The sequence below is a fragment of the Paraburkholderia sp. genome (genome assembly GCF_049581445.1).
Classification (GTDB): Bacteria; Pseudomonadota; Gammaproteobacteria; order Burkholderiales; family Burkholderiaceae; genus Paraburkholderia.
The window spans coordinates 1-57,671 of sequence record NZ_JBAURZ010000078.1 but is presented as its reverse complement, the minus strand read 5'-3'; the positions used below and the strand labels follow the sequence as shown (position 1 = coordinate 57,671).

Below are 57,671 nucleotides of genomic sequence, written 5' to 3'. Positions count from 1 at the left end.
CCGTCGCCAATGAAGCGCGCAATATCTTCCTCGGGCTCCCAGCGCAGATGCTCGGCGAGCTTGGCGATGGCCGTAGCAAACTCCGCGTCGCCTTCGATCTTCACGTGCTTCATCACCGCCCCTTGACCACCTTGGACAAAGGCCGGCAGCGCGTCGGAGGGCACCGAGATGGTGACGTCGAACTCATGCGCCTGGGCTTCATCGACGGCCGCCAGATAGCCATCCGGCTGAACCAGCAGAATCAGCGTGACAGGCGGACAGGATAAACGGGCGGTCTTGCCGGCGTAGGGGGCGAGACGCTCGCGTGCCCACAATTCGCGGGCGAGCAGGTGATTGACGGCAGCAGCGAAGGGCTTGGCGGCGAGGGTCATTGAGAGTGGCAAGAAAAAACCCGCGCAGGCGATGTGCCCGCGCGGGTTCCTATTGTAACGTCCGTTCGCTTCCGGCTTGCCTCTGCCGAACGGCCATTGCGCGATACGTGAGGTCAGTGGGCGCTTGCCGCCTCACCGACCTGCTGGATGCCCGCGAGCAGCCAGCCTTCGCCGGCACGGCTCGACTTCGACAGGTTCCAGATTTCCACGAACGGTTCGGCCGTTGCGCCCGCCGTCTCGCGGATCAGGCCGGAGAAGCGCACGCTGGCGAAATACTCGATGCCGCGGTCTTCGACGCCAAGCAACTCGGCGTTCAACTGGACGACGTCGGTCAGGTTTTGCTCGGCACCGCGCGCATCGAGGTCAATCTTCATTTCGGCGAACATCTCAGGCGTCGTGAATTCGCGGATGTCCTCGACATTGCCTACGTCCCACGCTGCCTGCAGGCGCACGAAATACACCTTGGCGTTGCGGATAAAGGCTTCCGAATCGAAATTGGCCGGTACTGCAGGCGCCGGCTGAAAGGCCAACGGAGCAAAGGCCGATGCGTCGGCTTGCGGTGAGAGATTCGAGTCTGGCTGAGGCGTTGTCGTGAAGCTGGGCTCCTGAGCGTAGCCGCTGCGCCCTGCATTCAGCCCCGGCGCACTACCCGCATACGCCGGAGTTGCAGCGTCGCGCTTGCGGGCCATGAAACGGCGGATTAGCCAGATGGCCAGCATCGCAATTGCCGCGATCACCAGCATGTTGGCCATGGCGCCGGCAAACGCCTCACCCAGACCGAAGTGCGACAGCAGCGCCGCAATACCAAGACCCGCAGCCAGGCCGGCAATCGGCCCAAGCCAGCGCGAGCGGTTAGGCGCTGCGGCCGGTGTTTGCGCCGGCTGCGCCCGTTGTGCCTGAGCGGCCTGTGCGGACTGCTGGGTAGGTTGAGCGGGTTGCGCCGGCGGTGTGGTCTGACGCTGCATGGTGGTGGACTGCTGCTGGCGACCGAGGCTGCGGCCACCGCCCATGCGACGCGCCTCGGCGTCGAGCGAAGCGACGGTCGCGAACATGACCAGACCGACCATCGCCGCCAGTCCGATTCTCCGTGCCAAAGATCCCGAATTCTTACGGGAAGATAACAAACGCGAATCGGACATGATGAAATATTCCTTTAAAAACGATGGGTTAGGAACCCTAGTATTTGGTCCCCACGTGTAAAGCTACCACACCAGCTGACAAATTGTAATATTTGACGCCGTCGAGGCCAGCTTGTTCCATCATCGTTTTTAAAGTTTCCTGGTCCGGGTGCATCCGGATCGATTCCGCGAGGTAGCGGTAGCTTTCGGCGTCCTTCGCGAAGCGATCACCCAGCCAAGGTAGCACCTTGAACGAATACACGTCGTAAACTTTCTTGAGCGGGTCCCATACCTTCGAGAACTCCAGCACCAGCAGCCGCCCAGCCGGTTTCAGCACGCGCCGCATTTCCGCCAGTGCGACGTCCTTGTGGGTCATGTTGCGCAACCCGAAAGCCACCGTCACCACGTCGAAGTAGTTGTCCGGAAAGGGAATTTTCTCCGCGTCGCAGAGCAGCGCCGGAGTGATGATGCCTTTGTCGAGCAGCCGGTCGCGGCCCACGCGCAGCATCGATTCGTTGATGTCCGTATGCCAGACTTCGCCGGTCGGACCCGCCTTCTTTGCAAATTCCTTCGAAAGGTCGCCCGTGCCGCCCGCGATATCCAGCACCTTGTAGCCCGGCCGCACGTTCGCCTGCGCGATCGTAAAAATCTTCCAGGCCCGGTGCAACCCGCCCGACATCAGGTCGTTCATCAGGTCGTAGTTGGCGGCGACGGAATGAAACACGCCCGCCACCTTCTGCGCTTTGTCCTGTTCGTCGACCGTCTGAAAGCCGAAGTGGGTTTTGCTCATCGCGTTCGTCCTTTCGCGTATTCTGGAATGTTGCGCCGCATCACACGGCAGTCAGGCCGAATCGTATCAGTGACAGTGACCGTGCGCAGCACTCGTTGCGACCATCGGCGCGTCGCGATCGACGCCTGCCGCTGCAAGTTTGTCGAGATACTCGCGCCAGAGTTCATCCTGGCGGGTCGCGATGTCGTACAGCAGATCCCATGAATAGAGGCCGGTGGAGTGGCCATCGGAAAAGGTGGGCTGGAGCGCGTAATTGCCGACGCCCTCTACCGCGGTGATCGTCACTTCCCGTTTGCCGGTCTGCAGCGTCTCCTGCCCCGGCCCGTGCCCGCGCACTTCTGCTGACGGCGAATAAACGCGCAGCAATTCGAACGGTAAGCGAAACGCTTCGCCATTTGCGTACTGTAATTCGAGTACGCGTGACTTGGCATGCACCACGACGCCGGTCGGCACCGGTGTATCGCGAGTCAGTCCACTCATGTTGACCTCAGGTTTGGGGACACGCTCAGGCAAGCGCCTGTTCGATTTCGTGGCGCACCGCATCGCGCAGCAATGTCGCCTGCGCGCGCCGCGACGAAAGCAACGCTTCCGACACCGTACGCTGACGCGGCGCCCATACCGGCAGCGGAAAATGGGCGTCGTTCGAAAAACGCGGAATCACATGCCAGTGCACATGCGGCACCTGGTTGCCGAGGCTCGCCAGGTTCACCTTGACCGGTTGCAAGATGCGCCGCATCGCACGCTCGACCGCGTACACCACGCGCATCACGCGATCCCGCTCGGCATCGCCGAGGTCGGAGAATTCAGCAATGTGCCTGTTCCAGATCACCCGGCAAAAGCCGGGGTAATCGTGTTCATCGGCAAGAACGACACGCAACGCGTCGTCTTGCCAGAGCACATCGCCGCCATCTTCACGGCAAAATACGCATTCCATCGTAGTCCTCAAGCGAAAACAGTCAGTCGTACCATTAAACCAGCACGCGCTCGATTCCGCCATTATTGGCACGCTGGACGTAGTCCGCCATCCAGTCTTCACCCAGCACGTGACGCGCCATTTCGACGACGATGTAATCCGCCTCGATATTCGCGTCCTCGTTGTAGCGCGACAGGCCCTGCAGGCAAGATGGGCAGCTCGTCAGGATCTTGACGTTAGTGGCGCCGTTCGGCGCCGGGCCGTAACCCGCCTTAAGCACTGAGCCCTCCGGCGAAGCGACCGAACCCGCAGAGGCGTTGGCCGGATTGATGCCGTCGGCGCCAGCTTCGCCCACCAGCGGAATGCCCCGCAGTTTGGCCGCGCCCTTGCGGATTTCCTCTTCCTTACGGAAACGCACCTGCGTCGAAATGTCCGGACGGGTGACCGCAAGTGTGCCGGATTCGCCACAGCAACGATCGTTCTTCTCGATCTTGTAGCCGTCCTTCTCCGAGCCCATCAACTCATTGACCAGCTTGACCGGGTCCATCGTCTTGATCGGTGTGTGACATGGGTCGTGGTACATGTAACGCATGCCATTGACGCCGTCGAGCTTCATGCCCTTCTCGAGCAGGAACTCGTGAATGTCGATGATCCGGCAGCCCGGGAAAATCTTCTCGAATTCGTAGCCGGCGAGCTGGTCGTAACACGTGCCGCACGACACCACCACGGTCTTGATGTCGAGGTAGTTCAGCGTGTTGGCGACGCGGTGGAACAGCACGCGGTTATCCGTGACGATCTTCTCGGCCTTGTCGAACTGGCCCGAACCCCGCTGCGGATATCCGCAGCACAGGTAGCCCGGCGGCAGCACGGTTTGCACGCCCGCCTCCCACAGCATGGCCTGCGTCGCCAGCCCCACCTGCGAGAACAGACGTTCGGAACCGCAGCCCGGGAAGTAGAACACCGCTTCCGTATCCACCGTGGTGGTCTTCGGATTGCGGATGATCGGCACGATCTTGTTGTCTTCGATGTCCAGCAACGCGCGCGCCGTCTTCTTCGGCAGGTTGCCCGGCATCTTCTTGTTCATGAAGTGGATCACCTGCTCGACCATCTTCGGCTTGCCGACAGTAGCCGGCGGATGCGCCGTCTGCTTCTTCGTGAACTTCTTCAGCACGTCGTTGCCAAGCCGCTGCGCCTTGTAGCCGACGCCCATCATCGCGGTTCGCGCGATGTTAATGGTCTGCGGATTGGTGGCGTTGAGGAAGAACATGCCGGCCGCGTTGCCCGCGTTGAATTTCTTCTTGCCCATCTTGCGCAGCAGGTTGCGCATGTTCATCGTCACATCGCCGAAGTCGATCTTCACCGGACACGGCGTCACGCACTTGTGACAGACCGTGCAGTGATCGGCGACGTCGTTGAACTCGTCCCAATGCTTGATCGACACGCCGCGGCGCGTCTGCTCTTCGTACAGGAACGCTTCGACCAGCAAGGACGTGGCGAGAATCTTGTTTCGCGGGCTGTACAGCAGGTTGGCGCGCGGCACGTGTGTGGCGCACACCGGCTTGCATTTGCCGCAGCGCAAACAGTCCTTGATGGATTCGGAGATCGCGCCGATGTCTGACTGCTGCATGATCAGCGATTCATAGCCCATCAGCCCGAAGCTAGGCGTGTAGGCGTTGCGCAGATCCGCGCCTTCGAGCAGCTTGCCCGCGTTGAAACGGCCATGCGGATCGACGCGCTGCTTGTACTGGCGAAAATCGCTGAGCTCGGCGTCGGTGAGGAATTCCAGCTTGGTAATGCCGATGCCGTGCTCGCCGGAGATCACCCCATCCAGCGAACGCGCCAGCTTCATGATGCGTGCGACCGCCGTGTGGGCGTCCTGCAGCATCTCGTAGTTATCGGAGTTAACGGGGATGTTCGTGTGAACGTTACCGTCACCCGCGTGCATGTGCAGCGCGACGAACACGCGCCCGCGCAACACCTGCTTATGGATGGCCTGGGCTTCGTCGAGGATCGGCTTGAACTCGCCGCCGTTGAAGATCTGGCGTAGTTCAGCGCGGATTTCCTGCTTCCACGACACACGCACCGTACGGTCCTGCGTGATGTGGAAGACCGTTGCGTCAGGTTGCATGTCGGCACGGTCCGCGAACTTCTCTGCGAGCCCTTCGTAGCCCAGTTGAACCAGATAGTGCTGGCCTTCACGCAAGGACAGATCAAGCTTGTCGCGCAGGAACTCCCAGCGCGCACGCACCCGCTTGAGCAGATCGAGCGCTTGCTGCACACGATCCTCCAGCAATTCGGCGCTCGGGATTTCGTTGGCGTCGTCGCTCTTGCCGAGCGGCAGCTTGCCACCCTTGAAGAACGTTTCGAGCGCGTCCACCAGTTGCAGCTTGTTCTTGATCGACAGTTCGATGTTGATGCGCTCGATGCCGTCGGTGTATTCACCCATCCGGTTCAGCGGGATCACCACGTCTTCGTTGATCTTGAACGCATTGGTGTGCTTTGCGATAGCGGCCGTGCGGCTGCGGTCCAGCCAGAAGCGCTTGCGCGCTTCGGCGTTCACCGCGACGAAACCTTCGCCGCTCTTGCCGTTGGCCATGCGCACGACTTCCGAGGTCGCTTGCGCGACCGCATCGGCGTTGTCCCCGACGATATCGCCGATCAGCACCATCTTCGGAAACGCGTTGCGCTTGCTCTTGGTCGCGTAACCTACCGCGCGCAGATAGCGTTCGTCGAGGTGTTCGAGACCGGCGAGAATCGCGCCACCCTGCTTCGACGTTTCGAACAGGTAGTCCTTGATTTCGACGATGCTCGGAATCGCATCGCGCGCCTGGCCAAAGAATTCAAGGCAGACGGTGCGCGTGTGAGCGGGCATCTTGTGCAATACCCAGCGCGCCGACGTGATCAGACCGTCGCAGCCTTCCTTCTGGATGCCAGGAAGGCCGGCGAGGAATTTATCCGTGACGTCCTTGCCGAGACCTTCCTTGCGGAACACGCGGCCCTTGATGTCGAGCGACTCGGTGCGCAGCAGCTTTTCACCGGGCGCATATTCGCCATCGAACCACTTCAGTTCGAAACGCGCCATCTCGACATCATGGATCTTGCCCATGTTGTGCTCGAGACGCGTAACTTCGAGCCAGTTGCCTTCCGGATCGACCATGCGCCACCAGGCGAGGTTGTCGAGCGCCGTGCCCCACAGCACCGCCTTTTTGCCGCCCGCGTTCATCGCAACGTTGCCGCCCACGCAGGACGCATCGAGCGAAGTCGGGTCGACCGCGAACACATAGCCGGCCTGTTCGGCGGCTTCCGTCACACGGCGCGTTACCACGCCCGCCCCAGAGAAAATCGTCGCCACCTTGCGCGACACGCCAGGTAGTTCGGTCAGTTCAACCGCGCCGAGCTGTTCGAGCTTTTCCGTGTTGATGACAGCGGAAAACGGCGTGAGCGGCACTGCACCGCCGGTATAGCCCGTACCGCCCCCACGCGGGATCACCGTCAGACCGAGTTCGAAGCAGGCCTTGATCATGCCCGCGATTTCCGCCTCAGAGTCCGGCGTCAGCACGACAAACGGGTACTCGACGCGCCAGTCCGTCGCATCGGTTACGTGGGAGACGCGCGACAGGCCGTCGAACTTGATGTTGTCCTTCTGCGTGACGCGACCCAGCACCTTGGTGGAGCGGCGGCGCAACTCCGCGGTCTTGTCGAACTCATTGGCAAAGTCGTCTACGGCGCGGCGCGCAGCAAGAACCAGCGTTTCGACCCGCGCCGCACGTTCCACTCCGGCATCGTCGCCATGTTCGCCAAGGTCGGCGCGGCGGCGCTTCTCGATCTCGGAGAGGCGGTGATGCAGCGCTTCGATCAGCAGCACGCGACGTTTCGGGTTATCAAGCAGATCGTCCTGCAGATAAGGATTGCGGCGCACTACCCAGATATCGCCGAGCACTTCGTACAGCATACGTGCCGAGCGGCCGGTCCGGCGTTCGGCACGCAACTCGGCCAGTACGTCCCACGCTTCCTTACCCAGCAGACGAATGACGATTTCGCGGTCGGAGAACGACGTGTAGTTATAGGGAATCTCGCGCAGGCGCGCTTCAGGGTCGGCGGCCACCGCAGCGGCGGCTCCGTGCGGATCAAAAACTTGAGGTGCGTTCATGTTTGGACGACTCGGTAGGTCAGGTTAGCGCGCTCGTGGATTGAAGATTGGGGAGGCGCTAGCTGACGATGCGCGTGGGGCGCAATTCTGGAAATCTTCTAATTGGGCGAAGCTCTGCCGACGGGCGACACACGCCGGCCGCTTCGCGGCGCTCAGATGCAACTACACGATCGCGCGCAACAGATGTGCCTCTGCGCCGCGGGACGGGACTCACGCGGGACGGGCATCAAATGGGCGATCCGAGGCTGCCAGTGCATCTTCCGATCCTTGTTCCAAAATCGGATTCTACCGCAGGATCAGCCCGCGCGTTGACGCCCGAAACCCCTTGCGGCGGGGTTTCCACACGGCCAGCAGGGGCAATATGTTCCAAACGGTGAGTCCGAAATTGTTCGACCGAACGGTCGGGCGGGCGCCCTCCCGGAACGTTGGCCGTTCGGTAGAGTCCAGAGCGCGGGCCGTTGGCGCTATCATTGTCCTTTCCCGTCTCACAAAGCGCACCGCGCCACCCGCATGGCTTCCCACGACTACCTGAAGAAAACCCTCACCGCGCGCGTCTACGACGTCGCCCGCGAGACCGAGCTCGAACATGCGCCGAACCTGTCGGCACGGCTGCGCAATCCGATTTACCTGAAGCGCGAAGACAACCAGCCGGTGTTCTCGTTCAAGGTGCGCGGCGCGTACAACAAGATGGCGCACATTCCGGCCGAAGCGCTGGAGCGCGGCGTGATTACTGCCTCGGCGGGCAATCACGCGCAGGGCGTCGCGCTGTCGGCGGCGCGCATGGGTGTGAAGGCGATTATCGTGGTGCCGGTGACGACCCCGCAGGTGAAGGTGGATGCGGTGCGGGCGCACGGTGGTCCGACGGTCGAAGTGGTGCAGGTGGGTGAATCGTACAGCGACGCATATACATACGCGGCCAAACTGCAGGAAGAGCGAGGCCTGACATTCGTGCACCCGTTTGACGACCCGTATGTCATCGCGGGCCAAGGCACGGTCGCCATGGAAATCCTGAGCCAGCACCAGGGGCCGATCCACGCGATCTTCGTGCCGATTGGCGGCGGTGGGCTCGCCGCCGGGGTTGCCGCATATGTCAAGTCGGTGCGCCCGGAGATCAAGGTGATCGGCGTGCAGACCGACGATTCCTGCGCGATGGCGCAGTCGCTGAAAGCCGGTGAGCGCGTCACGCTGAACGAAGTGGGTCTCTTCTCTGACGGTACCGCCGTGAAGCTGGTTGGCGAGGAAACCTTCCGCCTGTGCCGCGAGTATCTCGACGACGTGCTGATCGTCAACACCGACGCACTGTGCGCCGCCATCAAGGATGTTTTCCAGGACACTCGCAGCGTGCTTGAACCCGCCGGCTCGTTGGCGGTGGCGGGGGCGAAGCAGTATGCGGAGCGCGAAGGCATCGAGAATCAGACGCTGATCGCGGTCACCTCCGGCGCAAACATGAATTTCGACCGCATGCGTTTCGTTGCTGAACGCGCCGAGGTCGGCGAATCGCGCGAAGCCGTTTTCGCGGTGACTATTCCCGAAGAGCGCGGCAGTTTCAAACGCTTTTGCGAACTGGTCGGTACGCGCAGCGTCACCGAATTCAACTACCGGATCGCGGACGCGAGTTCGGCGCACATCTTCGTGGGCGTGCAGATCAGGAACCGCAGCGAGTCGGCCCAGATTGCCGGCGCCTTCGAGGCACACGGCTTTGCCACAGTGGACCTGACAGCCGACGAACTGTCGAAGCAGCACATCCGTTACATGGTGGGCGGCCGCTCGCCGCTCGCGCATGACGAACGCCTGTTCCGCTTTGAATTTCCGGAGCGGCCGGGCGCGCTCATGAAGTTCCTGTCGACGATGGCGCCGAACTGGAATATCAGCCTGTTCCATTACCGCAATCAGGGTGCGGATTACAGCTCGATCCTCGTTGGTATTCAGGTGCCGGGCACGGAAAACAGCGAGTTTGAGCGCTTCCTCGCGACGCTCGGCTATCCGTACTGGGAAGAGACCAGCAACCCGGTGTACCGGCTGTTTCTCGCGTAAACCATCCGGACCGAACAGATGGCTTTTTCGCTTCAGGACAAACTCGTGGTGGCGATCTCGTCGCGTGCGCTGTTCGACTTCGAGGAGGAGAGCCGCGTCTACGAGGACGGCGACCTGCTCGCCTACGAGACGCTCCAGCGCGAGCGACTAAGCGTGCCCGCCAAGCCGGGCGTGGCGTTTCCGCTGATCCGCAAGCTGCTGGCGTTGAATGCGGGCGCACATCGTGTCGAAGTGGTGATCTTGTCGCGCAGCGACCCGATTAGCGGACTGCGCGCGTTTCATTCGTGCCGCGAGCATGGGCTGTCAATCGAGCGTGGCGTGTTCACGCGCGGACGGCCACCGTTTTCGTACCTGAAGCCGCTGAATGCATCGCTGTTTCTGTCCGCCAACCAGGACGACGTGCGTGACGCACTGGCTGCCGGATTCCCGGCTGCACGCGTATTGCCGGAATCGGCGAAAATGGCGAGCAAGTATCCGGACGAAATCCGCATTGCTTTCGACGGCGACGCGGTGCTGTTTTCCGACGAGGCCGAACAGATATTTCAGAAGGACGGATTGCGAGCGTTTGTTGGCCATGAGATCCACAACAAGGATCTGCCGTTAGCCGACGGGCCGCTCAAGCCGTTGCTCGAAGCGCTGCACCGTCTGCAAAAACTCGCAGACGAAGCGGCGCCGACCCAGGCCGCGCCGATGCGAATTCGCACGGCGCTGGTGACGGCGCGATCGGCGCCGGCGCACGAGCGGGCAATCCGTACGCTGATGGCATGGAACATCGAAATCGACGAAGCGATGTTCCTTGGCGGTCTCGACAAGGGCGCATTTTTGCGCGAGTTCGAGCCGGACTTTTTCTTCGACGATCAAATTGGCCACTGCGAATCGGCCCGCGTCGTGACGGCGACGGGGCACGTGCTGAGTGGCATCGTGAACGCATCATGACACCCGAACAATCACCGCTAGGCAAACCTGCCACTTACACCGAACAGTACGACGCGACGCTGCTCTTTCCGATCGCGCGCAAGGCCGCGCGCGAGGCGATTGGCATTGGCGCGCAGTTGCCGTTTTTCGGCACGGATATCTGGAATGCTTACGAACTGTCGTGGCTGAATACGCGCGGCAAACCGCAGATTGCGGTGGCTACGTTTTTTGTGCCGGCTGATTCGCCGAATATCGTCGAGTCGAAGTCATTCAAGCTTTATCTGGGGTCCTTCGCGCAGACCGCTTTTGAGTCGATGGACGTTGTCCGCGACACAATCAGGCGCGATGTGTCCGCCTCTTGCGGCGTGACCGTGTCCGTTCATCTGGCTGCGCCGTACGAGTTCGGCAAATTGCAGATGGAAGAATTTGAAGGCCTGTCGCTGGACCGGTTGGATCTGGATACCGATGTTTATCTGCCGGACGCGTCTTTGCTGAAAGCGGCGCTGGATGAAGCCCCAGTCGAAGAAACGCTAGTTTCCAACTTGCTGAAGTCAAATTGTCCGGTAACCGGGCAACCTGATTGGGGGAGCGTGCAGATTCATTATGTCGGCCCGCAAATCGATCACGCGGGTTTGCTGCGCTACATCATCTCGTATCGGAATCACACTGGCTTTCATGAGCAGTGTGTCGAGCGTATTTTTGTCGACGTGCTGAAGGCCTGCAAGCCGCTCAAGCTCGCGGTTTATGCTCGCTACACGCGGCGCGGCGGGCTGGACATCAATCCGTTCCGCACGAATTACAACTTGCCGATGCCGGATAATATGCGCCTCGCGCGGCAGTAAACGTTGTTTGCCTCGGGCGGTGGTGTTTTGCCTGCAAAACCCACCGCCAAAGGCAAAAAATCAACCCTTAAGCCGAAGGCGCCTTATAAGCAACGCAATCAACCTCAACCTTGCAGTCAATCACCATGGATGAAACCACACAAGCCCTAGCAGGCGGATTCTCGCCAAAATACTCCCGAAACACCTTATTAAACGACGCAAAATCCCGCGCGTCGTCAAGCCAGACACCGCATCGAACGACATGCTCAGCCCCGTACCCGGCTTCCTTCAGAATCGCGAAAACATTCTGAATCGCCTTGTGCGACTGCTCCACGATCCCGCCATTGATCACTTCGCCATTTTCCATCGGCGTCTGACCGGACACATACAGCCATCCATCCGCTTCAACCGCCCGCGAAAACGGCATATGTTGACCGCCCGTGCCCTTGCCACCTTCCACGCCATATCGCTTCATCACAACACACTCCTCATAAGATCCAGCAGCACGCCAAGCCAAAACCAAAGCGCACCACGTCAATTAGCCCGCAAAAAACAAACCCTTAAAACGCGCCCTGCGCATCCACCCTCGATGCCGCACCACGCGCCACAAAATGCCCTGCCCGATCGCCGGTCGGCTGACCGTCGCGATACGTCAGCACGCCATTGACCCACACCGCGTCAATGCCATCCGCTGGCTGTTGCGGTTTCTCAAACGTCGCCGCGTCCCGTACGCGCGCCGGGTCGAACAACACCAGATCCGCGTGATACCCGATATGCGCCTCGCCACGCTGCGCCAAACCAAAACGCCGCGCCGAGAGGCTCGTCATCTTGCGGATCGCTTCCTCCAGGGGCAGCAGCGCCGAATCTCGCACGTAATGTCCCAACACGCGCGGAAACGCGCCCCACAGTCGAGGATGGGGCAACGGGTCGTTCGGCAGTCCATCTGAACCCACCATCGTCGCCGGATGCGACAAGATCCGCCGCACGTCCTCCTCGGACATGTTGTGGTACACGGCGCCCGCCGGTTGCAAGCGTTTGCCCGCCTCCTGCTGCGTCACGCCCCACTCCGCGGCAATCTCCTTGACGAGTTTGCCCGCCATCTCCGGATGCGGCTCCGACCAGGTAACGGTGATGTCGATATCGCCTGTCACCTGCTTCAGGTCGAGTGTTGACGAACTGCGATTGTACGGATAGCAGTCGCAGCCGATCGGCTGCATATGGCGCGCGCCATCGAGCGACTTCAACACCTCAATACTGCGCCCCCAGTTCGACGGTCCCGCACACTTCAGATGCGAGATCACCACCGGCACGCACGCATGGCGTCCCACCCGGTAGGCTTCGTCCATGGCGTCGAGAATCGCGTCGAACTCGGTACGCATATGCGTCGTGTACAACGCGCCGGCCGCCGCGAGCGGCTCAGCCAACGCCATCACTTCTTCGGTCGGCGCGGCGAACGCGGAACCGTACGCGAGTCCCGAACTCAGGCCCAGCGCCCCGTTCTGCAACGCCTCCTGGAGTTGCGCGCGCATCCCTTCGATTTCCTGCGCTGTCGCCGCGCGATCCAGCCGGTCCATCTGGTTGTTACGTAGCGCCGTATGCCCGATCAGCGCGCCAACGTTCACCGCCGGACGCGCCGCATTCACCGCCTCGACATACGCGGCAAAGGTCGGATAGTTGAACGCGTCGCGCTCGCCCAGCAGATTCATCGGGTCAGGCGGATCGCCTTTCAAGGCCACCGGAGACGCGCTGATCCCGCAGTTGCCGACGATCACCGTCGTCACGCCCTGGCTGATCTTCGGCAACATCTGCGGCGAGCGGATCACGTGAGTGTCGTCGTGCGTGTGGACGTCAATGAAACCCGGCGCCAGCGCACGTCCGTTCGCTTCGATCACCTCTTCGGCCAGCCAGTTCGACAGGTTGCCGATCGCGACAATCCGTCCGTCGCGCACTGCCACGTCCCGTTCGACCGGCGGCGCGCCCGTACCGTCATACAGTTGCGCGTCGATGATCAGCGTGTCGGCGGCTTCAGGATGCGAATGCATGGATCAGTCTCCTAGCGGTTGTCGGTCGCCGCCGCCGCGGTGCGCGTCGAGGGCGTGCTTCATGCGGCGCAGCAACTCGCGGCTCTCATCGCCCTGGCTGACAGCCAGTTCGGTGACAAGGACGTCGAGCGCCATCATCATCGCGTAGCGTGATGACGATGGTTTGTAAATAAAATCGGTTTCGAAGGCGACAATCGGGATCACCCAGTCTGCCAGTTTTGCCAGTGGCGAGGCCGGCGCGGTCAACGTAATCAACCGCGCGCCATAGCTTCGGGCGATACGGCAATTCTCCACCACTTCCGGCACACGCCCGGTCGTCGACAGCGCGATCACCACGCAGTCGCGCGACACCGTGCTTGCCACCATCCGCTGCAATAAACCGTCCTGGTAGGTCGCCACGGGGCGGCCAAGGCGCACCAGCCGAAACCGCATCTCGTCAGCCAGCGCAGTCGAACCGCCGCCCATGCCGAACACATAGATCATGCGCGCTTCACGCAAGGCCGCGGCGGCTTGCGCGACCGGTGCCTGGCGCAACAACTGGTGGTTATGGGTAAGCGCAGTCTGCACTTCGTCGAACACTCGGGTAGCGAGCGGTTCGGGGACATCCCCCGACGCGCCGCTCGACAGGAAGCGCTGTCCCACCGCCGCCGCCTGGGCGAGCCGCAGCTTCAGTTCGCGCACGTCGCGGCAACCCACCGCTTTGGCGAAGCGTGTCACCGTCGCGACGCTCACTCCGGCCTGCTGCGCGAGTGCCCCGATGCTGGCCCGTGAGGCGCCGGTCAGATCGTCAAGTATCAGCGCGGCCACCTTCCGTTCAGCCGAACGCAACTCCGGCGCGCATTCGGCAATGCGAGCGACAATATCGAAGGTTAGCGGTTCTGCGCTGGAGTTCATGAAGGACCGTGATGACGGAGCAAGGCGGACGAAGCAAAAACAAACGGGGCAAGCCCAGAACTGTTGCGCACGGTCGCGCAGCAGCTTGTACCGGCTGGCACAGATGCCGCGGTACTAAATAACATTTCAGGAAACATCCTACTTTCGGTAACATGGGAAAGTCAACTTCGGTGCAATTTATCTGGACGATGGAGCAGGGTAAATGAAAGTTACAAACTATCAGGGCGCAACAATTGATCCTTATAGCAAGGGCTTGGGAAACGTTCCCGGCACCAGCATTCAGCTCAAGGATGCCGCGCGTCTTGAATGGAATCTGCTGAACGAAGACATCAGCTTGCCGGCCGCCGTACTGTACGCGGACCGCATCGAGCACAATCTGAAATGGATGCAGGAATTTGTCGCGCAATACGGCGTCAAGCTCGCCCCGCACGGCAAGACCACCATGGCGCCGCAACTGTTCCGCCGTCAGTTGGAAACCGGCGCGTGGGGCATTACGCTCGCCACCGCGCATCAGGTGCGAGCGGCTTATCACGGGGGCGTGTCGCGCATCCTGATGGCCAATCAACTGATCGGCCGTCACAACATGATGATGATCGCCGAAATGCTGAGCGATCCCGAGTTCGAGTTTTTCTGCCTGGTGGATTCGGTGGAAGGCGTCGAGCAACTCGGGACGTTCTTCGGCTCGGTGCGCAAGTCGCTGAACGTTTTGCTTGAACTCGGCGTGCCGGGCGGCCGTACCGGCGTGCGCGACGAGGCGCAGCGCAACGCGGTGCTCGACGCGATCGCACGCCATCCAGATTCGTTGAAGCTGGCGGGCGTCGAACTGTATGAAGGCGTGCTCAAGGAAGAGCACGAAGTGCGCGAGTTTCTGCAAAGCGCCGTCGCGGTCACGCGCGCGCTCGTCGACGAAGGGCGTTTCGCGCGCCAGCCGGCTATCCTGTCGGGCGCAGGCTCAGCGTGGTACGACGTGGTGGCGGAAGAATTCGCCAAGCTGTCGGCAGAAGGCAAGGTCGAGGTGGTGTTGCGTCCCGGCTGCTATCTGACTCACGACGTTGGCGTCTATCGCAAGGCGCAAACGGATATCTTCGCCCGCAATCCGGTGGCGCGGAAGATGGGCGAAGGCCTGCTGCCCGCTCTGCAACTGTGGGCGTACGTGCAGTCTATCCCTGAGCCGGATCGCGCCATCATCGGTCTGGGCAAACGTGATTCCGCCTTCGACGCCGGTATGCCCGAACCCGCCCGCCATTACCGTCCGGGTGACACAGCGCCGCGCGAGATCGCCGCGAGCGAAGGTTGGGAAATCTTCGGCATGATGGATCAGCACGCGTATCTGCGCATACCCGCCGGCGCCAATCTGAAGGTAGGCGACATGATCGCGTTCGACATCTCGCACCCTTGCCTGACTTTCGACAAGTGGCGCCAGTTGCTGGTGGTCGATACGGCGTATCAGGTAACGGAAGTGATTGAAACGTTCTTCTGAGAACGCTGTGATTCGTGACTGAATGCGTTAAGCGGCGAAACGCGCGCCGCTTAACGTCCGGTCGCGCCCTGTTCCTGTTCTGCCCCGGCGGATACCACTTCGCTGATCCGCACCTCTAGCATCTTCAACGCACCCGACAGCGCGGCCAGCGCATCGTCCGGCAAGGCCGCCATCGTGTCGTGCAGAAAGGCGTTGCGGCGCGGCAGGGCCGCTTCGATCATGGCCTTTCCGGTTTCGGTCAATTGCACATTGGTCACGCGGTTGTCGCGCTCGTCCATCCTGCGCGAAATCCAGCCAAGCACGTCCAGCGCCTTTAGCTGTCGCGTCAACGCGCCTGGGTCCACCTTCAGACGCTCGACGAGACGCTTTTGCGACGACGCGCCGCCCTGTTCGTGCAGCTCCAGCATCACGCGCCAGCGCGGTAATGGGTGTCCCACCTGCGCCTCGAACGCCGACATGAACGCCCGATAGGTGCGGCCAAATTGATGCACGATGGCGACCCGGTCCTGTTGTTCCATGATGTACCGATGATGCGGGAGTTCGGAGTCAGTCCGCCAGAATGGTCGGCTCAACCTGACGGCGGAGTTTGATAGGCGGCACGCGCCGGCTCTGCCAGATCGACACGACGGCAATCACGGCCGCCATCGCGATACCGAGATGGATTGCCGCCACCAGCGCTTCGCGCGCTGCTTCCAGCAGCACAGCGCCGTTGTGTCCGGCGTGGGCCAACTGGCCCAGCAAGGTGGATTGCGCATCGCGGTTGATCAGGATCTGCGGATCGCCCATATCGCCGAACCAGTGCATGGCCTGATCGTTCTCGAGCGCGCTGCGCACGCCGCTCGCATACATGTGCGTGACAAGCGTACCCGTTAGCGCGGTGCCGATCATCCCGCCAATCATGCGCAACGACTGTAGCAACGCAGTGGCGATGCCCAGATGTTCGCGGCCGGCGGTTTGCTGCGCGAAGATGGTCAGGTTCGGCATCACAAAGCCGAGGCCCAGACCGCCCAGCACCATGAACGTCATCAACAGCCATTGCGGCATGGCTCGCGTAGCCACCACGACGCCAAGGCACGACAGGGCGAAAAGCGCAAAGCCGATATACAGCATCAGATTGGGATTGCGCACCCGCGAGACGATCCGACCATTGACGATACTGCCAAAGGTGATGAATACCACCAGCGGCGTGATCACGAGGCCCGCCTCTTTCGGCGACATGCCGAAGCCGCCCTGGAAGAGCAGCGGCGCATAGAACAACAACGAAAACATGGAGAAGCCGCCCAACACTGCCAGCGTGAACAACGCAGCGAGACTGCGGTTGCGGAACATGTCCACCGGCAGAATGGCGGTCGGGCAGCGCTTCTCCCATTTCCACAGCAAATACCCGCTCAGCACGCTGACGGCGAGTAAAGCGCCGGTCAAGAGCGACAGGCCGTGTTTAGGCAGCATTTCCACGAACAACTGCAGGCAGCCGAGCGCAACGGCGATCAGCAACGCGCCCGGCCAGTCGAGCCGCATCTTGCCTTCATGCGCCACGTGCCGCAGATGCGGCAGGAAGCGCCAGACGAAAAAGAGCGACAACAGGCCGACCGGCAGATTCACGTAAAACACCGAACGCCAGCCGTAGTATTGCGTGAGGAAGCCGCCCAGCGACGGTCCGATCGCATTCGCGATGCCGAATGCGGAGCTCATCATCACCTGCCAGCGCAAGCGCACCACAGAATCAGGAAAGAGATCGGGAATGCAGGCAAACGCGGTGCCCACCAGCATGCCGCCGCCGATGCCCTGCAAGCCGCGCGCGAGTACGAGGAACAACATGCTGTTGGCCATGCCGCACAGCACCGACGCCGCCGTAAACACCACGATCGACGCAATCACAAATGGTTTGCGGCCGTAGTAGTCGCCCAGCCGCCCGAAGATCGGCACGGTGATGACCGAGGTGAGCAGATAGGACGTCGCAACCCAGGCGTATAGCTCGAAGCCTTTGAGTTCGGCCACGATGGTGGGCAGCGCAGTGCCGACCACCGTCTGGTCGAGCGCGACCAGCATGGTCACGAAAGAGACGCCGAGCATCGCCATCAGCGATTCGCGGAACGGTAGGACTTGCCCACTCGAATGGTGGGCCGCAGTATGGACAGCCATTTTTTGATAGCGCAACAGTTGACGCGTCAAACAATATTGAATCATAACACGTTGCCGCGCTCTAAACTCGCTCCGGCGGTGAGAATCGAGCGCGCCGCCCCGACTAACTAAAGAATTCGCCTGTAACCAGGGAGGCACATGGAGCCCCAATCGCTCGCCGAACAGAGCTTGTCCGCCGAGGACCTGATCGCGTTACGTCGCGCAAAACACGAGCTGGAAAGCCCCGCGCTGGCGATGAAACTGGCCAGCATCGTCGGCGCGCCGCTCGAGAAGCTGCTATCGCGGATTCCGGCCATCGCCAATGAAAAGGTGAATGACGCCACGCAACTCGCGCTACGCAAGTGTCTGCAGATCGCCCTGCGCACGCTCGGCCGCCCGGAAGCAACTGCACCGCTCGCGGCGCCCGACAAGCCCAGCAATCTGCTCCACAAATTCGCGGTGGCGACGACCGGCGCCGCGGGCGGCGCGTTCGGCCTGTTTGCGCTGCCGGTGGAATTGCCGGTGACGACGACGCTGATGTTCCGGTCCATCTGCGATATCGCCCGTAGCGAGGGGGAAGACCTGTCTTCCATCGATACACAGTTGCAGTGCCTCACGGTCCTGGGCATGGGCGGCACGTCGAAAGCCGACGACGACGCTGACTATGGCTACTTCATCATGCGCGGCGCCCTGGCGCAGGCAGTGTCGAAAGCGACCTCCGAAATGGCCACGAAAGGCTTTACCGCCCACGGATCAGCCGCTCTGCTGCGCCTGCTCAACACAATCGCATCGCGCTTTTCGGTACAGGTCAGCGAGCAGATCGCCGCGAAGTCGATTCCGGCAATTGGCGCGGTGCTCGGCGCGATGGTCAACACGGTGTTCATGGACCACTTCCAGCTGGTCGCACACGGTCACTTCACGGTACGGCGGCTGGAGCGGCAGTACGGACCGGATCTCATCAAGGAAGCCTATCAGGCCATCGACATCGCACTGGACGGCTGACTGGCCGATGCGACGGCCACCTCGCGCACGAAGCCAGCGGCGGCATCGAGCGCGTGTCGCGCTTCGGGAATGAATGGCGCGAAGAGTTGCCAGACGTGCGGCATTTTCGGCCAGACCTGCAGTTCCACGGTCACTCCCGCTGCGCGGGCGTTGTCTGCCACACGTCGGGAATCGTCAAGTAGCACTTCCGTGCTGCCAGCCTGAATGAAAAGCGGCGGCAAGCCTCGCAAATCCGCGTAGACCGGCGACGCGTAGGGATGTGTCGCGGGCGTATCGCCCAGATACACTCGCCCTGCCCGGCCGATTGCCGGGCCACTGAACATCGGGTCGGCGCCATCGTTACTGCGAATCGTGGTGCCGCTGGCCGCCAGATCCGTCCACGGCGAGAACAACACGCCGCCCGCAGGTAGCGGATCACCGGCGTCACGCAACGCAACGAGGGTGGCGAGGGCAAGACCGCCGCCAGCTGAATCGCCAGCGATCACGATCGATTCCGGCGGCGTGCCGCGCGCGACCAGATGGCGATACGCCGCCATCGCATCGTCCAGTGCGCCCGGAAAACGATGCTCGGGTGCAAGGCGATAGTCGAGCGAGAACGTCGGAGCGTTCGCACGCGTGGCAAGTCCGAACACCAGCGCGCGGTGGGATTTCGGCGAACAAAAGTAATAGCCGCCGCCGTGCAAATACAGAATGGTGGGCGCACGGATTGCGTCCGCAACTGAGCCGGACGTGGCAGTTACAGGCTCGAGCCATTCGCCGCGCAGTGGCTCGTCGGTTCCGTACATCTCGCGCAAACGCCACCCATACGGCACTTTTGGGGACCACGCGCGTTTCGCGGTCAGGGCGCGCGCTTTCTCGACATTGATCTCCGGCTTAAGTGTTGCCGGACGAAACTGCCGACGCAGAAACCAGCACGCAAGGGCACTTTGCCAACTCATCGGGGCATCCTCAATGAACGGTCAACTGCCATGGTAAGTGGGTTTGCCGGTGAGCCCGTGGGGGATCCGTTCTAATCTCAAATAGATGTACCGCGCAAAAAGGTGAGATTCAACAGAGCTCAGGTGGCGCCCAACAGCATCGTCCGCCTTTTCCGCGATCTATTCCGCGTGTGGTTTCATCTGGCGCAGAGCTAGTTCGAGGGCAAGATCTGGCCGCGAATCTCACCCATTGGGTTCTGCACGGTGTGGATATTGAAATACCACTGACCGGACATCAGGTCCGTCACCTGTTGTTCCGTCAATTGCGCCGATCCGCTGATCGGGCTCGAGAGCGCACTCTTCTGAATGGGAATCTGCACCTTAGCGTTCTGCCCGACTGGCGCTGGACCGTGAAAGTGAGCAGCCGTCGCGGCGCTGCCGAGACCTTCGTATGTGATCGTCCATTGCAAGGACTTGGTCGACGTGTCGAATGTGGCATTCAGCATGCCGTGCCCGTGACTCACACGGGGAGGAACCTCGCTTGACGGTTCGAGGTCCGCCTTGAGCGCAACCGTATCGGCAAACGCAGCCCCCGAGCAGGCGAGCCCTGACGCAAGCACCCACAGCACGACAACCCGCTTCAGCGCGCGAATCGCAATCATTCTTTTGTCTCCAGACTTTGTGCAGCGCCACACCAGCCGGCAAGCTGCCGACAGGGCCACCACATACTAGTGCAAATCCGCGCTGACGTTTTGCGTTCAACCGAACCAACATGTGCGTTCCGCCAGCGGCAATAAAAAAGGCACCGCGAACGGTGCCTTTACTAGATAAACGCGCTGACGAAACGCAAGCGGTTTAGAAGCGGTGACGAATACCCGTCGACACAACCACCTGTTGCCTGCCCGAGGCCGGTGCATCGGTGCCGAACACTTGCGTGCTGATTGCGTTACCGCGTGCACCAACGTACGCGACGCCCTCAGCGTACAAATCCGTACGCTTGGACAGCGCATAGTCGCTTTGCAGGCCGAACTGGTTCCAGTGACTCGACGCGTTAGTCGTGCCCACTGAGTGCACCAGCGCTTGCGTATACGTGTAAGCGGCACCCAGCGATAGCGCCGGCGTCAGGTTGTAACGCGCATTGACTTCATAGTTGTTAAAGCGCACCGAGCCATCGCCCACTGCGAACTGGAACCGGCTTTGCGTAAACACCGCGCCCACCACAGCCGGGCCGAATGTGTAGTTGGCGCCTGCACCCCAGGTACGCTGCTTCTGCGTCGTACCCGCGGCGCCGAAATCCGGTGCGCCGTCCTGAATCGCACCATTCGAGGTCCGATCAAGCCCTTGCGCCTGCAGGTAGCCGGCGGCCAGTTTCAGGCCACCGTTTTCATAGCCTGCACCCATGCTGTATGCGCGGTCGTTCGCGAAACCACCTGCCTGATTCGAGAAGCCATACAAGCCGCTAAACGACAGACCGTTATAGTTCTCGCTCTGAAACTTGACAGAGTTATTGATGCGCATCGAGGCGTTAGCGTTGTCGTTGTCGCCAGGGTGGGCGAAGTACGTTCCGCCCCAGCTACCGACCGCCGTCAACGGGGCGAGATAATCGACCACGGAGTCATATTGTCGACCCAGCGTCAACGTGCCGTACGGGCTCGACAGACCGGCAAAAGCCTGTCGGTTGAAGCTGCGGCCGCTCGCAGCCGCCTGGCCATTGGCCACGTCGAAACCGCTTTCCAGGGTGAAGACCGCGGCGAGACCGCCGCCCAGGTCTTCCTTACCGCGCAGGCCCCAACGGCTGTCGTCGACATTGCCGCTCGTCATCGAGACCGCGGAGTGATGTGCCGAACCCGTTGCGCTGGCTTCATTGTTCACGTAAGCAAAACCTGCATCGACGACGCCATACAACGTCACACTGCTTTGTGCGTAAGCCGCACTTGCGAAGCTCGCGGCCACAGCCGTGAGAATCAGCGTCTTTTTCATGTTGTTCCCTAAATACCGTGTGGATAACGAGCCTTCGGACTCGTTTTGATTGATTGCGTTGTTGCAGTCCGAGGGCGCGTGATGTCACTTCCTTGGCTTCGACCGGAGACCGGTTTGATCTGCAGCGGGAAGTTTAGGTGGGCAACTTTTGAGACGATCACGCCATTCACACAAAAGACTTTTTGAATAATTCAAAAACAGCGAGCCGGGTAGGCTATGCGCCTTGAATATCAAGGCTCGTGTCTTATCCCGGTTTATAGTTAGTTTTACTTATCTAATAAAAGCGTTGCCATGCCACTACAGTTCCGACTCGGAAGTATCTTATGAGCAGTTGGGAATGTTCTCACGCCCGCACCGCCGGACAGTCTTTACCATTCACCTTTCCTGTATTTGCAATACGAGGCGCACGGGGGCTCCGGCCCGAAGCATCGCGCCACCTTTCCTGCTTGACTAAAACTGACGATGAACCATTTGCAGGCCATGCGCGTCTTTTTGAAAGTCGCGGAAAATGGTTCATTCGGGCGTGCTGCGGCCAGTCTGGAGTTATCCAATGCTGTCGTGACGCGTTATGTCGCGCTACTCGAGTCGCATCTCAACACGCGCCTCGTTAATCGGACAACGCGCAGCCTGGCTCTAACCGAAGCCGGGCAGGCATACGCGGAAGGTTGCCGACAAACCCTCGAACAACTCGATGCCATGGAGTCAGCCGTTTCGCGCAGCGCCACGGACTCATCTGGCACGCTCAAACTCGTGGCCTTCGCGTCGTTCTCATTGTTTGGTTTGACTCCTTTGCTACAGCGTTATCGCGCACATCACCCCAAGGTGAAATTGTCCGTGACGCTGCTACACCGTCCGGTGGATCTGATCGAGGAGGGATTCGATGTAGGTATCGTGGTCCCGGACCAGGTCAGGACTGGCACGTTGATCAATCGAACGCTATTCCGGGTGCGGCCGGTGGCGGTCGCCTCACGTGGTTATATCGACGCTCGCGGCATGCCGGCGACACCTGCATGCCTTGCCGCGCACACCTTCCTGGCGCCTTCGGGGAGTCTGCACAATGCCGAATGGAGTTTTCTCGCCGCAAACGGCAAAGAAGAAACCGTGAGCCTGGAACCGGCTTATTCGGTCAACAACGCCGTGATGCTGCGCCAGGCGGCGCTCGCAGACATGGGCTTCACGATCCTGCCCGAACACCACGTGGCGGCCGACCTGATGAGCGGCGCACTGGCGCGCATATTGCCCGGGTATCACGTCAATCGGGCCGATAAGGAGGTTTCGCTGGTTTATCCGGGGCGCAGACATGTCTCCGCTAAAACCCGATCGTTTGTGGATTTCACGGTTAGCTACTTCCGTAGCGACGCCGCCACGGCGTTTCCTTCAGTATTTCAAAACAGTTAATTGCGCAATACGCAGTCAATCATCGCCATTTCGCGAGCTATGCTTTGGGTAGCGAGAAGTGACTCCTTCATCGAAGGATGTCTCCAATCTTTAACGCGGCTTCGGCCGCGTTTTTTTTCGTCTGCACTATTGGCGGTGGCGCTGCGTCGGTCCCACAAATGATGCTGGCCGACCCCACTCTCCCGGGCGTCCGACCGATTCGGACTATGCGAGCAAGGCCGCCTGTTCTTCGATGCCGTCGAGCATCGCATTGCATTTACGCATCAATACGAGACCGTCGTCGCGCAACCTGTCGGGGCGATTGGCGGTGATAGCGCACCGATAGTGATCCAGCGCGGCGAGCAGCGGCGCATATTGAAGCACGCCGGCCGCACCCGCAATTCGATGATGCCATTCCCGCAATTGCCCGACGTTCGCCTCATCCAGCAGGGGTGACAACGCCTTGACGTCGTCGCGCACAGACGTCACAAACGAAGCGAGGAGTGCTTTCACGGTCGATTCGCTACCCCACAACTGGATCATGTGAGCGAGGTCAACAGGGACGAACGCTTCAGCGAATTCGTGCGCGGGCGCTTCGGTGACGGGCGGTTTGGTTGTCACTTCCGCTGGCACGCCTAGCCGCGTCCCATCCGCACCGAACCAGCGGCTCAAATGCTCGCGCAAAGTGGCGAGACGGGTTGGTTTGACGAGGCAGTCATCCATGCCGGCGTCGCGGCATTGGGTCAGGTCTTCGGGCGCGGTGTTGGCTGTGATGCCGAGAATAGGCAACGGCTGCGCACCCGTGGGCTTCGCCTCTTCCGCTTCCCGAACCCGACGGACCAACTCGTAGCCCGACAGATTCGGCATGTGGCAATCAGTGATCAGGCAGCCGTAGCTCGTGTCTTTCAGCGCGGCGAGGGCCTCAACTCCGTCGTTCACCACATCGCACGCGAAGCCTAGCAGCGCCAACTGGTGACGGATCAACTCCTGGTTGACCGGATGGTCCTCCGCCACGAGGATCAAGCGGCCGCTAGCGATCGCACGTGCTCGATCCGGCGGCGCCACGCCTGCTTCGACAGTCTCCCGCGTCCGCGCTGGCGCGGGTGACAGGCCGGTCAACGCAGCGGCGCAAGCCGCGCCGAGACCACGCCACGAGATCGGATTGGTACTGACGCGCACTGCGTCATCCACGATGCGGTAACCGGTTGGCTTGGGTTTTTCCGTCAAGCAGATCACGCGTGAAGCGCAAGCCGCGGAATGCGGCAGCGCAAGGCCTTCGCTCAGGAAAATCAGGTCCATGTCCGCCAGCGCGGCGGGATCGCTGAGTTCTATCGCGCCCGGCTCCACGCAACGCAGGTCGATCCCCAGTGCGTCGCCAAAATGCAGTAACGCCTCGCCGACGCGAACGTCGGAGACTGCCACGAGGCCCCGTTTGCCGCGTAGACCGCTGACCTTGTAGCGTAGTCTTTCGACCGGCATCTCGAGCCGCAGGGTCATACGGGTCCCGACGCCCAGCGTGCTCTCCAACTCGAGCGCCCCACCCATCAGCGCTACCAGCTTGCGGCAGATCGTCAAGCCGAGACCGGTGCCGCCGAAGCGCCGCGTCGTCGACGATTCCGCCTGCACAAACGGCTCGAAAAGAAGCGCCTGAACATCCGGCGCAATGCCGATGCCGGTGTCTTTTACGGTCATTTCGAGGGTTTGCGCGCCGGGCGTCTGTTTGACGACGGCTACACAGACGTCGACCTCGCCGGCCGGAGTGAACTTGATCGCATTGCCCAGCAGATTGAACAGAATCTGGCGCAGCCGCACGCTGTCGCCGCGCAAGCTGGCAGCAACCTCGGGCGCGATGTCGACCCGTACTTTCAGCCCCTTCTCATGCGCGGGTCCGGCGAGCAGGCCAACTGCGTTGTCGACGAGATCGCGCATATCGATCGGCTCGGCTTCGATAGAAAGTCGTCCGGCTTCAATCTTCGAATAGTCGAGCAGGTCGTCGAGAATCTGTAATAAGGCACCGGCGGACTCGTGAATCATGCCCAGCATTTCGCCCTGATCGGCATTCAGACGTGTGCGTTCCAGCACTTCTACGAGCCCGAGCACGCCGTTCATCGGCGTGCGGATTTCATGACTCATCATTGCCAGGAACTCGTCTTTGGCCCGTGAAGCAGCTTCGGCAATGTCGCGGGCGCGCGCTAGCTCGTCTGCGCGGGTGTGCTCCGCGCTCGCATCTACCCAATAGCCGCTCCATACGACGCTGCCAGTTGGGTCTTCGCGCTGCGGCACCAGTCCCGCGCGGACCCATTTGAGGCCGCCAGGGCCGTCTGAGCGAAACTCCATGTGGATCGGCGTTTCGGAGCGTGCGGAAGCCTCGAGCTCGGCCAGCACGCGAGGCCGGTCTTCCGCCCACACACGGTCAAAGTTGAGTTCGCCGGCGCTCGTCATTTTGCTGCCGTCGCCGCCCAGCAAATGTCGCGTATCACCGCCAATGTAGGGGAATGAATAACCGCCGGTCGCGTCGCGCCGAAGCTGGAACACCACAGCCGGCAGCGAGCGGGTCACGTCGAACAGGCGCCGCTCATTCTCGCGCGCGAGCACTTCGGCGTGCCGGATGTCCGTGATGTCGACCACCGTGCCCAGAACACAGGAAGGTTTGCCGTCGACACCCCTGCACAGACTGGTCCAGAAGAGACCGTGGCAAACCTCGCCAAATCGCCCCTTGAACTCCAGTTCCACCTGCGATCGTTCGCCGGACGCCACGACCTCGCGCGTCACCTCCTCCAGCCGGTGGCTGTTCAGCGGCCCCCATGCCTGCACAGCATCGCCGGTCTGGCCAATCACCTGTTCACGCCGCAGTCCGGAGCATAGTTCGTACGCACGGTTAATGGCGAGGTACCGGCCATCCAGATCCTTTGCGACGAGTGGATACGGCACCGTCTCCATCATGGTTTGCTGAAAATTCAGTTGCGATGCCAACGCGCGTTCCGTCTGCTTGCGCAGTTTCACTTCTCTCTGCAACAGCAGGTAAGCACGCAGCGTTACCACCAGCACCACACCAATGCCAATCAGCAAAGGCAACAGACGAACCGCCGTGACGCTCCAGACGCCGCTTTCGCCGGCGTTGCCGGTCGCCCACTCCTCGCGGATGCGTTGCTTGTCAGCCGATTTCAGAACCAGTCGTCGCGCGGCGACGTTCACCGGAGACTCGACACTTGCGCCAAGCCAGCGCGCGCCGATGGCGGCGGCGTCCGCGGGAGAAATCGACGCGAGCGCGCGATCCAGCTGGTCGCGCAGCGCTTTATGATTGGACGCTACGGCAAAGCGCAGTTCGCTGGGCCGGGTGCCGTCCTCAAATGCAATCCGCAGATCGGGGTATGCATTGCCGCTGAGCGCACTATGCACCGCAGGCGTGAAACCCAGGTAGGCGTCGGCTGTGCCCTGCTCGATGGCGAGTAAGGCAGATGCCGTGTCCACGAAAGTCTCGATCCGCGCACGCGGAAAGCGCCCGCGCAGCATCCTTTCCAGCGCGAACCCGCTTTCGATCGCGATGCGGGCGTTGCCCAACTGCGCGACGTCGCCCTGGAAGGCGCTATCGTGAACATTGACCACCACGGACGTCGTGGCCCGGAAATAGGGGGAGGTAAAGCTGAGGCTGTGTTCGCGTTCGGGGGTGCGGGCGAGACTCATCAAGAGGTCGACCTCGCCTGCGGAGGCTGCCGCGAGAAGCTGCGGCATGTCGGGAAACACCTTCGGCTCAATGATGACGCCCGGGCCGACCAGCGCGCGCAGGTAATCCGCACTCAAGCCGGACAGGCGACCGTCTTTCTGCACTTCGAAGGGTGCCCAGCCCGCCGCGAGGACGCCCACCGTCAGCCGGGGCGGGAATGAGGGCGTGGGGCCGAGCGCCACAGTTGCGGCGAACCCGAACTGCGCAGCGATCAGCATCAACGTAGCGGTAAGCGTCTGCACGAGTCGTCGCAGAGACCGAAGCGCAGTGCGAACAGGTGAGTTCGGAATATTCATGACGGGCGCGAGCGACGCAAACGTGCGGAGGTCAGACGGCTTCACCGTGCTCCTCCCGCGAACCGTTCAGGCTGCAACGCGGCTTGCCCCACAGAAAGGAGTACAAGACACCGGCAAGAATGCCGCCAGCCATGGGTGCGGCCCAGAACAGCCAGAGTTGGTCCAGCGCCCAATCTCCGACCAGCAGCGCCGGACCGGTGGAACGTGCCGGATTCGCCGCCCCGTTAGTAATGGGCAGCGCAACCAGATAGATGAGCGCGAAGCACGCGCCTTTCACAAAGGGCGCCACCGAACGCGAGACACCTCTGCGCGACATCATCAGATTCGTCATCACGAACGCGAACGACATCACCAGTTCAATCACGGCCGCTGAGTGCAATCGATAGTCGGATGGCGAGTGGTCTCCGAAGCCGTTGGCGCCGAACTCGCTAGCCGCGAGATCGAAGCCTGGGCGCCCGCTCGCCACATAGGCAAGCAGGGCCGCGCCCGCCGCGGCGCCTAGAATCTGGGCGGCGATGTACGGCACCAGGTCGCGAATGGGAAAGCGATTGGCGGCGGCGAACCCAATCGTCACCACCGGATTGAAGTGAGCACCGGACAGGCGTCCGAGCGCATACGTGGCGGTTGCGAGGGCAAGACCGAACGCAAGCGAAATCTCCAGTACGCCATAACCCGGCTGACCGCTCCCCGCATTCGTCACGATGCTGCCGCAGCCAATGAACACCAGCCACGCCGTGCCCGCTCCTTCGACCGCCAACCGCTTACCCAAGGCCACCATTTCGTCCCCTCTATACGAGCCGCACGGCGCAATAACGCCCACCGTTCGTCGTCCTGGCACTATGCAGATTTGTTAGTTCATGTCTGCATGCCGAACTATTTCTCGATAAAGAGATGAACTTTCGTCACTGATCTGCATGCTCATTACAAGTATGAGATCGCAAAGCTGACCCTCTAATCAGACGACTCTTAAATCAAAAAACTATTCCCGACACCACGCTGGAAATTTCTCCGAGCTGGGTTCAGGTCAGACCAATCTGATGCGCGTATTTGATCAGGGCAGCATCCGAATCGAGCCCCAGCTTGCGCATCGCACTCCGTTTTTGCGTGCTGATCGTCTTGGCGCTGCGGTCGAGCCGCGCCGCAATCTGCTGGATCGGCATGCCCTGTACATACAGACGGAACACGTGCCACTCGCGCGCGCTCAGAATCCCCACTCGGGGATAAGCGAGAGCGCCCGCTTCGTCGAAAGCGCCTCGCACATACGCCGATAGATACTGGTGGCCGGCGACTACCGCATCGATCGCGTCGACCAGCGCATCGGTCGTGTCGCGCTTGTCGACGATCGCAGCTACACCAAGTTGCAGCAGGCCAGACAAGGTCGGCGGATGGCAGATCATGGTTAGCACCACGATCTGCGGACGCGGCATGTCGCGAAGCACGCGCCGCAACATCGACGTTGCGTTGTGCAGGCCGTCAAGATCAGGCATCCCGATGTCGGACACGACAACATCACAGCAACAGGTGTCGAGAAGTTCGGCGAGCGACTGCACATCCGTCGCCTCGCCCACCAGCGTCAAGTAAGGCACCGCCTCCAGCAGTTGCCTCACGCCGAAGCGGACGCAGGCATGGTCGTCAGCTACGATGACTCGAATATTCGGATTCATTTTATTTTTGTGGATCTGACTGAGACTCCGTGCACACAGTGCGTCCCCAGAAGTCATCAAGCCGTTTTTTTTGTTATCGCCGCGCAGGTTTAACCTGCGCGGCATGCGTTGCAGATCAGTTTGCCGACCCGCGTCGCCCCTCCTGCATCTCCTGCGTGAGCACACCGTGCTCGACCGCAAACCGGAACAGCTCGGTGTCGCTGTGCAGCGCGAGCTTGCGCATCGCAGCGCACTTTTGCGCACTGACCGTCTTGACGCTGCGTCCGAGTCGAGCCGCGATTTCCGTCACGCCCACGCCCGACGCATAGTGCGTAAGGACTTCCAGCTCACGCGGCGACAACAGCCCCCGGACGAACTCCAACCGCCGCACCACAGTCGCATCGGCGATCAACTTGCGCACCGCGGGTCCGATATAGCACTCGTGCGCGAGGGCGGAGACGATCGCCACATGAATCAGGTCAATGCGATCGCGCTTGCTCACCAGCGCATCCACTCCAAGCGCAATCACCTTCTGTAACGCAACGGATTCCGTCTCCATGGTCAACACCACCAGCGCCGCATCTGGATAGCGCCTCTTGAACTGTCTGACGGCGTCGAAGTCATCCGTCTCGACAGCGTCAGGCATGTACAGATCCATCACCGCAAGGTCGAATTCGATTTGATCGGCCTGCTCAAACAGTTCCGCCGCGTCGGCAGCACGTCCGACAACCTGCACATTAGGGAAAGCAGACATCAGACTCTCGATCGCGAACAGAACGAGCGGGTGATCGTCCGCGATGATCGCCCGAATAGGCGTATTTGATTCGGTGTTTTCTCTCATTCTATTTGGCTCCCCCGTTTGGAAATTCCCCTCGTTCTCTTTCGGAACAACTGGCCCTGCGGTGAGAATCAAACATTTTGGATTACACAAACATAAGATTGCTCCGAAATGCCGACTCAAACGAACATCTGCTATTGAATTACCTCGCTATGTGACTAAATCGACTCAATTACCTTAATTTTCAGATTACCCCGTTACCTTGACGTGAGCTAACAGACCAGGGACGTTCCTCACGCCGAGCTTAGACATTGCGAGGTGCTTCAGACGATTTATGGCGCGCACATCCTGTCCAAGCAATCGGGCGATTTCAGATACCGATTGGCCTCGTACGAACATGCCAATTACCTCCGCCTCATTGGGCGAAAGCGTGCGCATGGCAAGCGTGTCGGCTGACTCGCCGTCGGCGTCGGCGTCGGTAAGTGCAGCAACGATCGACGGGCTCACGAACGTACACCCAGTACGCGCACGACGGACCGCCGCGACAAGTTCGTCCAAGGATTCGGTCTTGTTGAGCATGCTCACCGCATCATCGGAGATCACGGCGCGCAGGATGGCGGCGTTTGCGACGCTGGTGAGGACGATCACATGGAGCGCCGGCCAGCCAGAGCGGATGCGCCTCACGAGACGCACGCCATCTTCCGCTGCGCCACCGGTTTCAGGCATAGTCAGGTCGGTCACCACGACATCACAGGCAACTGTCTGCAACAGATGAATCAATGAAGTGGGATTTGCCGCTTCTCCGACAATCAGAATGTCCTGATGCGCTGAGAATGCTGACCTGACACCGAGCAAGACGAACGGGTGGTCGTCTGCCAATACGACTCGAAGCTGCACCATACTTTCTCTCATTTGCTTAAAATCCATGCGAAACGGATATCTCGACGAGGCGCCATTTCGCGTCTAACTCGCGCTGCTTTGACTCACGGCAGCGTCGATGCGGCGCGGCAGCGTTCACTCATGGAATCAATTTTGACTCGCCAGCAGAATGGGAGATTTCTGAATCCTTTCAATTTTCAAACCAGCCTTACTCAATCAATAAGGAATGCGTATATTTGTCGTGGGAATGAATGCGGCGACGATGCATGTCGTTGACCACGCGCGTCAGATCGTAGGAAGCACGGGCGCAGGATCATCCTACAAAACAGACGCCCGGCGTCACACCAACGCTTCGCGAAACACACCGCTGGGTACCTCAAGCTATCCGCGCGCCAAAGCCTCAGCAGGTGTCGTGATCGCACGCGGAAACACGGGCAACGCGATCAACGCAAACATACAGGCCACGCCCCACACCAGAGGCCACGAGCCAAGCGAAAGCAATGGCGCCATGCCCGCGAGCGCCACCGCCGTCGTGCCCAGACCCAGCAGCAACACCGGTCGGTCGCCCCAGCGGTCGGTCAGCAAACCCCACGGCAATTCGCTCGTCGCAACGCCGAGTCCCAACATGCCGAGCGCGACGCCAAGTCCGCTATTGCCCAGGTGATACCCGGCGCGCAACAACACGGCCGTCGTCGGAATGCCGGAAAACGCTGCCGCAAAGCTAACATTGGCTGCGAAGCCGACGCCCAGAACCTTCCATCGATGGTCAAGCCCGCGCGCCTCGCATGCAGGCACAACCGTTGATATGCCGCTTCCCATGACGCCCCCAGCAAAGATGAACTAGAGGCATCGTACGGCTGGACTCATCATCGGAAAATCAGGAAAATCAGATCACTTCCATCGGATATGCCGAATCATGAGCGCACGCGGTTTCGACCTGAACTAGTTGCAGACCTTTGTTGCAGTCGCCGAGTCAGGCAGCGTGTCGGCGGGCGCAGAGCGGGTTTTCCTGTCGCAGTCCTCGGTTAGCGAGCAGTTGAAGAAACTGGAGGAACGCGCCGGCCAGCCGCTATTTGTGCGCAGCAAGCAAGGCGTCGCCGCCACTCAGGCAGGCGCACGGCTGCTCGACCATGCGCGCCGCATTCTCGCGATGAGCGAAGCGGCGCTCGACGACCTGCAGGGCCGCTCGCTCGATGGTGAACTGCGCATTGCTATCACCGATTACTACCGTCCACATGACATCGCGCGGATCCTTAAGACGTTCTCGGAGCAACACCCGCGGCTGAAACTGCACGTCACGGTTCTGCCGAGCGCAGTGATCGACAGCAGCGCGGCAGAGAACGACGCCTTCGATATCGGCCTGTCGTTGCGGCTCGTCGTGCCGGCCAGCCGCCGTGCCAGGGGCAACCACGTCGGCCCTCGCACGCAGAGCAGCGTGGTACGGCGCGAGAAGCTGATCTGGGCCATTGCGGCAGATGCCAATCCCCACGTAAGCACGCCTTACCCGCTGGTTCTGCTGCCGTCCACCTGCCAACTCCAGCGCTTCGTGGTGAAATTACTGGACGAACGCAAGGTGCCGTACCTGATCTCACATTCGGCCTCGGGCGTGGCGGGTCTGCAACTGGCGCTGAAAGCCGGGCTCGGTATCGGTTGCCTGAATGAATCGTCGCTCGGTGCGGGGGTCATAGCCTGTCCGCCCGGCGTGACGCTGCCGGCGCTGCCCGAAGTCGAGTTTCATCTGCTGCCGGGACGTGCCGACGAGAACGCCCACGTGAGCAGTGCAAGAGTCGCTTTAGCCCGCCTGTTTAGCTGACGCGCGGCGCGTCACCTATGCCTGACACACTCCGTGCCACCTTCCGTTTCGCCTTCCGGCCCGCGCCGCGACTGCCGCAAAAAGCGACGTTGAAAGCGCTCAGGATGCCGCCTATGATTATCCGTACCCCATGGGAAAGCAGCTTTTACCGCTTCGCTGGCGTTCACTGGAACGTCATCCCTGCACGCTCGGGCCTACGCTGCCACAATACGAGGCAGGCAAATACGGCAAGCAAAGCCAGGTTCATCTGCTGGCTTCTGCGCACTGCGCATTGTTAAAGAAAAGCTAAATGGTCGTCCGATTGTGCTCGGCGCTGTACATACCTTATCGACCTGCCTGAATTTCTGATTCCCGGTTTCGCTGTCGCGGTCTAAAGCAGGTTTGAAGGGCTCTCATGCAAACGGCATTCGCGTGTCACATGCATGAGAAAAATATGCGTAACAAACGCGTTATCCCCGACGAGGCTTGGCGTGCATCGCAGAACTATCGGATCTTCAATTCTGTTTCTGGTTTGCGCCGCGTGGGCCTGCGCCACACTCGCCGCAACTGACGCGGCCGCACCCATGCCCTCCGCAATGGACCAGCGCGTGCGGGCCTGCACCTCCTGTCACGGCGCCCAAGGCGAGGGACTCAACAACGACTATTTTCCGCGGATCGCCGGCAAGCCCGCGGACTATCTGTTCAACCAGCTGACCTCGTTTCGCGACGGCGGCCGCACCTACCCGCCGATGGGCTATCTGCTCGCCTTCCTGCCCGACGACTATCTGCGCAAGATCAGCGAGTATTTCGCGGCCTTGCAGCCGCCCTATCCCAACGCGGATACCGGAAGCGTCTCGCCCGCCGTACTCGAGTACGGCCAGCGGATCGTCACGCACGGCGATCCCGCACGTAAACTGCCTGCCTGCGCCGCCTGTCATGGCGCGCGACTCACCGGTACGCAGCCGGGCATTCCGGGTCTGCTGGGACTGCATGCCAGCTATATCGCCGGGCAGATGGGGACCTGGCGCTCCGGCACGCGCCACGCCGTCGCGCCGGACTGTATGCACTCGATCGCCGTCAAGCTGACCGACAAGGACATTACCGCGGTATCGAGCTGGCTGGCACGCCAGCCGCGTCCGGCCGACCCCACGCCCGCAACGACACAGGCCGGGCCGCTGCCATTGGCCTGTGGGAGTCAACCGCAATGAAGCCGATCCTTCTTCCGGTTGTACAACTTCTGCGCGCTGGCCTTCGGGCGTTTGCAGCACGTCCGGCTCGATTCGCGACAGCCTTCGCCGCTTTTGTCATGCTGGCGCTCGTTGCGCCTGGCTCGCAGCCCGGTCTGATCTCGGCCGCGCGCGCCGCGAGCGATGCATCGGCAACGCCGGCCGCACACCAGACAACATCAACGAAAGCAACGGCCGCCGCCGACACACGCCCAGACATCGTCAAGCGCGGCGAATATCTGGCGCGAGCGGGCGATTGCATCGCCTGTCACACTGCGCCGCGCGGCAAGATGTTCGGCGGCGGCCTCGAGATGGAAACCCCATTCGGTACGCTGTACTCCCCGAACATCAGCCCTGACGCGCAATACGGCATCGGTGCATGGAGTCCAGACGCGTTCTTCCACATGATGCGCACCGGCATCACGCCCGACGGCAAGCTGATCTACCCGGTCATGCCGATCGCCCAGTACACCAAGGTCACCCGCGAAGACTCGGATGCGATCTTCGCGTATCTGCAATCGGTGCCGCCGGTACGTCAGGCTAGCCGTGCACCTGAACTGAAGTTTCCGTTCAATCAGCGCAAGCTGCTGCTCGGCTGGCGCACGCTGTATTTCCACGAGGGCGAGTTCAAGCCGGATCCCACCCGCTCGGTCGAATGGAATCGTGGCGCGTACCTGGTGGAAGGCCTCGGACACTGCACCTTGTGCCATACGAAGATCAACCTGCTGGGCGGCTCGTCGAAGCGCGACCAGTTCGCGGGCGGCCTGATTCCCGTGCAGAACTGGTACGCGCCGTCCCTGACCTCAGACAAAGATGGCGGACTCGGCGACTGGAACGTCAAGGACATCGTCGACCTGTTGCAGGCCGGCATCTCGGATCGAGGCGCAGTCTACGGCCCGATGGCCGAAGTGACCTATCACAGCCTGCAATACATGACCGACGACGACATCAAGGCAATGGCCGCCTATCTGAAGACGCTGCCTGACAACGACCCCGGCCGCAAATCGGGCCCGTCCGCGCCGACCAATACGAAGGTCTTTGCACTGGGAGAAAAAATCTACGCCGACAAGTGCGCGCTATGCCACGGTCAGAAAGGCGAAGGCCAGGTACAGCACTACCCGCCGCTCGCGAGCAACCAGTCCATCGAAATGAACTCCGCCGTCAATCCGATTCGCATCGTGCTGAATGGCGGCTTTCCGCCCGGCACGCAACGCAACCCAGAGCCCTACGGCATGCCGCCGTTCGGGCAGCAGTTGAACGACACCGACGCCGCCGCCGTGGTGACATACATTCGCACCGCGTGGGGCAATCATGGCGCGCCGGTCACAGAGCATGAGGTGAACGAACTACGCAAGGCCCCGCTGCACTGATGGCTTGACCGATCACCGCATTGGACCACTCGGCGCGCACACCCTGATCGTGCGTGAACCGTTCTAAACGTTGTTCTGGAGAACCCGTTAGATGGACGACAACGACTCCCTGCAAGCCACCCCACCAACGGACGAAGAGGTGGAACGCGTGGTCGCGGCTGGACCTCACGGCGCGGTTGCCGTGGCCGGTGTCGCCGCGCTGATCGTCATGGTGATCTGGTTCGGCTTCTACTTCCTCGTGTTCCTGCCGCGCGGCGTCGTCCACTGATCATGTCATCACCCACTCCCGACCATCCGCAACACGGCCACGCCGTTGCGCTGCGCGCCGAACGCCGCTGGGCCATCTTCGCCTCCGGCCTCATCCTGTTGATGCTGGTCATAGTCGTTTTTTCCGGCCTGCATTGGGCCATGATGCCGCCGTCGCGCGTCGAGACGGTGGACCCGACCCGCTTGCAGTTATCCGGTGAATTCGTCGAAGACAATCTGGGCTCGGCCGTCGAAGCGGACGGCTCGGTGGTGGTGCGCTTCATCGCGCAACAGTATTCGTTCACGCCGCAGTGTCTGCTGGTGCCCGCCGATACGCCCATCACCTTCCGCACGACGAGTGCAGATGTCGTGCACGGCCTACTCGTGACCGGCACGAATATCAACACAATGGTCGTGCCGGGCTACATCTCGACGCTTGCCACGAGCTTCGACCATCCAGCCGATCATCTGATGCCTTGCCACGAATTCTGCGGCTTCGGCCATCAGACGATGTGGGCGCACGTGAAGGTCATCGACAAGGCCACCTTCTTCGAGCAGGCACGACAATCACGGAGGTTGAGCTGTGTTTCTCGCTAAGCGACTCGTTCTCGCGCATTTCTGGCTCGCCTTCATCGGCTTTCTGCTGGCGCTCTTCATGGGGGCGTGGCAGATGCTGGTGCGCAGCCCGTTGCATCCGTGGGTGGGCGACCCTGAGCTCTACTATCGTTCGGTGACCGCGCACGGCACGGTGATGGGCTATGTGTTTCCGACTCTCGTGGCCATGGGCTTTGGTTATGCGATCGTCGGACTTGCGCTACGTCAGCCGCTGGTGGGGCTCAAATGGGCATGGACGGGGTTCTTCGTGCTGGCTATCGGCGCGGTGGTCGCGATGATCCCCGTCTCGATGGGCGACGCGTCGGTGCTCTACACCTTCTATCCGCCGATGGTCGGCAGTGCGCTCTATTACATAGGCGTCGTGCTGGTGGTGGTCGGCTCGTGGATCTGGGTCGCGCTGATGGGCGTGAACCTGCGGGTCTGGAAGCGCGCCAATCCGGGTAAGCCCGTGCCGCTTGCGATGTTCGCCAACGTGGCCGGCGCGTATCTGTGGGCGTGGACCGCCGTCGGCGCCGCGCTCGAAATCCTGCTGCAGATCCTGCCGGTCGCGTTCGGCTGGAAAAACACCATCGACGCCGGCCTCTCCCGCGTGCTGTTCTCGTGGACGCTGCATGCGATCGTCTACTTCTGGCTGGTCCCCGCCTATATCGCCTACTACACGATAGTGCCCGGCGCGATTGGCGGACGTCTCTACAGCGATTCGATGGCGCGTGTGTCGTTCATCATGTTCCTGATCTTCGCGATGCCAATCGGCATTCACCACCTGTTCGCCGACCCGCAGGTCGGCGCGGGCTTCAAGTTCATGCATGCGGTGTTCACCGGGATGGTGTCGGTGCCGACGCTGCTCACCGTGTTCACGATCTGCGCGTCGGTCGAGATCGCCGGCAGGTTGCGCGGCGGCAAGGGCGCGTTCGGCTGGCTGACTGCCCTGCCCTGGCGTAATCCCATGATGCTTGTGCTGGCGTTTTCGTTCGTGATGCTCGGCTTGGGCGGCGCAGGCGGCCTGATCAACATGAGCTACCAGTTGAATTCGAGCGTCCACAATACGCAGTGGGTCACCGGGCATTTCCATCTGATCTTCGGCGGCGCCATCGTGATCATGTACTTCGCGATCGCCTATGAACTGTGGCCGCACCTCACCGGACGCGCGCTGTGCTCGTTGCGCCTCGTGCGCACGCAACTGTGGTTGTGGTTTATCGGCATGATGGTCGTCACGCTGCCGTGGCACTACGTGGGCCTGCTCGGCGCGCCGCGCCGCATGGCCTACTACGACTACAGCATGCCCGGCTTGCAGGAGCAGGCGGTGTGGGTGGCGGTCTCGGCATTCGGCGGCTTTATCCTGCTGTCCGGCGGCATCCTGTTCATCTACATCCTCGCCAAATCGCAGTTCGGACCACTCGTGCAACCGAAGGAGTTCCGCTTCAGTCTCGCCACTTATCCGGTGGAACGGGTGCCCGCCGCGTTAAACGGCTTCGGCTTGTGGGTGACGCTGATGATCGCTCTGACGGTCGTCAATTACAGCGTGCCGATCTTCAATTTGCTGCTGCTGCCGCAGACCTCCGTGCCGGCGGTCGTCGTTGGAGCCCCGCGATGAATCAAGAACGCGTCTTCAGCATGCGCAACCCCTGGTTCGTCACCAGCGTGGGGGGCATCATCGCGCTTGCTGTGATCTCGGTCCTGATCGGCTTTATCTGGTTGCCGTCGGCCAACGGCGACTTCAGTGGACGCGGCCTGTGGGCAACAATCTGCAGCGCGGCAGGCGCACCGTCGAACTGGTACGGCGGCGGGTCGAACGTGGCAGGTCCTGCGCCAAGCGATGTTGTCGTTCTGCCGCCCCACTACGTGAGCGTCGACCAGGCTTCGATCGGACGTGGCGCGACGCTCTCCACGCAGAACTGTTCGATGTGTCACGGGGTGCTCGGCACCGTGCAGGTCACGGCACCCGCGCTCGCCGGGCAGTATGCGGATGTGATCTACAAGGAGTTGCGCGACTATCAGAGCGGGCTGCGCGCCAATGCCATCATGCAGCCGATCATTCACGCCCGCAGCGATCAGGATCTGCACGATCTGGCGGCGTACTACGCGTCGCTACAGCGCGCGGCGCCGGCTGAACCGAATGCTTCACCAGACGCTAATGCGGAGAAGCTCGCCATGCAGGGCGACCCGATGCGCAATATCGCGCCCTGCGCGGCGTGTCATGGTCAGCTCGACCGTAAAGGTGCGGCGCCGTGGCTTGGTGGGCAGTCGTCGGTGTACCTTGCCGCACAGATGCAGCGCTTCGCGACCGGCGAGCGGCACAACGACATCAACGAACAGATGCGCAATGTCGCGCGTCACCTGACGCCGCAGGAAATCGACGGTCTCGCGAAGTACTACGCCGCCCAGCCTTGAGCGGCCACGCGGCTAAGCTGCAGTCCGCGCGGTGATCCGCACGCCCGAGGCCGTATTGCCGTGAGCACGCGCGCGACCGTCCGGTACGATTGCCGCATCCGTGCGAAATACGGCAACCGCCAAGGTCAGCCGACGCGCCTGATCTTCCAGTGAACTGGCCGCCGCAGCAGCCTGTTCGACGAGTGCCGCGTTCTGCTGCGTCACCTCATCCATCTGCGCGATGGCGAGATTGACCTGGTCGATGCCCGTGCTTTGCTCCGTCGCGGCGGCCGCAATTTCACCCATGATCGAACTCACCCGAGCGATAGCGGTGACGATCTCCGTCATGGTCGCCCCCGAGCGCTCGACCAGTTGTGCGCCGGTTTGCACGCGCGCGGTCGATTCGTCGATCAGCCCTTTGATCTCTTTGGCGGCACCCGCGCTGCGCTGCGCGAGCGAGCGCACTTCGCTTGCCACCACTGCAAAGCCACGGCCCTGTTCACCCGCGCGAGCCGCTTCGACCGCTGCGTTGAGCGCGAGAATATTGGTCTGGAAAGCGATGCCTTCGATCACGCCGATGATATCGGCAATCCGATGCGAGTCGGACACCATATGATTCATCGTGCCCACGACTTCCTGCGTCAACTCGCCGCCCTGCGCCGCAAGGGTCGACGCGCCCTGCGCGAGCGAGCTAGCCTGCTTGGCATTTTCGGCCGTCTGCTTGACGGTGGAGGTCAGCTCTTCGATGCTTGCCGCCGTCTCTTCGAGCGATGCGGCCTGCTCTTCGGTACGTTGCGACAGATCGGTGTTGCCGGCGGCGATTTCGCTCACACCGGTATCGATCGATTCGGTCCCCTGTCGCACCGTGTTCACGGTCGAAATCAGCGAGTCCTGCATCTTGCGCAGCGCGGCGGCGAGCTTGCCCATTTCATTGTCGCCGGTCATCTCGATGCGGCCCGTGAGGTCTCCGCCAGCAATGCGCTGGAACTGGCCGATAGTCGCATCAACCGGATGGACGATCGCCCGCACCAGCCAGACACGTCCCAGCCACGCGAACACCAGGGCCAGCGCCATGCCCACTGCAACCCCGACACTGACGGCATAGAAACGGTCCTGCGCGTCCTGATAACGCTGTGCGCCATGATCGAGTTGCAGTTGCTCGAGCGTCAGCATCGCCTTTTCGTACGCGCTGTAAAGCACCGACATCTTGTGAGCCTGCAATTCCTCGAAGGCGGACTTGTCACCGGCCTTGAGCGCGGCCATCGCCGGGTCCACGCCTTCGTGCAGGAACGTGTCGCGCTTGTCCTGCATGTCCTTGATGAGACGCTGTTCCTCGTCGTCGGTGCCGGCGCGGCTAAGATAGTGTGCGAGACGGTCGTTCGACAGCTTCAGATACTGGTCGAAGCGCTGCAGCACGGCCGAAGCGCCTTGCTGATCGTTCAGATCGACGAGCGACGCATAGGTCGCGAGAGCAAGGCGCAGGCGCAGGAGTTGCCCAGCGCTGCCTTCGAGATCGGCGACGGCCGGCGTATCCACCGTGTACATCTGCTGAAGCGACGCATTGCTCGCCCGCAGCGACAGTAATCCGGCCGCTGCGCCGCTCAACAGCACGACGCCGAAGAAAGCGATCATCACGGTGAGACACGTGCGAATCGAGAGGCTTTTGAACATGGACAAGATCTCCGTTGGGCTGCCTGGCTGAGGGTCGTGAAGGTTGGCGACGATTTCCCGTCAGGCGTGCTGCGCCCATGCCCTCTATCCAGGTCCGCAACTTGATTAAAATTTAAGCGAACGCCACACAGGACTACGGCTGTTTTTCAAAAAACTTGATGGCTTTGAAAGGAAACAACCTTACTGTTTTTTGATCCAGCTCAAGCGATCCTGGATACTGGTAGTTTGGCAACCGGCGTGCCGCCCTCGCGGCCGCTCTGACCGAGGACATTCATGCTGCGCGCGCTTGCAACTCTGCTGGTGTTCCAATGCCTGGGCGAAGGCGTTTCATATCTGTTCAAGCTGCCGGTGCCGGGGCCTGTTATCGGCATGCTGTTGCTGTTCGGCTTTCTGATGCTGCGTCCGCAGGCGGCTGACGCGATCGAACCCACCGCGCTCGAACTGCTACGTCATCTTTCACTGCTGTTTATTCCGGCCGGGGTGGGGATCATGGTGTCGGCGGGCAAGATTCGTGGCGATGGGCTCGCGGTGGTGGTGTCGCTCGCCGTCAGCACCACGCTCGCGATTGCCGTTACAGCGCTAGTCACCCGCGCCTTGCTGCGTCGGCAGCGCGGGGGCCCGGCTGTACTGGAGCATGCACAATGAGCGCGATTCCGAAGTTGGGCGCGATCTGGGTGTATCTGGCGGCGAGCCCGCTGCTTGGCCTGACGATCACGCTCGTGGCCTATCTGATCGCCCAGGCGCTGTATGCCAGGGCGCGCTTCAATCCGCTCGCGAATCCGGTGCTAATTGCGGTGGCGCTGCTCGTGGCGCTGCTCGAAATCACCGGCACACCCTACGCGACCTATTTCGAAGGTGCCCAGTTCGTCCACTTTCTGCTCGGGCCGGCTACGGTTGCTTTGGCTCTGCCGCTTTACCGGCAGTGGGCGAAGCTACGGCGCGCGGCGCTGCCGCTGATCGGTGGACTGGTGGCGGGCTCGTTGACGGCGATTCTGTCCGCGGTCGGCGTGGCGGCATTGTTCGGCGCGTCGCATCAGACCGTTGCATCGCTCGCGCCGAAGTCCGCGACCACGCCGATAGCGATGGCCGTCGCCGCCGAGATTGGCGGGATTCCTTCGTTGACGGCAGTACTCGTGATCATCACTGGGGTATTCGGCGCGGTAGTCGCCCGCTCGATCCTGAACCTGCTGCGCATCAAGGAACCCGAAGTGCGCGGCTTCGCGCTGGGCGTCGCCTCGCACGGCATCGGTACTGCGCGTGCTTTTCAGGTGAGCGAGGAAATGGGGGCGTTCGCCGGGCTTGGTATGGGTCTGAATGGCATTTTCACGGCATTCGTGGTGCCGGTGCTGTTACCGGTGATCTTCCACTGGTTCGCGCGCTGAGGGTCGCCCGAACAGAGTGCATCTGCCCCACTCCGACTACGCACACACGGAGGTTGCCGCAGCCGTTGAGTTGATGGAAAGTAGCGAAGCGGAACTTTCGCGGAGCCAAACACCATGTACGAGATTGGAACGGCCCTGGTGGTATTCGTGCTGTTACTGACCGGCACGGCTGCGGGCGTGCTCGTCAAACCGCTACTGCCTGAAGAGCATAAGGCTCACGAAACGGTGCAGCTGATCCAGTTGGTGATCGGCATGCTGGTGACCTTCGCCGCGCTGGTACTGGGGCTCATGACGGCGTCTGCGAAGAATAACTTCGATACCGTGGGCAACGATTTCCGCACCTACTCGGCCGACCTGATCGAACTCAACGCCACGTTGCGCCAATACGGCAACGATGCCACCCCGGTGCGGCAATTGCTGCGAGCGTACACGGCGGCGGCCATCGCCAGCACGTGGCCGCAGGAACCGCGCCCTGCTGGCAATTTTTATCCGGTCGACATCCCCGTGGAAAACAACTCGGAGAAGCTTGAAGACACCCGTCTTGGCGACATGCTCAACCTCGCCGGTCAGAAGCTACGTCAATTGAGCGCACCCGATACTTATCACGAGAAACTGCTGATGGATGGTATAGATCAGTTCGATCGAATCATCGCGGCACGCTGGAAGCTGATCGAAGAAGCGCACAGCACCATCTCCCAGCCGTTCTTCGCGACGCTGACCTTCTGGCTGTTCATCATCTTCGTGAGCTTCGGCCTGATCGCGCCGCGCAACGCGCTGGCTCTGGTGACAATCACGCTCGGGGCAATGTCGATTGCCTCCGCCGTATATGTGATCGTGGACCTCGATACTCCGTTCACCGGTCCGATCGTCGTTTCGAGCCAACCCATGCGCGACGCGCTCATGCATTTGAACCGCTAGCCTGGCGTCAGCAAGCCACTATCTTTTCGCAGGGCCATACCGCCGCTTCGCGTGCCGGAGCGATGCTGGTCGCGCGCACACGCTCGGCCAGTTCGAACACGCGCGGACCGATCGACCCACCTTCCGTGAGCGCCGCCTGCTCCTGTTCGCTTCCACCGACGGTTAGGGAGTTATCTCCATAGTGCCGGGCTCATGGATGACATGCATTTGCATGCCTTCCCACATCACGCGCAGATTGGGATGCAGATCCGCATGTGCGCGCGCAAGGAAAATCCAGATTTAGGAATTGTCGGATTTAAGAACATTTCAGACTCCTTAAAGTTGTGACAGCAGTCCCAATCAAAGTCAAAAGCAAAAGGAGAAATATGAAACTTCGGCGATCCTGGAGACGCGTGGCACGCGGAGTTGTTCGACTATCCGCGACGTGTTGTATGTTGATGTTTGGTGCTTACGCCAACCCGGCAGACTACACGCAGTGCATGCAGACCTATCAGAAATCTCTGGGGATTCCGGGGAGCCCCATCTGTGCTATCCAGGTTGCAGGAACGTCTCCCATGTCTAGAGGTCAAGGCGATCCGTTCAACAGCATCAACTACTACAACTGCCCGAATGCTGCGGACTGGATACAGAGCTATTGCGCGGGCGCGCCCGTCCCACCTTCTCAAGAAGGCTCCTGCCCGGTCGCAGATCCGGTATTGCCAGCGGAGGGGATCGTCACGCTCGCCGAGGCTGACTTTGCGAATGGTGACGCGCTCCCGCTTGTCTTTGAGCGCACCTATCTTTCCAGGATTTATGACACTCAGCAGACGGCGATGGGCCCCAACTGGGTCAACAACTGGCAGCGAAGGATTGATCTGACAGCGGTCACTGCGAGTACGCCGCAAATCACTGTTTATCGGGGCGGCCAGCAGCCACTGACGTTCAAATGGAACGGGAAAGCATGGACCTTGCTGGGAAATCGCGGGCTCTCGCTAACGAAAACCGCCGACGGCTACTACTACTATCTGAAAGACGAATTGCTCGGTACGACGGAAGCCTATGCGGTTAGCACCGGCGAACTGTATTCCGAGACGACTCGCACGGGGATGGTCCGCAAGTTTCTGTTCGACTACAGAAACCGGATGATTCAGATCAACGAGACACCCGTTGACAACATCGGACCGAACAGATTCAAGCTCAATCTTGACTACGACGATAGCGACCGCATCGTTGCGATGACAGATCCTTTGGGCAAGGTCACGCGGTATGCGTACGACGCAAAAGGCAATCTTGCTTCGGTAACCCATCCAGATGGATCCATCCGCCAATATCTGTACGAGGATGCCCGCTTCCCTAACACCCTGACAGGCGCAAAGGACGAATCCGGCTCGCTGATCGCGACGTGGACATACGATGCCAAGGCGCGTGTGATATCGGTCACGCACCCCGACACGAAGCGCAATACAACGCTCAGCTACGCGTCGTCCGGCAGCACGACGCTCAGCAACATGTACGGGACGAGCACGTTCAATTTCAGTTTTCCAGACGCCTGGCGTCCCGTTTCAATTGTCACACCGGATGGAACGGTATCGCGCCAGTGGGACACGGCAGGGAATCTGACGCAGAGGACGACTCCCGAAGGAAACACCCAGTACACGTGGGACAGCGCCAACCGGCCAACGAAATCAATTGCGACGGTCGCCGGGAACAAGACAATCACGACAATTGAGTACAACGATGCTAGCTCGCTGCGTCCGCACCTGGTGGCCACGCCGGGCAGGATTCGAGCGTTTGTTTATGACTCACACAACAACGTCACGGGCTACGCAGAGCAAGAGACAACCGACGCCACAGGCGAACTAGGGATGCAGGCAGCCAAGGCTAGCAACATCCTGACGGTTGGTGCCGGCTACGATGGGGCAGACCGTCTGACGTCGGCCACGATTACCCAGAATGGCACGAAGACTGAAGACTGGACCTACACGTACGACGCAAGAGGCAACATCGCAACGACGCAGGATACCGTGTCGGGTTGGTCGATGCGGACGCTCGATCGTGATGCTGCGAATCGCGCTACCGCTATAGTAGGCAATAGCGGCCAGGCAGCTATTAGTTACGATGACCGCGGCCGTGTGTCTGTATTTCAGTACGACGAGAAGGCGAGTGCTGCGAACGGCGGGCTCGCTCGAAAGCTCGTGGTTCGGTATGGTTATGCACTGGATGGAACTATATCGACGCGTGCCGCGACAGTGGCGACGAATGGCGGTGCTGCGCAGGCGATTAGTGATGCTGAACTGGATGTTTGGCTTACCAACTGGGAGTTGGGTAACGAGCCGGTTTCGCCGCCGGCTAATCTCACGGGGCTGAAGTCTGACCCGGACGCATCCGTTCCAAGGCTTTGCGTTGAATGCTACATGACGTCAAAAGCAAAGCTGACCTGGAAGCTCTTTGGGACGGAAATAGACGCCGCATACGGAAAGTCGGGCGACACTGTGGAGCTGATACTAAGCGATCAGTCTCAGGTTCCCTATCCGGCACTTGTGCCAGATTCGACCCGTTCCGCAAAGACCGCAATGCTTTACAGCAGAGTTTTCGGAGCCGGAACCGGCGACGGTGGAATGGTAAAGTGCGGTGGCAGGGAAGCTCACGAAAGTGAGTGCTATGCGCAGTATGAAAACGATATGGACGAATGCACGGCGATTTACAAGCCGATGCTCGACATTAGGCGGCTCGCGCTGTGCAGACAAAAGGCGTTTGACAGATATCAAGCGTGCAGAGGATATTGATGGCCAAACATACTTCCTATTCTGTGATTCTTACCTACAACCAAGATCTGCAACAACTCATCGTTTGTACGGTCGATGCGAACAGCCTCTCCCCGCTCGTCGCTGGAAGAATGGGCGTGGTCATGGCTGATGAACACAACTTCAAGCTTGACGACAAATTTGCGCGACAGCTTGGAGTTGGAATGCTCAATACGATTGCTCTGGGTCAGCCGGAACTCAAGCAACACATGACCATTACCCCGTACCCACGTGACGGATCGAACGGTGCAAGGCTATCGATAGCCGAACATAAGCCGCATTCTGTAGCCCTGTCTTACATCGACAGTCCCCGACAATTGCTAGTGCATACCGTTGATACGGCCAAGCTGGGCCCGCTCGTGGCCGGACGGATGCATCTGCCCGTTTGGGATGTACCCGATCCCAAGATTGACGGCGAATTCGCGCGGCGACTTGGAGTCGGAATGCTCAACTTGATTGCACTAGGTCAGCCTAACATCGAGCAATTCATCACCGTCACGCAGCAGCCAATCGAATAGTCGTCGAAACTTTGATATAGCGAGTTGCAAGGAAGGTGCCCCAAAGCTATAACCCGAAAGGGACGGAGAACAACGTCGCCCTTTCCCTAATGCGTCTATGCATCGATTGCTTACCCGATAGACGGTGCCAGGGGCGTTGCGCTGGGCAAGCGGCTAGCCACAAGCATTCATAGATCATTAAGAGTGTAGAGGAGGTGTCTGATGACTATTATTCCACCGCGTTCCGTAATTTTACGCTACGACCAAGACAGCCAACGGTTGAATGTGCAGTTAGTTGAGCCAGCGAAACTGGCTCCGCTTTTGGCTGGATTGTTCACAGTACCGATCCTGCTAGACGATTTCGACTTCAGGCTTGACGATGAATTCGCACGTCGGCTGGGGGTCGCAATGCTCAATGCAGTTGCACTCGGTCAACCAGATATCAAGCAGTACATGACAGTAACGCGAGAGCCAATCGACAGGCCTAGTGGCGCAAAGCCTATCGATGGCTAGACATCCACCGTATTCTGTGGTTCTAACCTATTTCGAAGATCATCAAGAGTTTGCCCTTCAGGCTATTGATCGAGCCACGCTGGCTCCGCTCGTGGCCGGGACGCTCGAAATCCCGATCCTACTGGATGAGCACAATTTCAGCCTTGACGATGCGTTCGCCCGGCGGCTCGGGGGAGCGCTGCTGAGTCTGATTGCGCTAGGTCAGCCGGACATCAACCAATATATGAGCATCACCGATGACCCGATCGACTAGTCGCCAGAACAGTGATGTAGCGAGCCACGGGCAACGTGACTCAAAGCTATAAATCCAAAAGGGCGGAGGACAACGCCAACCTTTCCCTATAACAGCGCAGTGCGAGACTATTGATGGCTAAACACCCACCGTATTCCATGGTCCGCACCTACACCGAAGACCCTCAGCAGCTGATCATGCAAGCTGTAAATTCAACCAGACTGACGCCCATTATGTCCGGAGTTATGGAAGTACCATTTTTTCCGGATGACGATTAGTTCAAGTTCGACGACGAATTGGCGCGGCAACTTGGAGTTGCCGCGCTCAATGTGATTGCATTCGGACGACCTGAACTCAAACAGTCCCTAACGCTCACGCAGCAGCCAATCGAGCGGCCCACTAAACAGCGAGGCCACGAATCAGAAGGCGAGTGACTTGAAGCTATTAGACAAAAAGGACAGGGATCGCTCCCTGCCCCTTGTGTATTGTCCCTCGCAAAAAGCTGCGGTGGTTGCAACTCGGCGTACCTGATCACGACGCGCTCATGCATTTGAACCGATAGCCTCAGCAAGCCACCATCTTTTCACGCGCCCACGCCACCGCAGCACGCGCCGGGGCGATGCCGGTTGCGCGCACGCGCTCGGCCAGTTCGAACACACGCGGACCGATCTGCGCGACTTCCGCGAGCACCGCCTGCTCCTGCGCCGCACCGAGATATTCCCGCACACAACTGATAATGCCACCAGCATTCACCAAAAAATCAGGCGCGTAGAAAATGCCCCGGCGATGCAAAACATCGCCTTCAGCCAGCGAGATCAGCTGGTTATTCGCACCGCCCGCAATCACCTCGAAATTGCAATGCGCCGCGACCGCTTCAGTAATCGAGCCCCCGAGGGCGCACGGCGCGAACACATCCGCCTGCACGCTGGTGATTTCAGTCGTCGCCACCACTCGCGCATTAAACAGCTGCTGCGCGCGAGCCGTGCGCGTTTCGTCGATGTCGGCCACGATCAGTTGTGCGCCCGCCTGATGCAAACGCTCGCACAGATCCCAGCCTACCGAACCGAGCCCCTGCACCGCGACCGAGACGCCTTCCAGCGTGTTGCGCCCGAGTGCCGCCTCAACGGCCGCCAACAGACCCACGAACACGCCATACGCGGTCCGCGGCGACGGGTTGCCGCCGTACACGGCGTTCTCACGCGGAATGCCGCTCACATAGGAGGTTTCGCCTTGCACGGCGCGCATATCGTCAGCGGTCGTGCCGACGTCCTCAGCCGTGATGTAGATGCCTTCCAACGATGCCACGAGCCGGCCAAACGCCTGGAACAGCGCAGTCCGGTCGAGCGTTTGCGGACGACGCACCAGCACAGCCTTGCCGCCACCGAACGGCAGATCGGCGAGCGCGTTCTTGAACGCCATGCCTTGCGACAGACGCAGCGCGTCGTTGTACGCCTCATGGTCTGAAGCGTATTGCCAAAAACGGCAACCGCCGAATGCGGGGCCGCGAGCCGTGCTGTAGACGGCAACGATGGCTTGCAATCCGGAAGCCTCGTCCGTGGCCAGCACGATGCGTTCGTGGGCAAGTTCGCCGTGCAGCCCGAAAAGCGTGCCGGCGGCAGTGGTCGTCAGTCGGTCCATCTTGATTCCTTCCTTGTGGGCGGAGTGTTCAGTGTCCGCGTGAAGCGATGGCTTCACGCCAGGCCGCATGCCGTCCGGATCACGGCAACATGCGGAGTACAGGCAAGGCCGCCGCTTTCGCTTTGGGCGCACCTCGACCGCAAGAGTGTATGTGGCCAAATCAAGGGATTTCTTCTGTTTATCTGGCATTATCCTTCTGCTGGAAAAAGCATTGACTACGGTGCCATCTCCTTAAAGACGAATCTTCTTCGTTCGAATTGAACTCAATAAGCAACCTCCTGGCGGACCCCATGAAGCTCGATGCCATCGATCAGCGCATCCTGCGCGAGTTGCGCAACGACGGCCGCCTGTCCAACGCGAAACTTGCCGAACGCGTCGGGCTCTCCGCCACGCCCTGCTGGAACCGGGTACGCGCGCTCGAAGAGGCTGGCGTGATCGAAGGCTATGCGGCCCTGCTCAACCAGAAAGCGCTAGGTCTGCCAGATACCGTCATCATCGAGGTGACGCTCGACAAGCACGACGAGCGAACCTTGGAGCGCTTCGGCCAGGCACTCGCTGACCTGCCGGAAGTGGTGGAGGCATTCCTTGTGTCCGGCGAATACGACTACCTGATCAAGGTCGCGGTGGCGGGCACCGAAGGCTACGAGTCGTTCCTGCGGCGCAAGCTGTACCGGCTGCCGGGGTTTCAGAACAGCCGCTCGATCTTCGCGTTGCGCTGCCTGAAGCGCTCGGTATCCGTTGAGGTGTGACGCTTGCCCCCGCTCCGAAGTGGTGCGTATGCCGCACCAACCGGTCGTAGATCGATTCCTCTAGTTTTTTCAGCGTGGAAGCGCGCGGATTTTCGGCGTGATATAAGCTCGGAGCCGTCCGGCGGCGCAAGCATTCCTTACGGATGCCTAATCGCCCTCGTTTTCGCCGTTCAATCAACTGGTTGCATGGGAATCGAAGGGAGTTTGGGTCTCACCGTACCTAGACGATGCCTTTCATCTGGCATGTCTTCTGCTTACGCTGCCGTCGCCTCAAACCAGTGTGCCGCCGACACAATCGGCCCTCAACACTGACGGGACCTTTCGATACGGAAAGTTGCGCACCTCTGGCCAAACGCCAGCCGGATCAAGCGCATGACTGAAGATGCACGGTTCGTGCGTCTGCAGTCATCCAGAGTTGTGGCTTCAACGACAGGAAGAATCGTAAGTGAAACGTATGAAAACGGTATTGGCCGCGAGGCATGGAATGAGTAGCACGTCTTCGCTGGCGCGGCGGTATCCCGGATCATCAATGCAACCGATGGCGCACTGCGCGGACATCGGCATGTTCTCGGCATGTAACGCCCTCCCCATTCAACCGGTTAGCGACGCCGCCCGGCGCTGCTGGCTGTCGTTCAATCTTCTGCTCACTCACGTACCCATGGCACGCACGCCTTCGCCTGCGAACGCGCACGGCCTGCCATCCGGACTGATGTGAGCCTCGTTGTGCGTGTGACGCTGCGTTTTTCTTCCGCTCTCTTCTCGCCGCTCCCGAGACGACGGGCCGCGCTTTGCGTGCCGCATGTCTTTCGTTCTTCTCTTTCAATTCAACCCATGAAACTGACGCATCTTTCGATCGCGGCATTCACCGCTTTCACCCTCTCCTTTGCCGGCGCCGCGTCGGCGGTCACTGTGCCGCCGGGCGTCAAGCTCGCCGCGAAACAGGACATGACGCGTCAGGTGCCCACGGAAGTCGAATCGCTCGATCCCGCGCATATCGAATCGTGGACTGGCAACACGATTGGGCTCGATCTGTTCGAAGGACTGACCCGCATCGACGCTTCCGGCGCGGTGGTGCCAGGCGTCGCGGAGTCATGGACGCGCACCGCGCCTAACACCTGGGTTTTCAAGCTGCGTCATGACGCGAAGTGGAGCAATGGCGATCCGGTCACGGCAGCGGACTTCGTCTACTCATGGGAGCGCGTGCTGGATCCGAAAACCGGTTCGAAATATACGGTGCTGGTTGAATTCATCAAGAACGCCAAGACGATCATCGCCGGCAAGGCGCCGCTCACTTCGCTCGGTGCGCGAGCGATCGACCCGTACACGCTCGAAGTGAAGACCGACGTGCCGGCAGCCTTCTTCCCGGAACTCGCGGCGATGGCCACCATGGCGCCGGTCAACAAAGGCGCGGTCGCCAAATACGGCGATAGCTGGACGCGCCCCGGCAACCTGGTAAGCGACGGCGCGTACATGCTGACCGACTGGGAACCGAACAACCGCATCGTCATCAAGAAGAATCCAAATTACTGGAACGCGCATAGCGTCGTGATCTCCTCGGTCACCTACGCGATGGTGGAAAGCGACGAGACGGCAATGCGCATGTACCAGTCGGGGCAACTCGATTACACATACACGATTCCGTCCGGCATTTACGCGCAGGTCAGCAGGCAGTTCGGCGGCGAACTCAAGACCGGGGTGCAGATTGCGACTTACTTCTACAGCCTGAACGACAGCGACCCGGCGTTCCGTGATCCGCGTGTGCGGCAGGCGCTTTCGATGGTGATCGACCGTGATCTGCTCACCTCGAAGCTCACCCAGGCAGGTGAAGTACCGATGTACGGCCTGATTGCCAAAGGCACTAAAGGCGCCAACGTTTACACGCCGGATTGGGCAAGCTGGCCGATGCCCAAGCGCATCGAATACGCGCGTAGTCTGCTCAAGGCAGCGGGCTATTCGGACGCAAAACCGCTCACGTTCACGCTCACCTACAACACGAACGATCTGCACAAGAAGGTCGCACTCTTCTCGACGGCTCAATGGCGCGTCAACCTGGGCGTCAATGCGAAGCTGGAAAACGTCGAGTACAAGGTGCTGCTGAGCGAGCGTCATGCCGGCAAGGTGCAGGCCTCACGTGACGGCTGGTTCGTCGACTATAACGACGCCATGTCGTACTTCGACCAGTTGCGCTGCGGCAGCGTGCAAAACGATCAGCAGTACTGCAACCCGAAGGTCGATGCACTGGTCGATCAGGCCAATGCCCAACTCGACGATGCACAGCGCACCGCCCTGCTCACGCAGGCGCACAATCTGGCGATGAGCGAGACGCCGCTGATCCCGCTGTTCCAGTACTCCGCAGACCGGCTTGTGAAGCCGTACGTGGGCGGGTATCTGGCTACCAACTACATCGACCAGCGCGCCTCGCAGGACATGTACCTGCTCGCCCACTGATCGCGCACAAGTAAAGGGATCTTTCATGTTCGCTTACGCGCTGCGCCGCACCCTGTGGGTCATTCCCACCGTGCTGGCGGTGATTACCGTGTGCTATCTGATGCTGCACGCAACCCCTGGTGGTCCGTTCGACACCGATAAGCATTTGTCCGATGCCGCGCTCGCCAACCTCAATGCGAAATATCACCTCGACCAGCCGCTCTGGAAGCAGTACCTGCTTTATCTGAACGCGCTGCTGCATGGTGATCTGGGGCCGTCGATCCGCTACGCCGACTGGTCCGTCAACGACCTCGTCGGCAAGGCACTGCCGGTGAGCCTCGGCGTGGGCGGCCTTTCTGTGCCGATCGCGCTGGTGCTCGGCGTGCTGCTCGGCACGGCCGCTGCCGTGCGCCGCGACGGCTTCACCGACCGCGTAGTGATGCTGCTCGGCAACCTCGGCAACGTCATCCCACCGTTCGTGCTCGGCCCCGTGCTGGTGTGGGTGTTTGCGATTCTGCTCAGGCGCGGGGACGGCCACGGCTGGCTGCCCGCCGGCGGCTGGGGCGACGGCGGTTGGCAGTATCGCGTGCTGCCCATGACCTTGCTCGTGATCATCAACGTCTCGTCGATTGCACGCGTGATGCGCGGCAGCATGATCGAAGTGCTGTCGGGCAATTTCATCCGCACGGCGCGCGCCAAGGGGCTGCCCGGCCATGTGATCGTGCTGCGCCACGCGCTCAAGCCCGCGCTCATGCCGGTGGTGTCGCTGCTCGGCTCGATCTGCATCTCGTCGATCACCGCCGCGGTTGTGACGGAGTCGGTGTTCGCGCTGCCGGGTCTGGGCCAACTGGTCGTCGACGGCGCCATCAACCGCGATTACACACTGGTGCTCGGACTCGTCGTGCTGACTACCGTCGCCGCCGTATTCTTCAACCTGCTCGTCGATCTGGCGTACGCGTGGCTCGATCCGCGCATCCGCTATTGAAGGTGCTTTTACACGCCAATGTGCGAGCCCTTATGCGGACCCGCATCGATCACCGAATCTAGCCATAGTTGAAGCCATGAACTCACCCACTACCGCCACAGCAGCCGCTACCGCCGCGCCTCCGCGCTCGCGCAGTCCGCTTGCGCTGGCCTTCCGGCAATTTCTCAAGAACCGCGCCGCGCTCGCAAGCCTCGTGATTCTCGCGTTGATCGTGATTGCCTGTTTTGCCGGGCCGCTGTTTTTGCCCAACGATCCCGCCGCCAACGATTGGGGCGCGATAAGCGTGCCGCCTACGCTGCTGGGCATGCACTGGTTCGGCACCGACGAACTCGGCCGTGATCTGCTGGTGCGCACGCTCGCCGGTGGGCGCGTGTCGCTCGAAGTGGGCCTGCTGGGCACGCTGGTGTCGGGCCTGATTGGCGTCGCCTGGGGCGCGACGGCCGGTTATATCGGCGGACGCACGGACGCGGTGATGATGCGTATCGTCGACATGATGTACGCGATCCCCTACATGCTGATCGCGATCCTGATGATGACGCTTTTCGGTCGCGCTTTCTATCTGGTGGTGCTGACGATCAGCGCGTTCTCGTGGCTCGACATGGCGCGCGTCGTGCGCGGCCAGACGCTGTCGTTGCGAACCCGCGAATTTATCGACGCGGCACGCGCCACTGGCGTGAGCACGCCTTCTATCATCACGCGACATATCGTGCCGAACCTGCTGGGCGTGGTGGTCGTGTATGCAACCGTCACGGTGCCGGGCATCGTGTTGACCGAATCGGTGCTGTCGTTTCTCGGACTCGGCGTGCAGGAACCGATGACAAGCTGGGGCGTGCTGATCAACGACGGAGCGCAAAAACTCGAGTCGATGCCGTGGCTGCTGCTGTGCCCTGCCATCGCGCTGTGCGTGACGTTGTACTGCGTGAATTTCGTCGGCGATGGCCTGCGTGACGCGCTCGATACCAAGGAGCGTTGAGATGGCCCTACTGGAAGTCAAAGACCTCGGCGTGCGCTTCACGCGCCGCGATGCGTCGCCTGTCGAAGCGGTACAGCGCGTTTCGTTCACGCTGGAAAAAGGCAAAACCCTTGGGATCGTAGGCGAGTCCGGCTCGGGCAAGAGCCAGACGGTGATGGCGCTCCTGGGACTTCTGCCGGGCAATGGCCAGGCATCCGGCGAAGCGCTCTACGCGGGACGCAATCTGCTGACGCTCAGTCAGCGTGAGATGAACCAGATTCGCGGCGATCGGATCGGCATGGTGTTTCAGGACCCCATGACTTCGCTGAATCCGTTCCTCACGGTCGAGCGGCAAATGACCGAAGCGCTGCAGCAGCACCGCGGCGTATCGCGTCGCGAGGCGCGCCGCCAGGCGATTAAGTCTCTGCAACGCGTGTGGATTCCGGATGCGGCCCAGCGTATTGATCGGTATCCGCATGAGTTTTCAGGTGGCATGCGGCAGCGCGTGACGATTGCGACCGCGCTGCTGACCGAACCCGAGATCCTGATTGCCGACGAACCGACCACCGCGCTCGACGTCACGGTGCAGGCGCAGATCATTGAACTGCTGCGCGAACTGAACCGGGATCTCGGCACCGCGATCATTCTGATTACGCATGACATGGGTGTCGTGGCGGGACTCGCCGACGACGTGATGGTGATGTACGCCGGCCGCACGGTTGAACGTGCAAGCGCACAGGGACTGTTCGAGACGCCGACCCATCCGTACACACGCGGATTGCTCGACGCGCTACCGCGACTCGAAGACGATGCCGAGATGGCCGATGGTATCGATGCGCCGCTGCGCACGATTGCGGGCAACCCGCCTGCACCTGGTGAAACCATCGAAGGCTGTGCGTTTGCGCCGCGCTGCGCGAGTGCGCAGGAACGCTGTCACGGCACGCGGCCGGCGCTTGAGCCGATCGGCGGTATGAAGGACGGATGGCGCGCATGTCTGCGGCCGATCTCGGAGATTGCGGAGGTGGTACGGTGAGCGAAACGGCAACGAGTATGACAATGTCTCCGGTCGAAGCTGCGGCAATGCCGCGCTCATCAGCGAATGCGGCGGGCGAAACGGTTCTGTCGGTGCAGGACCTCAAGGTTCATTTCAAGGTACCGCGTGGCGCGTATCCATGGTCGAGTAAAGCAACGCTGCGCGCGGTCGAAGGCGTGTCGTTCCAGATTCGCCGCGGCGAAACCGTGGGGCTCGTCGGCGAGTCGGGCTGCGGCAAGTCGACGCTCGCACGCGCGATCATTGGCCTGACGCCTGTAACGGCGGGCAGCGTGCGCTGGCGCGACACCGAAACGGTCCGCGACGGCCACCGCCCCGCCGCCGCAGTGGAGCGGCTGCGCAAAGACGTGCAGATGGTATTTCAAGACCCGCTTGCATCGCTCGATCCGCGCATGACGATCGAGCAGATCGTCGCCGAGCCGCTCAAGGTGCAACGCCAAGGGCTCGGCCGCGATGAGACGCGAGCACGCGTGCTGACGATGCTCGAACGTGTCGGCCTGGGCGCGCATCATCTGGCGCGCTATGCACATGAGTTTTCCGGCGGCCAGTGTCAGCGGATCGGCATTGCCCGCGCGCTGGTCGGCGAGCCTCAACTGGTGATCTGCGATGAACCCGTCTCCGCGCTCGACGTGTCGATCCAGGCGCAGATCGTCAATTTGCTGCGTGATCTGCAGCGCGAACTGTCGCTCTCGTTGCTGTTCGTCGCGCACGATCTGGCGGTCGTCAAGGCGATCAGTCACCGCGTGCTGGTGATGTATCTGGGACGCGTGATGGAGCTTGGTACGCGGCATGAGGTGTACGGTTCCCCGCAGCATCCTTATACGCGGGCGCTGCTGTCGGCCGTTCCACGGCCTGACCCGGCAACTGAGCGCACGCGCAAACACGCCGTGCTGACTGGAGAAATGCCGTCGCCGCTGAATTTACCTTCGGGATGCGCGTTTCGCACGCGCTGCCCGGACGCGATTGGCGCTTGTGCGGAAGACGTGCCGCAGCCGGTGTCGCGTGGGACGGGGGATCGACGGGTGGCGTGTATTCGTGTCGGCGTGGAACGGGATCAGGCGCCGAGCGCTGCATAACCCGTGAGAAGTGCGGCGCTGCAATCCACGCTTGCTGGATTGCAGCGCACTGCTGAAAGACACGCGAGGCGAAAGCCCGCGATGAAACTAAAGTGAACCACGACCCGATGCATGCGGCTTACAGGCCGGTTCTGGGTTCATAAGGCTTGCCGGGATGCTGCGCGATAGCCTGGAACTGAGGCGCCAGCACTGAACTCACGCTGGTCTTCTGCTGGTTGTTCAGACTTTCATACAGCGTGATCCACGCATTGGCCGACTGCTCGCGCAGTTTGGCGTCTTCCTGCTCTACTTTCAGATGCGCGGCGTGTACGGCCCGCAAATCAATGATCGGCTGCTGTTCTGCAGCCTGAATTTGCTGCTGCACCTGATCTTCATTCATACGCGCGCTGACGTGGCTCTCCTGCATGGTGTCCATCGCTGTCTGCCACAAGTTTTGCTGAGTCGGCGTCAGGTTCAGTTGCGGCTCCAGTTGCTTCATGGCCGGGATGAACTGGCTTGTGGCCGTCGAGTCGTTCGGCGCGGCTTGTGCGACGCCAATACTGATCGTGAGTGCGGCAAGCGTTGCTGCGACCATCCTAAATACGGTGCTCTTCATCATATTCTCCTCAGTCGATTGCGATTGGTTGTCTGGTCCGGGTCAGCGTCTTTGCTTCCGGATCCATGACCAGCATCGTATTCGTGGAGAATTAGGAAAAAATGAGGTGCTTAAGCGCTAGCAGCCTTGCGGGTGCGCTTGAAGAAGAGAGCGAGGGGCGTTCCTGGCAAGCAGCGAAGCTATGCGCGGTGTGTGCGAATTCTGAAGGAGTGTTGCTAGCTTCGCGGTCGGAATCTCTCACTTGATCCGAGTTCCGCAATGCGTGTTCGCGATGATCGATAGCGCATTGCGCGCTACGAGGCGGCGTAGAACAAAACAGCCGCCTCGTCCATCTCATGTCGCTTTAGAACAGGTTGCGCATACCGATTGCCACACCGGTCTGGTTGTTGCGGCCCGGGTAGTCCAGCAGGTACGCGCCGTTACCGCGCGTGAAGTCAACCGTGCCATATACTTCAGTGCGCTTGGACAGCGAGTACTCGGCCAGTACCGTAGCGGAGTAGTTGATGCCGACGCCGAGGCCGCCGTCGAGCATCGCTGCGTTGCGGGCGTGCCCGTAGTAGCCCGCGAACGTCAACGCCAGCGGTGCCGTCGCCTGCCACGTCGAGCCGAGGTAGAAGTTATCGTCGATACGGTTCGGACTCGCGGCCGCAGCTGCGAGCGCCGGCGCGCCGGACTGCTGCTCGGCGAAATCGACCGTGCCGGTGTTGTCCTGCGAATGCAGCCAACCGCCGAGGAGCTTTATGGTCGGGGTGACGGAGTACACGGCGCTCACGTTCAAGATGTTGAACTTCTTGCCCGACACGTCATTTTGCTGGAAGCCGACGTCTGCCGACACCGGGCCCGTCGTGTACGAGGCCGTGAAGCCGTACATGCTGTCAGTGCCCGTGCTGCCCGGCACACCGCCGAAGCCGTACATACCTTCGACCTGCAGGCCGCCAAACGTGCCGTTGTACTTGACCGAGCTATTCGTGAACAGGAACGGACCGACCGGGTTGTACGCCCAGCTGTCCTGCCAGAAGTCGGCGACGGTCAACGGATCGTAGGTGTTACCCATCTGCTCGAAGAACGGTGTCTGTTGACGACCGAGGGTCACCGTACCGTACTGGTTGCTCGACAGCCCGACGTAGGATTGACGCTGGAACAGCTGGTTGGAGGTGTTGTCGAGTTTGCCCGACCAGAGCTGGAACTGGTTTTCGAGCCTGAAGACTGCCGACAGGCCGCCGCCCAGATCTTCGCTACCCTTCAAGCCCCAACGGCTAGGGGTCTCGACGCCTTCGCCCATCGCGACCAGGCCGTTGTTGTTTGAGTCCGCGTTCGTCAGGTAACGGACCGTCGTGTCGACGAGGCCGTACAGCGTGACCGAACTCTGTGCGAATGCAGCGGGCGCGACCAGCATGAGTGCCGCAGCACCGGAACATGCCATGAGATGAGCTTTCTTCATCCGACTCTCCGCGTTTTCTTTATGTTTAGGTGACATGGCACCTTTGTGACAGGTGCCAGAACGTGCGCGGATATTAGGCGTTCCCAACAAACCAACTTATAGGTGTAAGCCCGACTTGCCTTGGATTTTGATCATTTTGGAACCAACGCGCGGCCGCTTTTATTGTCGCCTGGCGTGCTAAGGGACTGAATTTTGCGGCTGATCGCGATGCCATCTGCATTAGTCACGCACGATTAAAGCGCTCGGCGCAGGGCATCACAATGTTGTAAATCTGCCAACTGGCGGTGGGGGCTTGTATTGTTCGCGTCGAAAAAACCGCGCGACGCGTATGCGCGGCGGCTCTATCCCTGTGTTCGAAGAAGTACCAGTCCCCGGGTCCTCTTGAAAACGGAGGTCGCGCGAATTGTGGCAACGTGGTCTGCGGTCGCGAAATGCTGGCTCATCGCTTGCACATTGCACGGAATCCTAACTAAGCGTCAGGGAACCACGTAGCAAAACCTGAGAAGTGCAGATGCCAACGTTCCGGTGAGGCGGCAAAGAGTGTATCGGCAGCACCACCGGCGAACACGGGCACCCGTCATCCCGGAAGGCGATGCTCTCGTGTGACACCCGCTTGACACTACGAACCACGCGCTTTGGCTGAACCGCCGGCCCCGAAAATGAGCGGTACGATCACGCTACGCGCCATGCGAGGTTTTAGAAGCGCCGAACAAAACAGAAAAGGCCGGAGACCTTCATGTAACCCTTTGATTACACGCGGCATCCGGCCCTGTCTTTAGAACCTGCTGCACGCTTCCGGGCTAGAACGGAATATCGTCATCCATCTCATCAAAGCCGCCGCCGGCCGGTGCGCTCGGACGGCTGGAACCACCGCCGCCACCGCTACCACCACGCGAG

At 60.9% G+C, this 57,671-nt stretch carries 49 protein-coding genes and 1 pseudogene (1 of these 50 running past the window's edge); 26 read left to right on the top strand and 24 right to left on the bottom strand.

The window, feature by feature from the left end; all coding sequences use genetic code 11:
• From WCA85_RS06475 to WCA85_RS06450, 6 genes are all read right to left on the bottom strand, one after another.
• Positions 1 to 371, bottom strand: part of the annotated coding region (locus WCA85_RS06475; RefSeq protein ID WP_424062339.1) for a ubiquinone biosynthesis accessory factor UbiJ (this coding region is incomplete at its 3' end). Its footprint begins 163 nt before the window's first position; 371 of its 534 annotated nt are in view.
• A 113-nt stretch (positions 372 to 484) separates the two neighbouring features.
• Positions 485 to 1,510, bottom strand: coding sequence for a Tim44 domain-containing protein (locus tag WCA85_RS06470; protein WP_424062338.1), 1,026 nt, complete (start codon positions 1,508 to 1,510; stop codon positions 485 to 487).
• Between the two features lie 37 nt (positions 1,511 to 1,547).
• Entirely contained in the window at positions 1,548 to 2,279 is a 732-nt protein-coding gene (gene ubiE, locus WCA85_RS06465; RefSeq protein WP_424062337.1) for a bifunctional demethylmenaquinone methyltransferase/2-methoxy-6-polyprenyl-1,4-benzoquinol methylase UbiE, read from the bottom strand.
• Between the two features lie 66 nt (positions 2,280 to 2,345).
• A complete protein-coding gene (locus tag WCA85_RS06460) occupies positions 2,346 to 2,759 on the bottom strand; it encodes a gamma-butyrobetaine hydroxylase-like domain-containing protein (protein WP_424062336.1) in 414 nt (137 codons plus the stop codon).
• Between the two features lie 25 nt (positions 2,760 to 2,784).
• Positions 2,785 to 3,213: an HIT family protein gene (locus WCA85_RS06455; protein WP_424062335.1), complete on the bottom strand. Its 429-nt coding sequence runs from the start codon at positions 3,211 to 3,213 to the stop codon at positions 2,785 to 2,787.
• 34 nt (positions 3,214 to 3,247) lie between these two features.
• Complete coding sequence (locus WCA85_RS06450) at positions 3,248 to 7,342, bottom strand: DUF3683 domain-containing protein (RefSeq protein WP_424062334.1); 4,095 nt, start codon at positions 7,340 to 7,342, stop codon at positions 3,248 to 3,250.
• A 510-nt stretch (positions 7,343 to 7,852) separates the two neighbouring features.
• On the opposite strand from WCA85_RS06450, the gene ilvA reads away from it, so the two are divergent.
• The 3 genes from ilvA to queF are packed head-to-tail and all read left to right on the top strand — an operon-like array spanning position 7,853 to position 11,133.
• Positions 7,853 to 9,376 carry a threonine ammonia-lyase, biosynthetic gene (gene ilvA / locus WCA85_RS06445; RefSeq protein WP_424062333.1) on the top strand — a complete coding sequence of 508 codons (1,524 nt, stop codon included), beginning with the start codon at positions 7,853 to 7,855 and terminating at the stop codon, positions 9,374 to 9,376.
• An 18-nt stretch (positions 9,377 to 9,394) separates the two neighbouring features.
• Positions 9,395 to 10,312 carry a 5'-nucleotidase gene (locus tag WCA85_RS06440; RefSeq protein ID WP_424062332.1) on the top strand — a complete coding sequence of 306 codons (918 nt, stop codon included), beginning with the start codon at positions 9,395 to 9,397 and terminating at the stop codon, positions 10,310 to 10,312.
• Positions 10,309 to 11,133 carry an NADPH-dependent 7-cyano-7-deazaguanine reductase QueF gene (gene queF / locus WCA85_RS06435; RefSeq protein WP_424062331.1) on the top strand — a complete coding sequence of 275 codons (825 nt, stop codon included), beginning with the start codon at positions 10,309 to 10,311 and terminating at the stop codon, positions 11,131 to 11,133. The genes WCA85_RS06440 and queF overlap by 4 nt, the downstream gene beginning before the upstream one ends.
• 67 nt (positions 11,134 to 11,200) lie before the next feature.
• Here the strand turns inward: queF and WCA85_RS06430 are convergent, their stop codons facing one another.
• From WCA85_RS06430 to WCA85_RS06420, 3 genes are all read right to left on the bottom strand, one after another.
• Positions 11,201 to 11,587, bottom strand: a complete 387-nt coding sequence (locus WCA85_RS06430; RefSeq protein ID WP_424062341.1) for a RidA family protein — start codon at positions 11,585 to 11,587, stop codon at positions 11,201 to 11,203.
• An 85-nt stretch (positions 11,588 to 11,672) separates the two neighbouring features.
• A complete protein-coding gene (locus tag WCA85_RS06425; RefSeq protein WP_424062330.1) occupies positions 11,673 to 13,154 on the bottom strand; it encodes an N-acyl-D-amino-acid deacylase family protein in 1,482 nt (493 codons plus the stop codon).
• A gap of 3 nt (positions 13,155 to 13,157) precedes the next feature.
• On the bottom strand, positions 13,158 to 14,048 hold the full coding sequence (locus WCA85_RS06420; RefSeq protein ID WP_424062329.1) for a MurR/RpiR family transcriptional regulator: 891 nt from the start codon (positions 14,046 to 14,048) through the stop codon (positions 13,158 to 13,160).
• Between the two features lie 202 nt (positions 14,049 to 14,250).
• Here WCA85_RS06420 and WCA85_RS06415 point away from each other — a divergent pair, with 202 nt between their 5' ends.
• Positions 14,251 to 15,528: an amino acid deaminase gene (locus tag WCA85_RS06415; RefSeq protein WP_424062328.1), complete on the top strand. Its 1,278-nt coding sequence runs from the start codon at positions 14,251 to 14,253 to the stop codon at positions 15,526 to 15,528.
• A 50-nt stretch (positions 15,529 to 15,578) separates the two neighbouring features.
• Here the strand turns inward: WCA85_RS06415 and WCA85_RS06410 are convergent, their stop codons facing one another.
• Positions 15,579 to 16,046: a MarR family winged helix-turn-helix transcriptional regulator gene (locus tag WCA85_RS06410; RefSeq protein ID WP_424062327.1), complete on the bottom strand. Its 468-nt coding sequence runs from the start codon at positions 16,044 to 16,046 to the stop codon at positions 15,579 to 15,581.
• Between the two features lie 28 nt (positions 16,047 to 16,074).
• Entirely contained in the window at positions 16,075 to 17,670 is a 1,596-nt protein-coding gene (locus tag WCA85_RS06405; protein WP_424062326.1) for an MDR family MFS transporter, read from the bottom strand.
• 138 nt (positions 17,671 to 17,808) lie between these two features.
• Here WCA85_RS06405 and WCA85_RS06400 point away from each other — a divergent pair, with 138 nt between their 5' ends.
• A complete protein-coding gene (locus tag WCA85_RS06400; protein ID WP_424062325.1) occupies positions 17,809 to 18,651 on the top strand; it encodes an EcsC family protein in 843 nt (280 codons plus the stop codon).
• On the opposite strand, the gene WCA85_RS06395 is transcribed toward WCA85_RS06400, so the two are convergent.
• From WCA85_RS06395 to WCA85_RS06385, 3 genes are all read right to left on the bottom strand, one after another.
• Entirely contained in the window at positions 18,621 to 19,589 is a 969-nt protein-coding gene (locus tag WCA85_RS06395; protein WP_424062324.1) for an alpha/beta hydrolase, read from the bottom strand. The two genes, WCA85_RS06400 and WCA85_RS06395, sit on opposite strands and share 31 nt — an antisense overlap.
• Positions 19,590 to 19,780: 191 nt before the next feature.
• Positions 19,781 to 20,230, bottom strand: coding sequence for a CHRD domain-containing protein (locus WCA85_RS06390; protein ID WP_424062323.1), 450 nt, complete (start codon positions 20,228 to 20,230; stop codon positions 19,781 to 19,783).
• Positions 20,231 to 20,423: 193 nt separating this feature from the next.
• Positions 20,424 to 21,548, bottom strand: coding sequence for a porin (locus WCA85_RS06385; RefSeq protein WP_424062322.1), 1,125 nt, complete (start codon positions 21,546 to 21,548; stop codon positions 20,424 to 20,426).
• A 462-nt stretch (positions 21,549 to 22,010) separates the two neighbouring features.
• On the opposite strand from WCA85_RS06385, the gene WCA85_RS06380 reads away from it, so the two are divergent.
• The gene (locus WCA85_RS06380; protein WP_424062321.1) at positions 22,011 to 22,946 is read left to right on the top strand and encodes a LysR family transcriptional regulator; all 936 of its coding nucleotides are present in this window, start codon (positions 22,011 to 22,013) and stop codon (positions 22,944 to 22,946) included.
• Positions 22,947 to 23,150: 204 nt separating this feature from the next.
• On the opposite strand, the gene WCA85_RS06375 is transcribed toward WCA85_RS06380, so the two are convergent.
• The 6 genes and pseudogenes from WCA85_RS06375 to WCA85_RS06350 form a co-directional block, all read right to left on the bottom strand.
• Complete coding sequence (locus WCA85_RS06375; RefSeq protein WP_424062320.1) at positions 23,151 to 26,891, bottom strand: ATP-binding protein; 3,741 nt, start codon at positions 26,889 to 26,891, stop codon at positions 23,151 to 23,153.
• An 85-nt stretch (positions 26,892 to 26,976) separates the two neighbouring features.
• On the bottom strand, positions 26,977 to 27,723 hold the full coding sequence (aqpZ, locus tag WCA85_RS06370) for an aquaporin Z (protein ID WP_424062319.1): 747 nt from the start codon (positions 27,721 to 27,723) through the stop codon (positions 26,977 to 26,979).
• A 241-nt stretch (positions 27,724 to 27,964) separates the two neighbouring features.
• On the bottom strand, positions 27,965 to 28,609 hold the full coding sequence (locus tag WCA85_RS06365; RefSeq protein ID WP_424062318.1) for a response regulator: 645 nt from the start codon (positions 28,607 to 28,609) through the stop codon (positions 27,965 to 27,967).
• A 115-nt stretch (positions 28,610 to 28,724) separates the two neighbouring features.
• Positions 28,725 to 29,429 carry a response regulator gene (locus WCA85_RS06360; protein WP_424062317.1) on the bottom strand — a complete coding sequence of 235 codons (705 nt, stop codon included), beginning with the start codon at positions 29,427 to 29,429 and terminating at the stop codon, positions 28,725 to 28,727.
• A 186-nt stretch (positions 29,430 to 29,615) separates the two neighbouring features.
• The gene (locus WCA85_RS06355) at positions 29,616 to 30,266 is read right to left on the bottom strand and encodes a response regulator (RefSeq protein WP_424062316.1); all 651 of its coding nucleotides are present in this window, start codon (positions 30,264 to 30,266) and stop codon (positions 29,616 to 29,618) included.
• Positions 30,267 to 30,749: 483 nt separating this feature from the next.
• A pseudogene (locus tag WCA85_RS06350) lies at positions 30,750 to 31,064 on the bottom strand (MFS transporter); the annotation flags it as partial.
• Positions 31,065 to 31,191: 127 nt separating this feature from the next.
• Here WCA85_RS06350 and WCA85_RS06345 point away from each other — a divergent pair.
• The 7 genes from WCA85_RS06345 to WCA85_RS06315 all read left to right on the top strand — a co-directional run bounded on the left by WCA85_RS06345 (position 31,192) and on the right by WCA85_RS06315 (position 37,885).
• Positions 31,192 to 32,058 carry a LysR family transcriptional regulator gene (locus tag WCA85_RS06345; protein ID WP_424062315.1) on the top strand — a complete coding sequence of 289 codons (867 nt, stop codon included), beginning with the start codon at positions 31,192 to 31,194 and terminating at the stop codon, positions 32,056 to 32,058.
• Between the two features lie 470 nt (positions 32,059 to 32,528).
• The gene (locus WCA85_RS06340; RefSeq protein ID WP_424062314.1) at positions 32,529 to 33,245 is read left to right on the top strand and encodes a c-type cytochrome; all 717 of its coding nucleotides are present in this window, start codon (positions 32,529 to 32,531) and stop codon (positions 33,243 to 33,245) included.
• 98 nt (positions 33,246 to 33,343) lie between these two features.
• Positions 33,344 to 34,633 (top strand): c-type cytochrome, encoded by a 1,290-nt coding sequence (locus tag WCA85_RS06335; RefSeq protein WP_424062340.1) that lies wholly within the window; start codon positions 33,344 to 33,346, stop codon positions 34,631 to 34,633.
• A gap of 91 nt (positions 34,634 to 34,724) precedes the next feature.
• On the top strand, positions 34,725 to 34,901 hold the full coding sequence (locus tag WCA85_RS06330) for a hypothetical protein (protein ID WP_424062313.1): 177 nt from the start codon (positions 34,725 to 34,727) through the stop codon (positions 34,899 to 34,901).
• 2 nt (positions 34,902 to 34,903) lie between these two features.
• On the top strand, positions 34,904 to 35,476 hold the full coding sequence (locus tag WCA85_RS06325) for a cytochrome C oxidase subunit II (protein WP_424062312.1): 573 nt from the start codon (positions 34,904 to 34,906) through the stop codon (positions 35,474 to 35,476).
• A complete protein-coding gene (locus tag WCA85_RS06320) occupies positions 35,463 to 37,088 on the top strand; it encodes a b(o/a)3-type cytochrome-c oxidase subunit 1 (RefSeq protein ID WP_424062311.1) in 1,626 nt (541 codons plus the stop codon). Before WCA85_RS06325 ends, WCA85_RS06320 begins: the two co-directional genes overlap by 14 nt.
• Positions 37,085 to 37,885, top strand: a complete 801-nt coding sequence (locus WCA85_RS06315) for a c-type cytochrome (protein WP_424062310.1) — start codon at positions 37,085 to 37,087, stop codon at positions 37,883 to 37,885. The genes WCA85_RS06320 and WCA85_RS06315 overlap by 4 nt, the downstream gene beginning before the upstream one ends.
• 12 nt (positions 37,886 to 37,897) lie before the next feature.
• Here WCA85_RS06315 and WCA85_RS06310 read toward each other — a convergent pair whose 3' ends face one another.
• On the bottom strand, positions 37,898 to 39,535 hold the full coding sequence (locus WCA85_RS06310; RefSeq protein ID WP_424062309.1) for a methyl-accepting chemotaxis protein: 1,638 nt from the start codon (positions 39,533 to 39,535) through the stop codon (positions 37,898 to 37,900).
• 273 nt (positions 39,536 to 39,808) lie between these two features.
• Here WCA85_RS06310 and WCA85_RS06305 point away from each other — a divergent pair, with 273 nt between their 5' ends.
• The 7 genes from WCA85_RS06305 (at position 39,809) to WCA85_RS06275 (ending at position 45,881) form a co-directional block, all read left to right on the top strand.
• Positions 39,809 to 40,180 carry a CidA/LrgA family protein gene (locus WCA85_RS06305; protein WP_424062308.1) on the top strand — a complete coding sequence of 124 codons (372 nt, stop codon included), beginning with the start codon at positions 39,809 to 39,811 and terminating at the stop codon, positions 40,178 to 40,180.
• The gene (locus WCA85_RS06300) at positions 40,177 to 40,917 is read left to right on the top strand and encodes an LrgB family protein (protein ID WP_424062307.1); all 741 of its coding nucleotides are present in this window, start codon (positions 40,177 to 40,179) and stop codon (positions 40,915 to 40,917) included. Before WCA85_RS06305 ends, WCA85_RS06300 begins: the two co-directional genes overlap by 4 nt.
• A gap of 114 nt (positions 40,918 to 41,031) precedes the next feature.
• A complete protein-coding gene (locus WCA85_RS06295; RefSeq protein ID WP_424062306.1) occupies positions 41,032 to 41,835 on the top strand; it encodes a hypothetical protein in 804 nt (267 codons plus the stop codon).
• Between the two features lie 554 nt (positions 41,836 to 42,389).
• The gene (locus WCA85_RS06290; protein WP_424062305.1) at positions 42,390 to 44,600 is read left to right on the top strand and encodes a DUF6531 domain-containing protein; all 2,211 of its coding nucleotides are present in this window, start codon (positions 42,390 to 42,392) and stop codon (positions 44,598 to 44,600) included.
• Entirely contained in the window at positions 44,600 to 45,136 is a 537-nt protein-coding gene (locus WCA85_RS06285) for a hypothetical protein (protein WP_424062304.1), read from the top strand. Before WCA85_RS06290 ends, WCA85_RS06285 begins: the two co-directional genes overlap by 1 nt.
• A gap of 201 nt (positions 45,137 to 45,337) precedes the next feature.
• The gene (locus tag WCA85_RS06280; protein WP_424062303.1) at positions 45,338 to 45,628 is read left to right on the top strand and encodes a hypothetical protein; all 291 of its coding nucleotides are present in this window, start codon (positions 45,338 to 45,340) and stop codon (positions 45,626 to 45,628) included.
• Positions 45,621 to 45,881, top strand: coding sequence for a hypothetical protein (locus WCA85_RS06275; RefSeq protein ID WP_424062302.1), 261 nt, complete (start codon positions 45,621 to 45,623; stop codon positions 45,879 to 45,881). Before WCA85_RS06280 ends, WCA85_RS06275 begins: the two co-directional genes overlap by 8 nt.
• A 543-nt stretch (positions 45,882 to 46,424) precedes the next feature.
• Here WCA85_RS06275 and WCA85_RS06270 read toward each other — a convergent pair.
• Positions 46,425 to 47,498: a Leu/Phe/Val dehydrogenase gene (locus WCA85_RS06270; protein WP_424062301.1), complete on the bottom strand. Its 1,074-nt coding sequence runs from the start codon at positions 47,496 to 47,498 to the stop codon at positions 46,425 to 46,427.
• 290 nt (positions 47,499 to 47,788) lie between these two features.
• Here WCA85_RS06270 and WCA85_RS06265 point away from each other — a divergent pair, with 290 nt between their 5' ends.
• The 6 genes from WCA85_RS06265 to WCA85_RS06240 all read left to right on the top strand — a co-directional run bounded on the left by WCA85_RS06265 (position 47,789) and on the right by WCA85_RS06240 (position 54,738).
• Positions 47,789 to 48,247 carry an Lrp/AsnC family transcriptional regulator gene (locus WCA85_RS06265; protein ID WP_117334370.1) on the top strand — a complete coding sequence of 153 codons (459 nt, stop codon included), beginning with the start codon at positions 47,789 to 47,791 and terminating at the stop codon, positions 48,245 to 48,247.
• An 831-nt stretch (positions 48,248 to 49,078) separates the two neighbouring features.
• On the top strand, positions 49,079 to 50,695 hold the full coding sequence (locus WCA85_RS06260) for a peptide ABC transporter substrate-binding protein (RefSeq protein WP_424062300.1): 1,617 nt from the start codon (positions 49,079 to 49,081) through the stop codon (positions 50,693 to 50,695).
• 25 nt (positions 50,696 to 50,720) lie between these two features.
• Complete coding sequence (locus WCA85_RS06255; RefSeq protein WP_424062299.1) at positions 50,721 to 51,659, top strand: ABC transporter permease subunit; 939 nt, start codon at positions 50,721 to 50,723, stop codon at positions 51,657 to 51,659.
• 76 nt (positions 51,660 to 51,735) lie between these two features.
• Positions 51,736 to 52,632 (top strand): ABC transporter permease, encoded by an 897-nt coding sequence (locus WCA85_RS06250; RefSeq protein ID WP_424062298.1) that lies wholly within the window; start codon positions 51,736 to 51,738, stop codon positions 52,630 to 52,632.
• Between the two features lies 1 nt (position 52,633).
• Positions 52,634 to 53,644, top strand: coding sequence for an ABC transporter ATP-binding protein (locus WCA85_RS06245; protein ID WP_424062297.1), 1,011 nt, complete (start codon positions 52,634 to 52,636; stop codon positions 53,642 to 53,644).
• A gap of 23 nt (positions 53,645 to 53,667) precedes the next feature.
• Positions 53,668 to 54,738 (top strand): ABC transporter ATP-binding protein, encoded by a 1,071-nt coding sequence (locus tag WCA85_RS06240; protein ID WP_424062296.1) that lies wholly within the window; start codon positions 53,668 to 53,670, stop codon positions 54,736 to 54,738.
• A 118-nt stretch (positions 54,739 to 54,856) separates the two neighbouring features.
• On the opposite strand, the gene WCA85_RS06235 is transcribed toward WCA85_RS06240, so the two are convergent.
• Both WCA85_RS06235 and WCA85_RS06230 read right to left on the bottom strand, forming a co-directional pair.
• A complete protein-coding gene (locus WCA85_RS06235; protein ID WP_424062295.1) occupies positions 54,857 to 55,333 on the bottom strand; it encodes a periplasmic heavy metal sensor in 477 nt (158 codons plus the stop codon).
• A gap of 343 nt (positions 55,334 to 55,676) precedes the next feature.
• A complete protein-coding gene (locus WCA85_RS06230) occupies positions 55,677 to 56,774 on the bottom strand; it encodes a porin (protein WP_424062294.1) in 1,098 nt (365 codons plus the stop codon).
• Positions 56,775 to 57,671 lie beyond the last annotated feature (897 nt).

What these genes read in the sequence shown, in the direction of transcription:
- WCA85_RS06440 (WP_424062332.1), top strand. Translation starts at nt 9,395, where the DNA reads ATGGCTTTTTCGCTTCAGGACAAACTCGTGGTGGCGATCTCGTCGCGT.
- WCA85_RS06335 (WP_424062340.1), top strand. Translation starts at nt 33,344, where the DNA reads ATGCTGGCGCTCGTTGCGCCTGGCTCGCAGCCCGGTCTGATCTCGGCC.
- WCA85_RS06310 (WP_424062309.1), bottom strand. Translation starts at nt 39,535, where the DNA reads ATGTTCAAAAGCCTCTCGATTCGCACGTGTCTCACCGTGATGATCGCT.
- WCA85_RS06280 (WP_424062303.1), top strand. Translation starts at nt 45,338, where the DNA reads ATGACTATTATTCCACCGCGTTCCGTAATTTTACGCTACGACCAAGAC.
- WCA85_RS06410 (WP_424062327.1), bottom strand. Translation starts at nt 16,046, where the DNA reads ATGGAACAACAGGACCGGGTCGCCATCGTGCATCAATTTGGCCGCACC.
- WCA85_RS06295 (WP_424062306.1), top strand. Translation starts at nt 41,032, where the DNA reads ATGTACGAGATTGGAACGGCCCTGGTGGTATTCGTGCTGTTACTGACC.
- WCA85_RS06455 (WP_424062335.1), bottom strand. Translation starts at nt 3,213, where the DNA reads ATGGAATGCGTATTTTGCCGTGAAGATGGCGGCGATGTGCTCTGGCAA.
- WCA85_RS06415 (WP_424062328.1), top strand. Translation starts at nt 14,251, where the DNA reads ATGAAAGTTACAAACTATCAGGGCGCAACAATTGATCCTTATAGCAAG.
- WCA85_RS06400 (WP_424062325.1), top strand. Translation starts at nt 17,809, where the DNA reads ATGGAGCCCCAATCGCTCGCCGAACAGAGCTTGTCCGCCGAGGACCTG.
- WCA85_RS06355 (WP_424062316.1), bottom strand. Translation starts at nt 30,266, where the DNA reads ATGGTGCAGCTTCGAGTCGTATTGGCAGACGACCACCCGTTCGTCTTG.
- WCA85_RS06395 (WP_424062324.1), bottom strand. Translation starts at nt 19,589, where the DNA reads ATGAGTTGGCAAAGTGCCCTTGCGTGCTGGTTTCTGCGTCGGCAGTTT.
- WCA85_RS06235 (WP_424062295.1), bottom strand. Translation starts at nt 55,333, where the DNA reads ATGAAGAGCACCGTATTTAGGATGGTCGCAGCAACGCTTGCCGCACTC.
- WCA85_RS06265 (WP_117334370.1), top strand. Translation starts at nt 47,789, where the DNA reads ATGAAGCTCGATGCCATCGATCAGCGCATCCTGCGCGAGTTGCGCAAC.
- ubiE (WP_424062337.1), bottom strand. Translation starts at nt 2,279, where the DNA reads ATGAGCAAAACCCACTTCGGCTTTCAGACGGTCGACGAACAGGACAAA.
- ilvA (WP_424062333.1), top strand. Translation starts at nt 7,853, where the DNA reads ATGGCTTCCCACGACTACCTGAAGAAAACCCTCACCGCGCGCGTCTAC.
- WCA85_RS06300 (WP_424062307.1), top strand. Translation starts at nt 40,177, where the DNA reads ATGAGCGCGATTCCGAAGTTGGGCGCGATCTGGGTGTATCTGGCGGCG.
- WCA85_RS06255 (WP_424062299.1), top strand. Translation starts at nt 50,721, where the DNA reads ATGTTCGCTTACGCGCTGCGCCGCACCCTGTGGGTCATTCCCACCGTG.
- WCA85_RS06240 (WP_424062296.1), top strand. Translation starts at nt 53,668, where the DNA reads ATGTCTCCGGTCGAAGCTGCGGCAATGCCGCGCTCATCAGCGAATGCG.
- queF (WP_424062331.1), top strand. Translation starts at nt 10,309, where the DNA reads ATGACACCCGAACAATCACCGCTAGGCAAACCTGCCACTTACACCGAA.
- WCA85_RS06230 (WP_424062294.1), bottom strand. Translation starts at nt 56,774, where the DNA reads ATGAAGAAAGCTCATCTCATGGCATGTTCCGGTGCTGCGGCACTCATG.
- WCA85_RS06290 (WP_424062305.1), top strand. Translation starts at nt 42,390, where the DNA reads ATGTCTAGAGGTCAAGGCGATCCGTTCAACAGCATCAACTACTACAAC.
- WCA85_RS06270 (WP_424062301.1), bottom strand. Translation starts at nt 47,498, where the DNA reads ATGGACCGACTGACGACCACTGCCGCCGGCACGCTTTTCGGGCTGCAC.
- WCA85_RS06390 (WP_424062323.1), bottom strand. Translation starts at nt 20,230, where the DNA reads ATGATTGCGATTCGCGCGCTGAAGCGGGTTGTCGTGCTGTGGGTGCTT.
- WCA85_RS06260 (WP_424062300.1), top strand. Translation starts at nt 49,079, where the DNA reads ATGAAACTGACGCATCTTTCGATCGCGGCATTCACCGCTTTCACCCTC.
- WCA85_RS06360 (WP_424062317.1), bottom strand. Translation starts at nt 29,429, where the DNA reads ATGAGAGAAAACACCGAATCAAATACGCCTATTCGGGCGATCATCGCG.
- WCA85_RS06405 (WP_424062326.1), bottom strand. Translation starts at nt 17,670, where the DNA reads ATGGCTGTCCATACTGCGGCCCACCATTCGAGTGGGCAAGTCCTACCG.
- WCA85_RS06380 (WP_424062321.1), top strand. Translation starts at nt 22,011, where the DNA reads ATGAACCATTTGCAGGCCATGCGCGTCTTTTTGAAAGTCGCGGAAAAT.
- WCA85_RS06365 (WP_424062318.1), bottom strand. Translation starts at nt 28,609, where the DNA reads ATGAATCCGAATATTCGAGTCATCGTAGCTGACGACCATGCCTGCGTC.
- WCA85_RS06450 (WP_424062334.1), bottom strand. Translation starts at nt 7,342, where the DNA reads ATGAACGCACCTCAAGTTTTTGATCCGCACGGAGCCGCCGCTGCGGTG.
- WCA85_RS06305 (WP_424062308.1), top strand. Translation starts at nt 39,809, where the DNA reads ATGCTGCGCGCGCTTGCAACTCTGCTGGTGTTCCAATGCCTGGGCGAA.
- WCA85_RS06245 (WP_424062297.1), top strand. Translation starts at nt 52,634, where the DNA reads ATGGCCCTACTGGAAGTCAAAGACCTCGGCGTGCGCTTCACGCGCCGC.
- aqpZ (WP_424062319.1), bottom strand. Translation starts at nt 27,723, where the DNA reads ATGGTGGCCTTGGGTAAGCGGTTGGCGGTCGAAGGAGCGGGCACGGCG.
- WCA85_RS06285 (WP_424062304.1), top strand. Translation starts at nt 44,600, where the DNA reads ATGGCCAAACATACTTCCTATTCTGTGATTCTTACCTACAACCAAGAT.
- WCA85_RS06275 (WP_424062302.1), top strand. Translation starts at nt 45,621, where the DNA reads ATGGCTAGACATCCACCGTATTCTGTGGTTCTAACCTATTTCGAAGAT.
- WCA85_RS06470 (WP_424062338.1), bottom strand. Translation starts at nt 1,510, where the DNA reads ATGTCCGATTCGCGTTTGTTATCTTCCCGTAAGAATTCGGGATCTTTG.
- WCA85_RS06420 (WP_424062329.1), bottom strand. Translation starts at nt 14,048, where the DNA reads ATGAACTCCAGCGCAGAACCGCTAACCTTCGATATTGTCGCTCGCATT.
- WCA85_RS06385 (WP_424062322.1), bottom strand. Translation starts at nt 21,548, where the DNA reads ATGAAAAAGACGCTGATTCTCACGGCTGTGGCCGCGAGCTTCGCAAGT.
- WCA85_RS06330 (WP_424062313.1), top strand. Translation starts at nt 34,725, where the DNA reads ATGGACGACAACGACTCCCTGCAAGCCACCCCACCAACGGACGAAGAG.
- WCA85_RS06460 (WP_424062336.1), bottom strand. Translation starts at nt 2,759, where the DNA reads ATGAGTGGACTGACTCGCGATACACCGGTGCCGACCGGCGTCGTGGTG.
- WCA85_RS06315 (WP_424062310.1), top strand. Translation starts at nt 37,085, where the DNA reads ATGAATCAAGAACGCGTCTTCAGCATGCGCAACCCCTGGTTCGTCACC.
- WCA85_RS06250 (WP_424062298.1), top strand. Translation starts at nt 51,736, where the DNA reads ATGAACTCACCCACTACCGCCACAGCAGCCGCTACCGCCGCGCCTCCG.
- WCA85_RS06325 (WP_424062312.1), top strand. Translation starts at nt 34,904, where the DNA reads ATGTCATCACCCACTCCCGACCATCCGCAACACGGCCACGCCGTTGCG.
- WCA85_RS06425 (WP_424062330.1), bottom strand. Translation starts at nt 13,154, where the DNA reads ATGCATTCGCATCCTGAAGCCGCCGACACGCTGATCATCGACGCGCAA.
- WCA85_RS06430 (WP_424062341.1), bottom strand. Translation starts at nt 11,587, where the DNA reads ATGAAGCGATATGGCGTGGAAGGTGGCAAGGGCACGGGCGGTCAACAT.